56 protein-coding genes, 5 pseudogenes and 1 riboswitch (2 of these 62 running past the window's edge) are annotated in these 56,652 nt (G+C 50.8%); of the genes and pseudogenes, 20 read left to right on the top strand and 41 right to left on the bottom strand.

Annotated elements, in window-relative coordinates; all coding sequences use genetic code 11:
- From J4728_RS06345 to J4728_RS06300, 11 genes and pseudogenes are all read right to left on the bottom strand, one after another.
- Positions 1–47, bottom strand: partial view of a sel1 repeat family protein gene (locus tag J4728_RS06345; protein WP_045900535.1) — the 5' portion only. It extends 328 nt beyond the left edge of the window; only the first 47 of its 375 coding nucleotides appear in the window; the start codon lies at positions 45–47; its stop codon lies off the left edge, out of view.
- 86 nt (positions 48–133) lie between these two features.
- Positions 134–419 (bottom strand): annotated as a pseudogene (locus J4728_RS06340) (RHS repeat-associated core domain-containing protein); the annotation flags it as partial.
- Between the two features lie 117 nt (positions 420–536).
- Entirely contained in the window at positions 537–878 is a 342-nt protein-coding gene (locus tag J4728_RS06335; RefSeq protein ID WP_208211422.1) for a hypothetical protein, read from the bottom strand.
- Entirely contained in the window at positions 878–1,333 is a 456-nt protein-coding gene (locus J4728_RS06330) for a hypothetical protein (RefSeq protein ID WP_243771251.1), read from the bottom strand. The genes J4728_RS06335 and J4728_RS06330 overlap by 1 nt, the downstream gene beginning before the upstream one ends.
- Before the next feature lie 54 nt (positions 1,334–1,387).
- Positions 1,388–1,564: pseudogene (locus J4728_RS24260) on the bottom strand (RHS repeat-associated core domain-containing protein); the annotation flags it as partial.
- Positions 1,565–1,651: 87 nt separating this feature from the next.
- Positions 1,652–2,020 carry a hypothetical protein gene (locus J4728_RS06325; protein ID WP_017466204.1) on the bottom strand — a complete coding sequence of 123 codons (369 nt, stop codon included), beginning with the start codon at positions 2,018–2,020 and terminating at the stop codon, positions 1,652–1,654.
- Positions 2,021–2,031: 11 nt separating this feature from the next.
- Positions 2,032–2,676: pseudogene (locus J4728_RS23850) on the bottom strand (RHS repeat-associated core domain-containing protein); the annotation flags it as partial.
- 416 nt (positions 2,677–3,092) lie between these two features.
- A pseudogene (locus J4728_RS06315) lies at positions 3,093–3,469 on the bottom strand (ISAs1 family transposase); the annotation flags it as partial.
- Positions 3,470–3,858: 389 nt separating this feature from the next.
- Positions 3,859–4,302 (bottom strand): hypothetical protein, encoded by a 444-nt coding sequence (locus J4728_RS06310; RefSeq protein WP_000646715.1) that lies wholly within the window; start codon positions 4,300–4,302, stop codon positions 3,859–3,861.
- A gap of 546 nt (positions 4,303–4,848) precedes the next feature.
- Entirely contained in the window at positions 4,849–5,268 is a 420-nt protein-coding gene (locus J4728_RS06305; protein ID WP_208211421.1) for a hypothetical protein, read from the bottom strand.
- A 655-nt stretch (positions 5,269–5,923) separates the two neighbouring features.
- The gene (locus tag J4728_RS06300; RefSeq protein ID WP_020437436.1) at positions 5,924–6,541 is read right to left on the bottom strand and encodes a hypothetical protein; all 618 of its coding nucleotides are present in this window, start codon (positions 6,539–6,541) and stop codon (positions 5,924–5,926) included.
- Between the two features lie 163 nt (positions 6,542–6,704).
- Here J4728_RS06300 and yegQ point away from each other — a divergent pair, with 163 nt between their 5' ends.
- Positions 6,705–8,066 carry a tRNA 5-hydroxyuridine modification protein YegQ gene (yegQ, locus tag J4728_RS06295; protein ID WP_001517981.1) on the top strand — a complete coding sequence of 454 codons (1,362 nt, stop codon included), beginning with the start codon at positions 6,705–6,707 and terminating at the stop codon, positions 8,064–8,066.
- A gap of 451 nt (positions 8,067–8,517) precedes the next feature.
- A pseudogene (locus J4728_RS06290) lies at positions 8,518–8,697 on the top strand (non-LEE encoded effector protein NleB); the annotation flags it as partial.
- Between the two features lie 9 nt (positions 8,698–8,706).
- Here the strand turns inward: J4728_RS06290 and J4728_RS06285 are convergent.
- Together J4728_RS06285 and steD are read right to left on the bottom strand one after the other, a co-directional pair.
- On the bottom strand, positions 8,707–9,123 hold the full coding sequence (locus J4728_RS06285; protein WP_001540404.1) for a CesT family type III secretion system chaperone: 417 nt from the start codon (positions 9,121–9,123) through the stop codon (positions 8,707–8,709).
- A gap of 121 nt (positions 9,124–9,244) precedes the next feature.
- A complete protein-coding gene (gene steD / locus J4728_RS06280; RefSeq protein ID WP_001533113.1) occupies positions 9,245–9,580 on the bottom strand; it encodes a type III secretion system effector SteD in 336 nt (111 codons plus the stop codon).
- A gap of 561 nt (positions 9,581–10,141) precedes the next feature.
- Between steD and yegS the strand changes: the two genes are divergently transcribed.
- On the top strand, positions 10,142–11,041 hold the full coding sequence (gene yegS, locus J4728_RS06275) for a lipid kinase YegS (RefSeq protein ID WP_001528494.1): 900 nt from the start codon (positions 10,142–10,144) through the stop codon (positions 11,039–11,041).
- Between the two features lie 52 nt (positions 11,042–11,093).
- Here yegS and fbaB read toward each other — a convergent pair whose 3' ends face one another.
- Positions 11,094–12,146, bottom strand: a complete 1,053-nt coding sequence (fbaB, locus tag J4728_RS06270) for a class I fructose-bisphosphate aldolase (RefSeq protein ID WP_000129590.1) — start codon at positions 12,144–12,146, stop codon at positions 11,094–11,096.
- Positions 12,147–12,399: 253 nt separating this feature from the next.
- On the opposite strand from fbaB, the gene J4728_RS06265 reads away from it, so the two are divergent.
- Genes J4728_RS06265 through J4728_RS06255 form a run of 3 tightly spaced genes read left to right on the top strand, consistent with a single transcriptional unit; the run spans position 12,400 to position 15,634 of the window.
- On the top strand, positions 12,400–13,671 hold the full coding sequence (locus J4728_RS06265) for a nucleoside permease (protein ID WP_208211420.1): 1,272 nt from the start codon (positions 12,400–12,402) through the stop codon (positions 13,669–13,671).
- A complete protein-coding gene (locus tag J4728_RS06260) occupies positions 13,668–14,672 on the top strand; it encodes an ADP-ribosylglycohydrolase family protein (RefSeq protein WP_000642793.1) in 1,005 nt (334 codons plus the stop codon). Before J4728_RS06265 ends, J4728_RS06260 begins: the two co-directional genes overlap by 4 nt.
- Positions 14,669–15,634, top strand: coding sequence for a PfkB family carbohydrate kinase (locus J4728_RS06255; RefSeq protein WP_001012652.1), 966 nt, complete (start codon positions 14,669–14,671; stop codon positions 15,632–15,634). The genes J4728_RS06260 and J4728_RS06255 overlap by 4 nt, the downstream gene beginning before the upstream one ends.
- On the opposite strand, the gene J4728_RS06250 is transcribed toward J4728_RS06255, so the two are convergent.
- Genes J4728_RS06250 through thiM form a run of 3 tightly spaced genes read right to left on the bottom strand, consistent with a single transcriptional unit; the run spans position 15,608 to position 17,974 of the window.
- Positions 15,608–16,354 carry a GntR family transcriptional regulator gene (locus J4728_RS06250; RefSeq protein ID WP_000434062.1) on the bottom strand — a complete coding sequence of 249 codons (747 nt, stop codon included), beginning with the start codon at positions 16,352–16,354 and terminating at the stop codon, positions 15,608–15,610. The genes J4728_RS06255 and J4728_RS06250 overlap by 27 nt on opposite strands.
- 35 nt (positions 16,355–16,389) lie before the next feature.
- A complete protein-coding gene (thiD, locus tag J4728_RS06245) occupies positions 16,390–17,190 on the bottom strand; it encodes a bifunctional hydroxymethylpyrimidine kinase/phosphomethylpyrimidine kinase (protein ID WP_047606802.1) in 801 nt (266 codons plus the stop codon).
- The gene (gene thiM, locus J4728_RS06240; RefSeq protein ID WP_208211419.1) at positions 17,177–17,974 is read right to left on the bottom strand and encodes a hydroxyethylthiazole kinase; all 798 of its coding nucleotides are present in this window, start codon (positions 17,972–17,974) and stop codon (positions 17,177–17,179) included. Before thiM ends, thiD begins: the two co-directional genes overlap by 14 nt.
- Positions 17,975–18,005: 31 nt before the next feature.
- Positions 18,006–18,102: riboswitch (TPP riboswitch) on the bottom strand.
- Between the two features lie 282 nt (positions 18,103–18,384).
- Between thiM and rcnB the strand changes: the two genes are divergently transcribed.
- A complete protein-coding gene (gene rcnB / locus J4728_RS06235) occupies positions 18,385–18,699 on the top strand; it encodes a Ni(II)/Co(II) efflux transporter accessory subunit RcnB (protein ID WP_000837534.1) in 315 nt (104 codons plus the stop codon).
- Positions 18,700–18,961: 262 nt separating this feature from the next.
- Here the strand turns inward: rcnB and J4728_RS06230 are convergent, their stop codons facing one another.
- The 6 genes from J4728_RS06230 to apbC form a co-directional block, all read right to left on the bottom strand.
- On the bottom strand, positions 18,962–19,969 hold the full coding sequence (locus J4728_RS06230) for a putative fimbrial-like adhesin protein (protein ID WP_000765279.1): 1,008 nt from the start codon (positions 19,967–19,969) through the stop codon (positions 18,962–18,964).
- A gap of 15 nt (positions 19,970–19,984) precedes the next feature.
- Complete coding sequence (locus J4728_RS06225) at positions 19,985–22,474, bottom strand: fimbrial biogenesis outer membrane usher protein (RefSeq protein ID WP_076735788.1); 2,490 nt, start codon at positions 22,472–22,474, stop codon at positions 19,985–19,987.
- Positions 22,475–22,487: 13 nt separating this feature from the next.
- The gene (gene stcB / locus J4728_RS06220) at positions 22,488–23,171 is read right to left on the bottom strand and encodes a fimbrial biogenesis chaperone StcB (RefSeq protein WP_000698775.1); all 684 of its coding nucleotides are present in this window, start codon (positions 23,169–23,171) and stop codon (positions 22,488–22,490) included.
- 55 nt (positions 23,172–23,226) lie between these two features.
- Positions 23,227–23,757, bottom strand: a complete 531-nt coding sequence (yehD, locus tag J4728_RS06215; RefSeq protein ID WP_208211418.1) for a fimbrial protein YehD — start codon at positions 23,755–23,757, stop codon at positions 23,227–23,229.
- A gap of 278 nt (positions 23,758–24,035) precedes the next feature.
- Complete coding sequence (locus tag J4728_RS06210) at positions 24,036–24,317, bottom strand: DUF2574 family protein (RefSeq protein WP_000760403.1); 282 nt, start codon at positions 24,315–24,317, stop codon at positions 24,036–24,038.
- A gap of 277 nt (positions 24,318–24,594) precedes the next feature.
- Positions 24,595–25,704 carry an iron-sulfur cluster carrier protein ApbC gene (gene apbC / locus J4728_RS06205; protein ID WP_001005424.1) on the bottom strand — a complete coding sequence of 370 codons (1,110 nt, stop codon included), beginning with the start codon at positions 25,702–25,704 and terminating at the stop codon, positions 24,595–24,597.
- 164 nt (positions 25,705–25,868) lie between these two features.
- Between apbC and metG the strand changes: the two genes are divergently transcribed.
- The 3 genes from metG to J4728_RS06190 all read left to right on the top strand — a co-directional run bounded on the left by metG (position 25,869) and on the right by J4728_RS06190 (position 29,303).
- Positions 25,869–27,902 (top strand): methionine--tRNA ligase, encoded by a 2,034-nt coding sequence (gene metG / locus J4728_RS06200; protein ID WP_000195330.1) that lies wholly within the window; start codon positions 25,869–25,871, stop codon positions 27,900–27,902.
- A gap of 240 nt (positions 27,903–28,142) precedes the next feature.
- Positions 28,143–28,601, top strand: a complete 459-nt coding sequence (locus J4728_RS06195) for a YehR family lipoprotein (protein ID WP_000703137.1) — start codon at positions 28,143–28,145, stop codon at positions 28,599–28,601.
- Positions 28,602–28,772: 171 nt separating this feature from the next.
- Positions 28,773–29,303: a YehR family lipoprotein gene (locus J4728_RS06190; RefSeq protein ID WP_208211417.1), complete on the top strand. Its 531-nt coding sequence runs from the start codon at positions 28,773–28,775 to the stop codon at positions 29,301–29,303.
- A 56-nt stretch (positions 29,304–29,359) separates the two neighbouring features.
- Here J4728_RS06190 and J4728_RS06185 read toward each other — a convergent pair whose 3' ends face one another.
- From J4728_RS06185 to J4728_RS06175, 3 genes are read right to left on the bottom strand one after another with little or no spacing between them, the layout of a single operon-like run.
- Positions 29,360–29,827, bottom strand: a complete 468-nt coding sequence (locus tag J4728_RS06185) for a DUF1456 family protein (RefSeq protein WP_000950413.1) — start codon at positions 29,825–29,827, stop codon at positions 29,360–29,362.
- Between the two features lie 46 nt (positions 29,828–29,873).
- Complete coding sequence (btsR, locus tag J4728_RS06180) at positions 29,874–30,593, bottom strand: two-component system response regulator BtsR (protein WP_000598637.1); 720 nt, start codon at positions 30,591–30,593, stop codon at positions 29,874–29,876.
- Positions 30,590–32,275 carry a sensor histidine kinase gene (locus J4728_RS06175; RefSeq protein WP_000272850.1) on the bottom strand — a complete coding sequence of 562 codons (1,686 nt, stop codon included), beginning with the start codon at positions 32,273–32,275 and terminating at the stop codon, positions 30,590–30,592. The genes btsR and J4728_RS06175 overlap by 4 nt, the downstream gene beginning before the upstream one ends.
- 222 nt (positions 32,276–32,497) lie before the next feature.
- Here J4728_RS06175 and mlrA point away from each other — a divergent pair, with 222 nt between their 5' ends.
- Both mlrA and J4728_RS06165 read left to right on the top strand, forming a co-directional pair.
- Positions 32,498–33,229 (top strand): HTH-type transcriptional regulator MlrA, encoded by a 732-nt coding sequence (gene mlrA / locus J4728_RS06170; protein ID WP_001240417.1) that lies wholly within the window; start codon positions 32,498–32,500, stop codon positions 33,227–33,229.
- A 59-nt stretch (positions 33,230–33,288) separates the two neighbouring features.
- A complete protein-coding gene (locus tag J4728_RS06165) occupies positions 33,289–33,396 on the top strand; it encodes a protein YohO (protein WP_001261696.1) in 108 nt (35 codons plus the stop codon).
- Here the strand turns inward: J4728_RS06165 and J4728_RS06160 are convergent.
- The 5 genes from J4728_RS06160 to bglX all read right to left on the bottom strand — a co-directional run bounded on the left by J4728_RS06160 (position 33,377) and on the right by bglX (position 39,600).
- Positions 33,377–34,108, bottom strand: a complete 732-nt coding sequence (locus J4728_RS06160) for an ABC transporter permease (protein WP_000824854.1) — start codon at positions 34,106–34,108, stop codon at positions 33,377–33,379. The genes J4728_RS06165 and J4728_RS06160 overlap by 20 nt on opposite strands.
- Entirely contained in the window at positions 34,092–35,039 is a 948-nt protein-coding gene (locus J4728_RS06155) for an ABC transporter ATP-binding protein (protein WP_000569166.1), read from the bottom strand. Before J4728_RS06155 ends, J4728_RS06160 begins: the two co-directional genes overlap by 17 nt.
- Positions 35,032–36,201, bottom strand: a complete 1,170-nt coding sequence (locus J4728_RS06150; protein WP_208211416.1) for an ABC transporter permease — start codon at positions 36,199–36,201, stop codon at positions 35,032–35,034. Before J4728_RS06150 ends, J4728_RS06155 begins: the two co-directional genes overlap by 8 nt.
- Positions 36,202–36,204: 3 nt before the next feature.
- Positions 36,205–37,122, bottom strand: coding sequence for an ABC transporter substrate-binding protein (locus J4728_RS06145; RefSeq protein WP_000155876.1), 918 nt, complete (start codon positions 37,120–37,122; stop codon positions 36,205–36,207).
- A gap of 180 nt (positions 37,123–37,302) precedes the next feature.
- Complete coding sequence (gene bglX / locus J4728_RS06140; RefSeq protein WP_000871554.1) at positions 37,303–39,600, bottom strand: beta-glucosidase BglX; 2,298 nt, start codon at positions 39,598–39,600, stop codon at positions 37,303–37,305.
- A gap of 266 nt (positions 39,601–39,866) precedes the next feature.
- Here bglX and dld point away from each other — a divergent pair, with 266 nt between their 5' ends.
- On the top strand, positions 39,867–41,597 hold the full coding sequence (gene dld, locus J4728_RS06135) for a D-lactate dehydrogenase (protein WP_208211415.1): 1,731 nt from the start codon (positions 39,867–39,869) through the stop codon (positions 41,595–41,597).
- 57 nt (positions 41,598–41,654) lie between these two features.
- On the opposite strand, the gene pbpG is transcribed toward dld, so the two are convergent.
- Positions 41,655–42,602: a D-alanyl-D-alanine endopeptidase gene (gene pbpG / locus J4728_RS06130; RefSeq protein ID WP_000911555.1), complete on the bottom strand. Its 948-nt coding sequence runs from the start codon at positions 42,600–42,602 to the stop codon at positions 41,655–41,657.
- A gap of 165 nt (positions 42,603–42,767) precedes the next feature.
- The gene (locus tag J4728_RS06125; RefSeq protein ID WP_001017057.1) at positions 42,768–43,355 is read right to left on the bottom strand and encodes a Yip1 family protein; all 588 of its coding nucleotides are present in this window, start codon (positions 43,353–43,355) and stop codon (positions 42,768–42,770) included.
- A 158-nt stretch (positions 43,356–43,513) separates the two neighbouring features.
- Here J4728_RS06125 and J4728_RS06120 point away from each other — a divergent pair, with 158 nt between their 5' ends.
- Positions 43,514–44,083 carry a DedA family protein gene (locus tag J4728_RS06120; RefSeq protein ID WP_001523476.1) on the top strand — a complete coding sequence of 190 codons (570 nt, stop codon included), beginning with the start codon at positions 43,514–43,516 and terminating at the stop codon, positions 44,081–44,083.
- 48 nt (positions 44,084–44,131) lie between these two features.
- On the opposite strand, the gene J4728_RS06115 is transcribed toward J4728_RS06120, so the two are convergent.
- On the bottom strand, positions 44,132–44,893 hold the full coding sequence (locus J4728_RS06115) for an SDR family oxidoreductase (RefSeq protein WP_000169608.1): 762 nt from the start codon (positions 44,891–44,893) through the stop codon (positions 44,132–44,134).
- A 65-nt stretch (positions 44,894–44,958) separates the two neighbouring features.
- A complete protein-coding gene (gene mdtQ / locus J4728_RS06110; RefSeq protein WP_001081458.1) occupies positions 44,959–46,395 on the bottom strand; it encodes a multidrug resistance outer membrane protein MdtQ in 1,437 nt (478 codons plus the stop codon).
- A gap of 317 nt (positions 46,396–46,712) precedes the next feature.
- Between mdtQ and yohP the strand changes: the two genes are divergently transcribed.
- The gene (gene yohP, locus J4728_RS24255; protein ID WP_000698460.1) at positions 46,713–46,796 is read left to right on the top strand and encodes a small membrane protein YohP; all 84 of its coding nucleotides are present in this window, start codon (positions 46,713–46,715) and stop codon (positions 46,794–46,796) included.
- A gap of 57 nt (positions 46,797–46,853) precedes the next feature.
- Here yohP and dusC read toward each other — a convergent pair whose 3' ends face one another.
- The 6 genes from dusC to J4728_RS06075 all read right to left on the bottom strand — a co-directional run bounded on the left by dusC (position 46,854) and on the right by J4728_RS06075 (position 52,886).
- Positions 46,854–47,792, bottom strand: a complete 939-nt coding sequence (gene dusC / locus J4728_RS06100; RefSeq protein WP_001264839.1) for a tRNA dihydrouridine(16) synthase DusC — start codon at positions 47,790–47,792, stop codon at positions 46,854–46,856.
- A 108-nt stretch (positions 47,793–47,900) separates the two neighbouring features.
- On the bottom strand, positions 47,901–49,094 hold the full coding sequence (locus tag J4728_RS06095; RefSeq protein WP_000150103.1) for a 3-hydroxybenzoate 6-monooxygenase: 1,194 nt from the start codon (positions 49,092–49,094) through the stop codon (positions 47,901–47,903).
- A gap of 14 nt (positions 49,095–49,108) precedes the next feature.
- Positions 49,109–49,753: a maleylacetoacetate isomerase gene (gene maiA, locus J4728_RS06090; protein ID WP_000781183.1), complete on the bottom strand. Its 645-nt coding sequence runs from the start codon at positions 49,751–49,753 to the stop codon at positions 49,109–49,111.
- Positions 49,754–49,761: 8 nt separating this feature from the next.
- A complete protein-coding gene (locus tag J4728_RS06085; RefSeq protein WP_000170626.1) occupies positions 49,762–50,463 on the bottom strand; it encodes a fumarylacetoacetate hydrolase family protein in 702 nt (233 codons plus the stop codon).
- A gap of 15 nt (positions 50,464–50,478) precedes the next feature.
- Entirely contained in the window at positions 50,479–51,516 is a 1,038-nt protein-coding gene (gtdA, locus tag J4728_RS06080) for a gentisate 1,2-dioxygenase (protein ID WP_208211413.1), read from the bottom strand.
- Between the two features lie 11 nt (positions 51,517–51,527).
- The gene (locus tag J4728_RS06075) at positions 51,528–52,886 is read right to left on the bottom strand and encodes an MFS transporter (RefSeq protein WP_208211411.1); all 1,359 of its coding nucleotides are present in this window, start codon (positions 52,884–52,886) and stop codon (positions 51,528–51,530) included.
- A gap of 125 nt (positions 52,887–53,011) precedes the next feature.
- Here J4728_RS06075 and J4728_RS06070 point away from each other — a divergent pair, with 125 nt between their 5' ends.
- The 5 genes from J4728_RS06070 to sanA all read left to right on the top strand — a co-directional run.
- Entirely contained in the window at positions 53,012–53,920 is a 909-nt protein-coding gene (locus tag J4728_RS06070; protein WP_000024658.1) for a LysR substrate-binding domain-containing protein, read from the top strand.
- Between the two features lie 131 nt (positions 53,921–54,051).
- Positions 54,052–54,450, top strand: a complete 399-nt coding sequence (locus J4728_RS06065; RefSeq protein WP_000045719.1) for a CidA/LrgA family protein — start codon at positions 54,052–54,054, stop codon at positions 54,448–54,450.
- Positions 54,447–55,142 carry a CidB/LrgB family autolysis modulator gene (locus tag J4728_RS06060; RefSeq protein ID WP_000989296.1) on the top strand — a complete coding sequence of 232 codons (696 nt, stop codon included), beginning with the start codon at positions 54,447–54,449 and terminating at the stop codon, positions 55,140–55,142. The genes J4728_RS06065 and J4728_RS06060 overlap by 4 nt, the downstream gene beginning before the upstream one ends.
- 153 nt (positions 55,143–55,295) lie before the next feature.
- Positions 55,296–56,180 (top strand): cytidine deaminase, encoded by an 885-nt coding sequence (gene cdd / locus J4728_RS06055; protein WP_000553526.1) that lies wholly within the window; start codon positions 55,296–55,298, stop codon positions 56,178–56,180.
- A 176-nt stretch (positions 56,181–56,356) separates the two neighbouring features.
- On the top strand, positions 56,357–56,652 hold the start of the coding sequence (gene sanA, locus J4728_RS06050; RefSeq protein WP_000920081.1) for an outer membrane permeability protein SanA. 424 nt of this gene lie beyond the right edge of the window; 296 of the gene's 720 nt are visible here — the first part of the coding sequence; it begins with the start codon at positions 56,357–56,359; its stop codon lies beyond the right edge, outside the window.

The following is a 56,652-nucleotide window of genomic DNA, read 5'->3' as shown; positions in this document are numbered from 1 at the left end:
GAAGTGGATTCCGACCTCCATTTATTACCGTCTCTAGACTTAGCCATTTTGCCACCAAATGTGTAAAATGATACTATTAACATTATAAATGTAATAACAAATCGCATTTATTTCCTCATCATATAAATTTATTTTATATCTCCTGCTTTCTGAAGCGTTCCAGTGGTCGTTGATACGGGTTTAATCCCTCCATAAACCCTATCGGATCCTGCGTAATATATCTTCCCTGCCCCGGATTATAGTAACGGTGCCGATTATAATACAGCCCCCGATTCCTCATCATATTGCTGCCTCGGCAGCCGTATCAGTTGTTCCAGGTGATCCGGATTTTCCTGGCCCAATTGGTTTTCCCATTCATCATACTCCCCGCGCCACGCCACCGTATTGTCCGGGGTAATCAGCGCCCCCGCTAAACCCTGGACGATTTTCCCGCCCTTCATAGTCATGTCGTTCTGGCGCGCCGCTAGTTTTCCGCTCATCACTCAATTCCTTTTATTATTTAATTTGATGTGAGGAATAAGGTATGTACGTATTTATCACTTGTGATACTCCTCGTTTTTTATCATTTTCCCCACCAAAAAAAACCATTGAACATATCCACCAAATAAAAACCACCGCCATATTGCCACTGTCAAAACATATTCACTGTGAATGGTTGTAAAAATAACACCAAAAGACAATAAAAATAAAAACAAAACAATAGCAAATATTATTCCTGTCGGAAATGATATTATTACCATCCCATACATCATAATACTATTCAGTTCACTTATATCGTAATTTGAATCTAACTGAGAAAGTCTAAGTAAAGAAACACATAATATAGAGATTGACATTATTATCCAGATCATTTTTATACTTCTAATAAAGTGTTTCATTATAACACTCCAGTTAAAATAAATCTCATAAGCCGTCCTGCATTATTCCCGGAACATTTCATCTGACATGTTTTTAAAGTATCATTAGACCAATCCTGACAATTATTGACCAATCCAAATTTCATCGGGAACATCCAGTCGGGTAATACGGTATAAAAAGGCCTTGCTCCTTTAAGTTTTTCTTTTAGGCAGCTTTCAATACAATCATTATCTGGTTCGACCGATTCGCACCGGATAGCACCTTCTCTCGTATCGTTGCTCGCTTTTCCTGGTCCTAACATTCCATCACTTGGCCATTCTCCTCGTTGATCCTGACTACCACAAACATATCCATTTTCCCCGTCAGGAACACAAAGATATTGATGATATAAAGGATTACCCCATATATCAGGGCCACTTGTTTTACCCGTACCTCCTAGTGAATGCAATGGTTTAGTACATTTTAGTGTTTCCAATCCTAATGGATCTATATCTGTGACCGGCTTCAGCGGATATTTATAAAGGTTTCATCCCCCGGCTAATCCGATAGGATCCTGCGTGATATATATTCCCTATCCCGGATTGTAATAACGATTCCGGTTGTAATACAGCCCCGACTCCTCATCGTATTGCTGCTCCGGCAGCCGTATCACCTGCTCCAGGTGCTCAGGGTTTTCCTCACCCGACAGGTTTTCCCATTCATTAAATGCTACTAACTTATACAATACTTCTATTAACGCCGATTAACATCTGCGATAGTCTCTAATAACCACGATAATATAGGTGGTTTTTACCTACTGGTCACGATGCATGCCTCTACTGGCTCTCCTCGTTTGCTGCGTTTTTTCATCACGTAACTTTTCGATAAGGGCATCGACATCACGATCAAAGTGTGATGACTTTTTTATATATCGAATGATATCTTCCGATAAAAATTGGTCGGGATCAATAAGTGCCAACCTAACTAATTTCATCAATTCATCTTTAGATGGTTTCTTCTTTAACCACCAATGAAACGCGCCATTCCGATCATGATCCGAACTATCCTCATGACCAACCTCATATCCATTAAGTTGTTTTAAAAACAATAAATCAGGATACATATCAAGGTCTAACCACTCCATTGGAAAAGACATTAATGTTATAAACTCTATTTTGTTCATAAACCACCTTATTAAACAGGATCCGCACCAGTATATTTAATTTCTCCACCTAACCTTTCGAATATCTCACACATCGACACATCCCCACGCAAACACCCTTCTCGAGCAGCCCCCATTGATATATATTGTAATAGTAAAAGGTCAGCACTCAATAACTTACCAAATTTAAAAATCATCTTCTGCCTGGCAGTTAGAATTTTCTTACTTGCATCAGATAGTTTTCTACAAAATGAGCTTTGTTCCTTTGTCATTTTAGTTGAATCTGCTTCAGAAAGAGGTTTCCATGTATCGGTACTTACACGAGGACCATCATTTTTCGCTAAGTGAATATGATCTGGAGCATGGTCAGGCCGAAAATCTGTGGCCTCCAGGCCAGGGTTCGCATGTACCGAAGTAGGACCATTAGCCCCAGGGATACCTTGTCCAAGGTTAACCAGCCCCAAAGGGTCACTTCTGCTAATCGGATTTAGTGGATACTGGTACAGGTTCCATCCTCCCATCAGCCCAATCGGATCCTGCTTGATGTACCTTCCCTGTTCCGGATTGTAATAACGGTGCCGGTTATAATACAGCCCCGACTCCTCATCGTATTGCTGCCCCGGCAGCCGTATCACCTGCTCCAGGTACGCCGGATTTTCCTCACCCGACAGGTTCCCTATTCACCATATTTCCGCACGTCGACAAAGTTATCTTAAATCTCAGATCAGTCATGCCTATAGATTGTGTACCATGCGAAACATCGAGCCAACCTATCTGGAATATATGGAACATGATCTTTTACCCATTTTTCTATATTTTTTTCCTCTGATATCTCAGCCGCACCACTCCATATTGTGATAAAATCATCCTTAAACTCATCTCCAGAATAAAAAACAAACGCCTCATCGGCACCATATGTTTCTATATAGACGATTGAACTATTTTGCTCTTTAAAAAATTCGAGTATATTTAATCGTTCTGTTTTTAGTTGCCTTTTGATATTATTTTGCAAAGAATCTCTTTGTGTAGCACTCAATTTATCAGACATATTAGTACATGGTGTTTTTGCAAATGAAAAACCACAAGCCAGGCAAAATACTAACGTACATTTAAGTATATTTATTCTTATCCATCTCATTATCTCACATCCCCAAATTTCATATTCACCCGATTTTATTATTTCAAAAAAGCTCTTGACATTTTCCCTTCTTATTCTGCAATCATCTTCATTCATCGCCACATCCAAACGCCAGTGCAATTTATTTTCCACATCCCAATGACTTCTCATCGCATTAGCAAATTTTTCTGCTGTTAAATCCGCTGAACTTATATAATATCTCACCCAACATTTCCGGTTCTTTCTTTCCGCTATGTTTCTCTGAACGAAAAGATACCGTCACACATAGTTTTTTAACCCTTCCATTCAAATGTAAAATCAATTATCTCATCAGGAACATCACTGACAATATGAGTCATATGTTATTTAACATTCAATGAGAAATATATCTCTTTGTAATCTTTAAATAAGGGTGAATCCCCTACGCCCATAAAAATGAACATTATGTTTGTTGGTGGTAATGCCACCTCTGCCTGAAAACACTGTTCTATCAGGGAAAGATCATAACAACCATAACTCAAACATTAATTTATGAATTTAGTAATAACGCAACATTGATCTGTAAAATCCAGCACTGACTTGTATTTAAAAAGTTGTATTTAACGTGATAAATATACGCCCCTTGGTTATTTTATTCTTATCCCGGTGTGTACAAAAATATACTTCCATACTCTCGTCATGATGCTGAAGGTTAAATTTAATTCATTTTAAAAGGCTAAAACCAGGATGAAGATCTACCTCGTTACCAAATCAATTTGCCACCACCACCTATATAACTCCGGCCTGGATATGGAAGTATAAACATGTCATCACATTTTTCCCTGGAACACCCCCAGTATATCGTTTCCTTACCATCGGACCATTCTGCCGTGGCAGCAGCATTAATAGAAAAATGCCACTTTTTCTTATTATAAATCAACTCACCCGTTATTTCACAGGGAAACCAGAGCCAAAATCCAGTCATGGTATCACTCATTTCCTTATATTTATCACTTAACGAAAATATTTTTTCTATCTGACTTGCATTTAAAACCCATTTATTGCATAAGTTTCTATCCCCAGGCTCTTTATTATAAGGACTCATATAATGGGACTGATTTATTTTTAATATCTTCATATCAGCAAAACAATAACTCACAGAGGATAAAAATAGAATCACAAAAATAATCACATTATTCGCTTTCATATTAACACTCTATCCAGGTCGAACGCATACCTTTGTCGTTTAGTCGAGCGGCGGCGGGCATATAGTTTTCCTCATTATATATTGATGTAATTTTGTATCATTGCAATTATAATATTAAAGTTACCTTGCTCAGTTTAGTAAAAAAGCAGAATATGTTTGACGTCAATATTATCCAACGCTTCTATGAAGAAGTACAAATCCAAAATAACAGTTTGCACTTGCTTTTTGATTAAATAATGAGAAACTTTTACCTGACTTGTTCTTTGCCTAATTACTACAAATCCGTGAGTTTGTACTCGACTTTACATTATTGTCGATAGTCAGGAATTATTGATATACAATTCAGTAAATTTGACAAATTCGTTTCAGAATGACCTTGCTTTTATGTGGACTTCATTCATTTTTCAAGCCGTCTCATATAATGTTTTCATGCAAATTTTCTTGTCATACACATTGAAAACATATAACAAAAATATGTTCACGACATATCCAATTAATATTTCATACCATCATTAACTTCATCATCATAATTTATGAAATATAGAATTATTTTAGTGTGATACGTTTGAGTGGCAACCACTTACCAGGCTGAGAATATGAAAACATTTTTCCTTTTATATAATATGCTTTTCCTTTATTGCTTATCTCAAATTGCGGTGATGGATATGGACATGCATTTTCCTCGTCGCCGTTATAGTATAATGCCAAAACACCAGAATTGATTTTTAAAGAGTAGTCACCAATGCATGTTATCCCCGCATGCCAGGTTGTCATGGATAAAGAAGCACGATTATTTTTACTATCTATCTTTAAATTATATTGTAAAAAAACCTGACTCCCATCATTTAACTGCTCGCCAAGTTCCTCGACTCTAAAGTTACCATCCCATTGAGTTTGACTAATCGCAAAAGAATTTGCGCTCCATAAGCAAGGAAAAATAAATAAATATTTTATAAAATCGCCCATACCACTAACCCCTGATTTAATATGTAGAAGGTATCAATTCAGTATTCAGCATTGTCACACTATATACAAAATCACTCAAGTTGCATCAAGGCGGCAAGGATTTGCTATTGCGCAATGCGTAAAAAATATCAAGAAAAATATATTTTCATAATAAAATCTACTAATAAGTAGATTAAATGGATTCCATCTTATCAATACGTATTTATCATTTTCTGTTCAACTTCAACCTGATTTCCTCTTAGTACTGAGTATCGTCTGCGATCGTTAATTCTACATCTGATGATATCTCGTAAAAAAATAACGCTACCGCCATACCCTGGTTTACAAACCTGCACCCCCTAAGATTACTCTCTTATCTGCATTAAGAATATCATTGTGTTTTTTTTCGGAATATATAAAGATTCCCCATAGTGGATACATAACGTGAGCCAAATTAGTCAAAGACGGGATCACTGACGCTATAATAAGTCAAATGACCTTTTGTATTTTCTTTAATGCATGTTGCCGAGGTGATTTCACCTTTATTTTTTAGTGAATTAGTTTCATATTCAGGAAATGCTTTATTTAAATTCTGAATATTGAGGGGGTGCCATAACATCCTGATAGCAGAAAGATATAAATAAGCAGCTATTTACCCTGATTAAACATATATGCCTCACGCACTACAATCTTCCGTGACCAAATCCAGCAGCGTTAAACTCCACCCTTTGCCCAAGCCATGAAGTTCGCTCAGATGAAAAATCAAACCATCACCCCATTTTTTCGGCACTGCCACCACTCGCTCTGATTGCAGCTCAAGCCGCCTGGCGTTTGCTATACGGGTATCCGACGCCTGATCCCCACTATCCGCTCCATTCACCATGCTAAACGTCAGCAGCGCATTATTAGTACCGGTATAGCTGACAAAAAAACCGGCGTGATCCCATCCCTTTTCACAAACGTACTCAGCCTCCGTGTGGTGATCAAATTCGTTATCCACAGGAATATGCTCTGAAAACCAACCTACCTGCCCTAACAGGTAGTTAAAGTCAGGTATCGGTTTATTAATATCAAATTTTTTCATCCACTTATAATCAAACCCAGCCCCAATTCGGTACAGCACATACATCCCGACTTTTTTATCAATCAGGGCATTAATTTTCGCGTTGTCTCGCTGCTGAAAAGCGATAATCACCTGTCTCGCCGTCTCTTCAAACGACGGAGCGGCACAAACGGGATGCGCGGCCATTCCCAGCAAACTCAGCGCGATGGCCGTGCGGCTCATTTTCATCATTGGCTCTCCATTAACATCCGGTGTTCTATTAGCGCCAATATACTCTCGCAATATTTACTCGGCCTGTCCGTAAGCGTACAATGCCCGCCCTTAAAGTGAGGACTCTCCTCAAGCCGCCTCATCAGGTGAGGCGGATCTGACCTGTCATCAGAACGAGAAAATGATGTTTAAACCAGAACTCCTTTCGCCGGCGGGAACGCTGAAAAATATGCGTTACGCTTTCGCTTACGGTGCCGATGCCGTCTATGCGGGCCAACCGCGCTACTCTTTACGCGTGCGTAATAACGAATTCAATCACGAAAATTTGCAGCTTGGCATCAACGAAGCCCACGCGCTCGGAAAAAAATTCTACGTGGTGGTGAACATCGCCCCGCATAACGCCAAGCTCAAAACCTTTATCCGTGACCTGAAACCCGTCGTCGAGATGGGCCCGGATGCGCTGATCATGTCCGATCCAGGGTTGATTATGCTGGTACGCGAGCACTTCCCGGCAATGCCGATTCACCTGTCGGTACAGGCTAATGCCGTAAACTGGGCGACGGTAAAATTCTGGCAGCAGATGGGGCTGACCCGTGTGATTCTCTCCCGCGAGCTGTCACTGGAAGAGATTGAGGAAATTCGCCAGCAGGTGCCGGATATGGAAATAGAAATTTTCGTCCACGGCGCGCTATGCATGGCCTATTCCGGCCGCTGCCTGCTTTCCGGCTACATCAATAAACGCGATCCGAATCAGGGCACCTGCACCAATGCCTGCCGTTGGGAATATAACGTGCAGGAAGGAAAAGAAGACGTTGTCGGCAACATCGTGCATAAGCACGAACCGATTCCGGTACAGAACGTTGAGCCGACGCTCGGTATCGGCGCGCCGACGGATAAAGTGTTTATGATAGAAGAGGCCCAAAGACCGGGCGAATACATGACCGCGTTCGAAGACGAGCATGGCACCTATATCATGAACTCAAAAGATTTGCGCGCTATCGCCCACGTGGAGCGCCTGACGAAAATGGGCGTCCACTCGCTGAAAATCGAAGGCCGCACCAAATCCTTTTATTACTGCGCCCGTACCGCCCAGGTCTACCGTAAGGCCATCGACGACGCCGCCGCGGGTAAACCCTTCGACCCTACGCTGCTGGAAACGCTGGAAGGTCTGGCTCATCGCGGCTATACCGAAGGTTTCCTGCGTCGCCATACGCACGACGATTACCAGAATTACGAGTACGGGTACTCCGTTTCCGAACGCCAGCAATTTGTCGGCGAGTTCACCGGTGAGCGTAAAGGCCAACTGGCGGCCGTGGCGGTGAAGAATAAATTCTCCGTTGGCGATAGTCTGGAGCTGATGACACCGCAGGGAAATATCAATTTCACCCTGGAACAGATGGAGAACGCCAAAGGAGACGCTATGCCGGTGGCGCCTGGCGATGGCTATACCGTCTGGATGCCCGTCCCGCAGGACGTTACGCTGGATTACGCACTATTGATGCGTAATTTCTCAGGCGAATCAACGCGTAACCCCCATGCTAAGTAGTTAATTGCGGTTATTTTTTCATGGCGGGAAGATTCTTAGAAATTGATCACATACCGCTTCGCTCAATGCGGGTATTATTCAACGCGCTGAAAAACATAACCCATAAATGCTAGCTGTACCAAGAACCACCTCCTTGGCCTGCGTAATCTCCCTTACGCAGGCTTATTTTTTGCGTATAATCAATAAAAAAGTGGTACTTTCCGCCACATCCAAAAATTGACCACACTAACCAAAGCGCAAATGGGCGCTTAGGTTTAGAGACCTCCCCTATTCATGACCAGCCAGCAAGTCACAATCCTCCCCGCATCCGGTCGGACTCAGGACTTAGCATTCTGACTTTTACGTTTAACATCAGTGAATTAAATCAATAACTGCTTTGTGAGAACTTACACAAAAAGTTTCCAGATTATTAAATTAAGGTTAAAAACTGATAATTTAAGCGTGTAAAAATATGGCACGTTTTAATGCCGCTTTTACAAGGATTAAAATAATGTTTTCCCGGATTAGAGGTTTGATTTCATGTCAAAGTAATACTCAAACCATCGCACCTACGCTCAGTCCACCTTCATCAGGCCATGTAAGTTTTGCTGGGATTGATTATCCTCTATTGCCACCAGATCACCAAATCCCCTTCCCACCGTCACGTATAATCGGTATCCAGAGTTATTCCTTTATCCTGTAAAATGTGATACAGATTCTCCATTGATCTAATAACTACCTCAATTTCACATTCAAGTTTCTCTACAGAACTTTCATTTAGTGAGAAATTGAGAGCCAATAATAATGATTGTGAGTTATTATCATAACACAAATGTGGTCCATTATTCTCTGCAAACCATAAATTAGCATTGAGAAATTCAAAAGCAAGATTATTATTATCCGGAGGTCTTCCGCAAAAACCGTATATCATTATATACTCACTGTTAGTGCTTGTTAGTAAGATACGGTAACGGTTATCTATAATAAATGAGCATAATCTGTTTTCGTCAAAGACAATTGAATCGGTATTTAATTTTAGTGAAAACTGTCTTAATAAGCGATCGGCTCTTGAATACATAACACCCCATACTCTATCTAAAGCGTTTCTATATAAGTCATAAGCCTCTGGTCTGGACGATTAACACCCCGTGTCATCGTCGGAATTCGTCTTTTCCCTATGACTTGCTGTGTTTGCTCATTTATGGCCAGGCTGGCCGGGTTCTGATGCCATTTGCGCTAAGGTATAGTCCGGCGCATATTCCCATCATACCAATTCCCCCCATGCCAAACGATGCGCCTAAAACCGTCAGGGCGGTAGTATATGCAGTACCACTACTGACACTGGCGACAGCCCCTGAGCATACCCCACTGAAAACACCTGTAAACAATGCCGTTGTTCCCAGGCACATTAAACATCTAGGTTTATTGCCATAAGCGTTAAAATCAACGATTTCAGCTACCGGTTTTTCGTCATTACCCCGTTCAGAAGGAGGGAGCAATGGCGTTTGCGCATTCACGCCTGAAGTGACATTCATATAAACCTCTTCATGCACATGCCTGTTTATGTTTATGAGAAAAGCGATACATCAGGCAACGGTACGACTATAGGACACCGCGCTAAGCCATCATCTAAATAGGTTTTATTTGATATATAGTAGCGTGCTTCTAATTGTGCGCCGTGTTTCTGCTAAAGAGTCTAAAGAACATTTCGATTTTATGCTATTAAAAAGTATGTTTGGTAATAAATATCAGGTTTTTATCTGATATTATGGTGTTTGAAATTAATACTGATAACTGACGTATGTTCGTCTTGTTAATTCTCCGTTTCGTTATCAAAGGCGCTATATCGGAAAGCGTCTGACTACCCCTTGTGATTTCCTTGCACTCTCACAAGTGCTACTCAATGCGCATAACGGCATCTCTCTTGTCGCCATTTGCCTTAAACCATGCTTCGCTTACCGCTGCGTACAGCAGGAAGAAAAACGGTAAAGCAATAAGTGCGCAACGTTTCAATTTTCATCCTGTTCTGACCTCGCTTTTTCATTTCTGCTATACACTTTCTGGAGATTGTTGTTCAACCTATTAAGGCATAACGGATGGCTAACTTTCCCGCCAGCTTACTGATCCTCAATGGCAAAAGCGCTGACAACCAGCCGCTACGTGAGGTCATTACTCTACTTCGCGACGAAGGCATACAGATTCACGTTCGGGTAACCTGGGAAAAAGGCGACGCGCAGCGTTACGTTGATGAAGCCCGTAGACTGGGCGTTGAAACGGTGATTGCCGGCGGCGGAGACGGTACCATTAATGAAGTGTCGACCGCGCTCATCCAGATCCGCGACGGCGTAGCCCCTGCACTGGGCCTTTTGCCGCTCGGCACTGCCAACGATTTTGCCACCAGCGCCGGTATTCCTGAAGCGCTGGACAAAGCGCTGAAACTGGCGATTGCCGGAAACGCGATGGAAATTGATATGGCCAGGGTCAATGATAAAACCTGTTTTATCAATATGGCGACGGGCGGTTTTGGCACCCGCATTACCACCGAAACGCCGGAAAAACTTAAAGCCGCATTGGGCGGCGTCTCCTATCTTATTCACGGTCTGATGAGAATGGATACGCTGACCCCTGACCGCTGCGAAATACGTGGCGAAAACTTTCACTGGCAGGGAGATGCGCTGGTGATCGGCATCGGCAACGGTCGTCAGGCCGGCGGCGGGCAGCAATTATGTCCCACCGCGCTGATTAACGACGGACTGTTACAGCTACGGATTTTTACCGGCGAAGAGCTGTTGCCGGCGCTGTTTTCCACGCTCACGCAGTCAGATGACAATCCGAATATTATTGACGGCGCCTCAGCGTGGTTTGATATTCATGCGCCGCATGAAATCACGTTCAATCTGGATGGCGAACCACTCAGCGGACAAGAATTTCATATTGAGGTGCTGCCTGGCGCATTACGCTGTCGGCTGCCGCCGGACTGCCCGTTGCTACGTTAATAACACCTGTCGCTGGCCGGATGCGTTCACATCCGGCTTTTCTTCGTTGAACTCAGGCGATGGTGACTTTGCTATCCAGATAGACATCCTGTACGGCGTTAATCAACTTCACGCCATCAGCCATCGATTTCTTAAAGGCTTTACGTCCCAGAATTAGCCCCATTCCACCGGCTCGTTTGTTGATCACCGCGGTACGAACCGCGTCGCCGAGGTCAGTGTCGCCGCCGTCCGCGCCGCCGGAGTTGATAAGCCCGGCGCGTCCCATATAGCAGTTCGCCAACTGGTAACGTACCAAATCAATCGGGTTATCGCTGGTCAGTTTGCTGTACACGCGATCGTCGGTATAGCCGAAGTTGACCGCTTTATAACCGCCATTATTCTCGGCCATTTTCTGTTTCACAATATCCGCGCCAATCGTAGCGGCCAGATGGTTGGCTTGCCCCGTCAGGTCAGCGGATACATGGTAATCAACGCCGTCTTTTTTAAAGGAAGAATTACGCAGGTAAGCCCACAATACGGTCACCATACCCAGCTCATGCGCACGCTCAAAAGCGGCGGAGATCTCTTCAATCTGGCGACGAGACTGTTCCGAACCGAAATAGATCGTCGCGCCTACCGCCACAGCGCCCATGTTGAACGCCTGCTCAACGCTGGCGTACAGGGTCTGATCGTACTCTGTCGGATAGCTCAATGTTTCGTTGTGATTCAGTTTGACCAAAAACGGAATACGGTGCGCATAGCGCCGTGAAACCGAGGCCAGTACGCCGTAGGTAGAGGCCACGCAGTTACAGCCGGCCTCAATCGCCAATTCAACAATGTTTTTTGGGTCAAAGTAGCGCGGGTTGGCCGCAAAAGAGGCGCCGGCGGAGTGCTCCACTCCCTGATCGACGGGCAGTATCGAAAGGTATCCTGTTCCCGCCAGGCGTCCAGTATTATAGAGCGTCTGCATATTACGCAGAACGGCTGGTGGACGATTATTGTCAATCATCACCCGGTCAACGTAATCCTTGCCGGGTAGATAAAGCTGATCGGAAGGAATGGTCATACAACGATGCTGTAAAAGACTGTCGGCGTCTTTGCCAAGCAACTGCGCAATATCAGTCATAGCTATGCTCCCGTAAGTTCCGATAGGGTATCGGAAGGTGAATAGTCCTGCCCCGCAGATTGCGGGTCGCAATAAGCCTGGTACTGACCGACCATTTTTGCCAACTTTAGCGCATTTTTTCGGCGCTATCTGCTGACTCGATTCACGTCCGAAAAAGTGTTAGTTCGGTCAAAATTAACGCTCAATGGTATTTAAAAGGTATTATTAAATGGTATTGTCATGGCGTACCTTACCTGTCATGAAGGATTCAAAAATGAAAACGACCTTTAAACTGTCGTTCATGATGTTCGTGGAGTGGTTTATCTGGGGCGCCTGGTTCGTCCCCCTGTGGCTATGGCTAAATAAAAGCGGGTTTTCCGCCGGTGAAATAGGCTGGTCTTATGCCTGTACCGCCATTGCGGCGATCCTGTCGCCGATTCTGGTCGGCTCCGTTACCGACCGTTTTTTCTCGGCGCAAAAAGTCCTGGCGGTACTGATGTTTGCGGGTGCCGTACTGATGTATTTCGCGGCACAGCAAACCACCTTTGCCGGATTCTTTCCGCTGCTCCTGGCCTATTCATTGACCTATATGCCGACCATCGCGCTGACAAACAGCATTGCCTTCGCTAACGTACCGGACGTTGAACGCGATTTTCCACGCATTCGCGTTATGGGAACCATTGGGTGGATTGCCTCCGGCCTCGCCTGTGGATTCTTGCCGCAAATGTTAGGCTATAACGATATTTCCCCCACCAACATTCCACTGCTCATAACCGCCGCAAGTTCAGCGTTGCTGGGCGTATTTGCGTTCTGTCTGCCAGACACGCCGCCAAAAAGCACCGGCAAGATGGATATTAAAGTGATGCTGGGGCTGGATGCGCTGGTTCTGCTGCGCGATAAAAACTTTCTCGTTTTCTTCTTCTGTTCCTTCCTGTTTGCGATGCCGCTGGCCTTCTACTACATCTTCGCTAACGGCTATCTGACAGAAGTGGGAATGAAAAACGCCACCGGCTGGATGACGCTCGGCCAGTTCTCTGAAATCTTCTTTATGCTGGCGCTACCCTTTTTCACTAAGCGCTTTGGTATTAAAAAGGTATTATTACTTGGTCTTATTACCGCCGCGATCCGCTACGGCTTTTTTGTCTATGGCGGCGCGGAGACGTACTTCACTTACGCCCTGCTGTTCCTCGGTATTTTGCTGCACGGCGTAAGTTACGATTTCTACTACGTCACCGCCTACATTTATGTCGATAAAAAAGCGCCGGTTCATATGCGTACCGCTGCGCAAGGGCTTATCACCCTCTGCTGTCAGGGATTCGGCAGCCTGCTGGGGTATCGCCTCGGCGGCGTGATGATGGAAAAAATGTTCGCTTATCCGCAACCGGTTAACGGTCTGACATTCAACTGGGCGGGCATGTGGACGTTTGGCGCAGTGATGATTGCCGTCATCGCGCTACTGTTTATGATTTTCTTTCGCGAATCGGACAAAGAGTTCACTGCTATTGACGATCGCGATATTGCGTTGACACAAGGGGAAGTAAAATGAAAGCAGAACGTATTCTCGGTGCTCTTTACGGGCAAGCGTTAGGGGATGCGATGGGAATGCCCTCTGAGCTGTGGCCGAGAACGCGCGTCAAAGCGCATTTCGGCTGGATTGACCGCTTTCTGCCCGGGCCAAAAGAGAATAATGCCGCCTGCTATTTTAACCGCGCGGAGTTTACGGATGATACCGCAATGGCGCTCTGCCTGGCCGACGCGCTACTCGAATGCGAAGGCAACATTGATCCCGAGATTATTGGGCGTAACATCCTCGCCTGGGCGGAACGCTTTGATGCGTTCAATAAAAATGTACTCGGCCCGACGTCAAAAATTGCGCTGAACGCGATTCGCGACGGCAAACCCATCGCGGCGCTGGAAAACAACGGCGTGACTAACGGCGCGGCCATGCGCGTTTCGCCGTTGGGCTGCCTGTTGCCGCCAACTAACCTGACAGCCTTTATAGCAGAAGTAGCGTTAGCCTCCAGCCCGACGCATAAATCCGATCTGGCGGTGGCTGGCGCCGTGGTTGTCGCCTGGGCCGTCTCGCGAGCGGTTAACGGCGACACGTGGCAAAGTATTGCCGACTCGCTCCCCGCCGTCGCCCATCAGGCGCAGACAGCGCGTATTACCACGTTTAGCGCCTCGCTATCGGCACGTCTGGAACTGGCGCTAAACATTGTCCGCCACGCCGACGGCGTCGAATCTGCCAGCGAACAGCTCTATCAGATCATCGGCGCGGGAACCAGCACCATTGAATCGGTTCCCTGCGCTATCGCCATGGTGGAACTGGCGAATACCGATCCTAACCGCTGTGCCGTGCTGTGCGCTAACCTCGGCGGCGATACCGACACTATCGGCGCGATGGCTACCGCCATTTGCGGCGCGTTGCACGGGGTAAGCGCCATTAACCCCCAGTTAAAGCAAACGCTGGACGAGGTTAATCAGCTGGATTTTGCGCGCTATGCCGTTGCGCTGGCGAGTTATCGTCAACGGCGGGAGGCACTATGAACGGCGCACGGTTGCTGACATTATTACCGACCCTGCATACCCGGCGTCCGCTCACCGTTATCGGCGCGGCAGTGATCGATATCATTGCCGACGCCTGGACGTTGCCGCGTCGCGGAGGCGATATTGAACTGCAACAACAGAGCGTCAATGTCGGCGGCTGTGCGCTGAATATTGCCGTGGCGTTGAAACGACTGGGGATTGACGCCAGCAATGCGCTGCCGCTGGGCCAGGGCGTGTGGGCGGAGAGGATTCGCCGCCGTCTGGCAAAAGAGGGATTATCCAGCGTGATTGACGCGGTTGAAGGAGATAACGGCTGGTGTCTGGCGTTAGTCGAACCGGATGGCGAACGCACGTTTATGTCTTTTAGCGGCGTGGAAAACCAGTGGAATGCGGACTGGCTGTCGCAGCTCAGGACACCGCGGGGCAGTCTTGTCTACCTGTCCGGCTATCAACTGGCCTCGTCCTGTGGCGAGCCACTGATCCAGTGGCTGGAAACCGTCGACGATGTAACGCCTTTTATCGATTTTGGCCCGCGAATCGGTGATATTACAGACGATGCAATGGCGCGCATTATGGCCTGCCGGCCCATCGTCTCCCTCAACCGCCAGGAAGCCATCATCGCTGCGGAACGCGCCGGGCTTGCGACCGATACGCGCACTTTCGGCGAAGCATGGGTAAAACGCTTTTCCGCGCCGCTGGTGGTGCGCCATGATAAAGACGGAGCGTGGTATTTTAGCGCGCAATCTTCCGGCGTTGTGCCAGCGTTTCCGGCAACCGTGGTGGATACCATCGGCGCGGGCGACAGCCATGCTGGCGGCGTGCTGGCAGGACTGGCGTCAGGCTGGCCGCTCGCGGATGCCGTACTGCTGGGAAATGCGGTGGCAAGCTGGGTGGTCGGGCATCGCGGCGGCGACTGCGCGCCCACGCGCGAGGCGCTACTCCTCGCACACAAAAACGTATAGGTCGCTACGACAATAACTGATGCTGTATTCAATAGGCCGCTGCTGCTGATCGAGCGCCACCTGCTTAATCACCAGCACCGGCACTTTACCATCCATTTGAATATGCGACTGAAACTCATCATCCGGCATCCGGGCGCTAACGCGAGATCGGGTACGCTGAGGGTAAATGTGCTGGCGACGAAAATAGTCATACAACGAAATGCCAATCGCGTCGACATCATGAATCAGATGCGCGGGCACCCAGGACTCTTCAATCGATACCGCATCCTCATCAACATAACGAATACGTTTGAGTAAAAAGACGTCGCTGCCTGCGGGGATCGCCAGATGCTGCGCGACCTCATCCGGACAACTTACCACGCGTTTGTTAACCCATAGCGTATCCGGTTTTTTGCCGCGCAAGACAACCTGCTGAGAAAATCCCCGCGCCTCTTTCAGGGAATATTCAAAGATATTATTGATTTGCGTACCGTAGCCGCGGGCGCGCGTGACGACCCCCTCTTCTTCCAGCGCCTGCATCGCTTTCCGTACCGTGATGCGCGAGACGCCGGTAAGCTGGCTGAGATCGCGTTCGCCAGGCAAAATATTACCGTGCTCAAGAATACCGCTGCGCACGGCATCCTTTACCGTCTGGGCGAATTTCATGTATAGCGGCGTATTATCCGCCGCTGAAATTCGTTCATTCAGTTGCGCGATGAGCCGGGTATGCGCTTGTTCCATTTATCTTTCCTGACGACGGGTCTGTAGGCAGTATACTACCACCACGCGTGGAAATGATGTACCGGACCAATGCCCTTCCCCACTTCCAGCGTGTCCGCCTGCGCCAACGCCGCCGAAAGCCATGCCTTCGCCTCGTTTACCGTCTCTCCCCAACTGCGATGCCGGGGCCGTAACGCCGCCAGCGCCGCCGACAGCGTACAGCCCGTTCCATGCGTATTTTTGGTGTTCACACGCGGCGCGCTAAAACGTTGCTCGCCCTCACGGGTAAAGAGCCAGTCCGGGCTTTGCGCATCCTCTAAATGCCCGCCTTTCATCAATACCGCTTCACACCCCATCGCCAGTAACGCCCGCCCCTGCGCCAGCATCTCCTGTTCCGTATGCGCATGGGGCGCATCCAGCAATGCTGCGGCTTCCGGCAAATTAGGCGTAATCAGCGATACCTGCGGCAACAGCCGGACGCGTAATGTTTCTATCGCAGAGGGCGAGAGCAGCGGATCGCCGCTTTTCGCCAGCATCACCGTATCCAGCACCACATTACGTACATGATGGCGCTGTAGTCGCTCCGCCACGGCCTCGACAATATCGGTTTCCGCCAGCATGCCGATTTTTGTGGTATCAATGCGCACATCGCTGAACACGGAATCAAGTTGAGCGGCGACAAAGTCCGGCTCTATCCGGTACACCGACTGTACGCCACAGGTATTTTGCGCCACCAGCGCGGTGATGACCGAACAGCCATATGCGCCCAGCGCGGAAAAGGTCTTGAGATCCGCCTGGATACCGGCCCCGCCGCTGGGATCGGTACCGGCAATCGTCAGCGCGTTAATTCGTTGCATTGGCCGCCTCCATATCCAGATGATAGAGCGCATCAAGAAAAGCCGGGATGAAGCTGCCCGGTCCTTCGCTACGCTCTGCCGCGACCTGTCCAGCCAGTTTCATCCAGCAGCAGGCCGAAGCGACATTGTCCAGCGCGGCGCCCGGTAACGCGCAACTGGCGGCGACGACCGCCGACAACGCGCAGCCGGTGCCTACAATGCGAGTCATTAACGGATCGCCGCCGGGAATGCTCAGCGTGCGCTGACCGTTAGTGACGTAATCTATCTCTCCGGTAACCACAACGATGCAGTCTATCTGACGCGCCAGCGCCTGCGCCGCAGGCAGTGCGGCCAACGCCGCCTCGGTGGTATCTACGCCGCGTCCGCCCAGCGCCATGCCGGATAACGCCAGGATTTCCGAGGCGTTGCCGCGTATTGCCGCCGGGCGCAGGGACAAGAGATCCAGGCAAAATCGCCGACGAAATTCCAGCGCGCCCACCGCGACAGGATCAAGGGTCCACGGCGTTTTGGCATCATAAGCGCTTTCTACCGCCGCACGCATCGCGTCAGCGCGTGAGGCGGTTAAGGTTCCGACATTAACCAGCAAGGCGTTGGCGATGGCGGCAAACGGTCTGGCCTCGACAGGATCAATCACCATGGCGGGTGAAGCGCCCAGCGCCAGCAGCGTATTGGCGGTAAATGTTTGTACGACGTCATTCGTCATACAGTGCGTAAGCGGGGAGTGCGCGCGAAAGTGTTTTAACGTATGCGCCGCAAGCGTGCGGCAGTGCAGGTCAGGCTGCATGGTTCAGCTCCTGCCCACGTGAAGAAGGGACACGAGCAGTGTCAGACTTCCCTACGCTGGCATTATCCAGATCAGGTGGTACGGGTATTTCTCAGCCTTCACAAAGAAGGGCACCCCGAGTCGTCAAGCCCCGCCGTGTTAAGCGGGGGTTTCGCTATTAAGCATACTGTCTGCGCCAGACAATGTAAATTTACAGTCAGCGGCGGACGATAATTTCAGCGTTATCAGATAGTTCTCAAAACCTATTCGGTTCTGGCAAACTTGCTGGCGGATATGTTGCTGCACGACGCTTTCGTTTACACTTTTTACGAAAAGGGGCGTGAGATAACAAAATAGCGCTTGTCAGATACGCCACCAGCAGAAATGATACACACGATGTTAACTGACCCGCATATGTGGAGGGTAAAAGTATGAAAAGTAAGTTGCTGCCTTGCGCGCTGTTGCTTGCAACCAGTTTTGCATGGGCCGCCCCCGCGACAACGGGCATTGATCAATATGAGTTAAAAAGCTTTATCGCCGACTTCACCCACTTCAAGCCCGGCGATACCGTTCCGCAAATGTACCGCACCGATGAGTATAATATTAAACAGTGGAAATTACGTAATCTGCCCGCGCCAGATGCCGGTACTCACTGGACCTATATGGGCGGCGCGTATGTACTGATTAACGATACCGATGGAAAAATCATCAAAGCCTATGATGGCGAGATTTTTTATCATCGATAAAAAAAGCCCCCTCATCCAGAGGGGGAAATACAGCCCCATGTTACTTTTTTATTAGCCCTTAATCACTCTATCCCCTTCAAACTGCCTTTTTTGTTGACTGCCTTCACTACCCGATTCGCTCTGGATCTCGCCCTTTTGAAACTACCGCATACCACATTAAAATTTATTGCAGAAAGATTGTCATCCCGGTCACTTATTATTGTAAGTGACCGGAAGTTCATTCACCTATCGCGCCATATATCTTAAATGTTTTTCATATATATTAATCGTATTTCACATAGATCAGCGCAGTCGCTTTTAGATCGCCTGGCTTTATATTGTCTCGGTCATAAACATAATAACTGGCGATAATAGGGATTGTTATCATATCACTGTTGAGCGGCGTGCCTACTTGATCCACTTTCCATAACGTTGAAGCATTACCCTGCTCTGCTGTATTTGAAATATTCACCGTTTTTCCACCGCTCTCCAGTATAAATCCGACGCCATTATTCACAGCACCACGCAACACAGAATAGCTATCTGGTATTAAATCACTGCTGGAGAGATAAACCGTCATTTTACGCGATGTTTGTTTAGCATTACCAAAAAGATTATCACACTGGAGTCGAATATTATCCGCGGCATTTTTGTTGCTGACCTTGCCTGTGTTATATAATTCAGAAAGCGCAATATTCGGTAGCGTGATCGTCAGATCTTCAGGTTTGCAGGTTGTCTGCTTGCGATCGTAGGACACAAACAGATCAAATGAATATAACCCTGCACCTCTAAGATAACTATTATAATCTGCGGCACAGGCATTCCAGCCTCTTCCTGCTAGCAGGCACCCTAAAAACCGCAAACCGGCCGTAAACTGAGTTGCAGAAGAAGCGCTTGTTATTGATACCACCCCGTTGATTAGGACACTGTTCCCACTACCGGCAGAAATATTTACATTCGCCCCAGAGGAAGCGGGTTCAACCGTTACCGTATAGCCCGTTGTAAACGGCATTGTGAGAGTATTATTATCTGCCCAGGCGATTTTTAACTTCAGTTTTACTGTATCATTGTATAATCCCACGATGATATCGGAAGGATCCATACGCGTTATCTTATAAGTCCCTGAACAAGTTGTATCGTTAAAATTATGGCTATAAGTTGCGGACTGATTAGGGTTAATCGTAAAATCCTCACGAATAATTAAATTATCCTGATAAGTAATTTCTCCCGTACAGGCTGCGTATGTTTCAGGTAAAATCAATAACATCACGATAAAAAGAAAGAGTTTCATTTCACCACCTCACCACTACCGACAAATATAAACTTTACTTTCATCAACCGTTTTACCAAAGGTGATTGAACATGAAAGCCCCTGCTCTTTATCTACTGGTACACTGACTTCGGGCGGAATATCATTCGTTCGAATAAATAGCTGACTACCTTGTCCAACAATGCCCACATTATGACCATGATGATCTACTACATCATAACCAAAAATAAGAGGCGAGCCATCAGGACGCTGCGCTTTAATAAACCATGGTTTACGCTGGTCGGTATCAAAATTCACTAGCACGACGGCCCCTCGGTACGGGGCGGCAACTTTACGGTTACCGCGTAATTCCGTTTCACTGCTACTTTGCGACACATCAAGCATAAGATGGTTTTCGCGATATGGCGTAAGGTTGTCATAAACCACCGTTCCTTTTTTATTGGTGGTCCGATATTTTTGGCCGTTAACGTAGGCTCCTTCAAGTCCCGGAGCCTGCATAATCGCAAAGGTATCTGAAAGCCGGCTGGATAAATTCAACCCGCCACTCCAGGCTACAACCCCACCGGAAATACTTCCGCCGGTCTGAGTATAATTGGACGACTGGCTGTAACTACCATTAAGCGTTGCAACGGGCGTATTCCAGGTTAAATTCGTCCCCGCTGTGGTCTCACTATCCTGTCGCTGATGACTAACATTCACGCCGTAATTAAATTGATCGCGACTGCCTGCCGTACCGGTTAAACCAATATTGTTTGAGGTAAATCCATCATCATCAAAGGTCGTCGAGTTCGACACATTCAGATGACGCCGCGGGGTAGTAATACCGTCCCCCCAGTCAAAGGGAATTGAAATAAACAGGTTAAAACGTTTATCTTCATTATGATCCTCGTCGTAAGTCTGACTGGCGGATAACGTATAATTAATTTTCTGGAACGTATTGGAATAGCTTATTTGATAATCTTTACTGGTGCCGCTACGTCCCCAGTAATCACGCCATAATGCACTCAGTGATACTGCGCCCCATCCTTCTGGCAAGGATTGGCTCACATTAGCTGAAAACGTATTTTTACGCCCAAAATCGTTTTGATAATAATCAGCAATATCGTATACATCATTCTTATCGCGACGATAGTTATTTTTATTATTGGCCCAGACATGATCGTTAAATGTGCGGTAATCCTGTGATGAATACCGATACGCAGCCAGACCAAACCGAGTTAATGTTTGGGTCAGGTATTTATTATAAGCAATCTGATAACTCTGACCATCAAATACATCGCCATTATCCTGTTTACTGTGCGCTCGCGTAGCGTCAAGCGAAATGGCGCCAATCCGGGTATTCCACCCCGTGCCGAGGGTAAACGCATTATAATGGTTCGATAGCATCGTACCGCCATAAAGCGTCAACAGGTTATTAAGGCCATACTGATAACTGATTTGTGTAAAATCGGCCTGATTATCGGCGCCTTCAATATGACTACGGCCGGCGGAAAAATCATACTTAGAGACGCCAGGCTGCAACATGTTCGGTACGGAAGCGTAAGGCACCAGCCAGGTATTTATCGAACCATCCGCCTCACGCACGGTGACATCAAGATCCGCGCCACCGCCCGCGAGTTGCAGATCCGCAATGGAAAAGGGGCCAGGAGGAACCTCTTTCTGATAAACAACGAATCCGTTCTGTTCGATGGTTACCAAAGCGTTAGTCTGTGCAATCCCCTGCACCAACGGCGTAAAATTCTGTTTCGAGTTTGGCAACATTTGCATATCGCGAAACAGGCGAACGCCGGTAAATCTCACAGAATCAAAAATCTCTGACGAGGTATACTGATCCCCGGCGCGTAATGTGCCGAGGAGCTCAGCGATACCGCGCTCCAGATACAATGTGTTGCTTTTCCACTCACCGCTGCTGCCATCGGTTTTATTAAATGTGGTATCCGCATGCGCTTGCCAGCCCAACAGATTGAAACCGCTATTGAACCGAACGTAAGTACTTTCACTACTGCCAGAATTCTTATAGTCACTGTAATACTGGCTGGCATAGTAAGAAGTATAAAATGCATTGATGCCGCGATCCCAGTTTTCAGGCAATACATAACCCGCCTCGACCTCATTTACATAGGCCTGGGGAACGCTCAAATCCAGCCGAAAAACGCCAATATTAAAAGTATAGCCACCGCTTCTCACGACATCTTTTAACGCAATACAATCCGTTGCTCCCTGCGGTTGCAGACCATCGCTTATCACTCCAATATTTTTCAACAACTCAGTTGAAATACACGTGCTACCGGGTTCATCGGCAACAATGATATCGTATTTACCTCGCCATTGATTGTTGACATAAATATCCAGTTCGTACTGTCCCGGAATTGGCTTATTCTCATCCAGATGGAAATTTGTTATTTTTTGATCTCTCATTCCCCCCACCATAAAATGGGTATCAAACGTTTCCGTCGCGATAGCCTGCGTTTGCCAGGTAAACAGAGTCAATAAAACAAGCGAAGCGATGGGCGTCATCCTTAGCATGATGAACTCCTGTTTATTTTACATTGATTTTGCTACTAATATAGTTACCATTATCATCAATAATTGTTACTTCATACTGGCTTGTTGACGCATATTTCATGTTAATATTTTGCGTCGATAGCGGTGGCAGCATGATAGTTTGATCATTAATCTTAGTATTTCCTGCTTTTACATCCGTCACGGTAATCCAGTTTGCAGTATCATTTTTCATGATGACAGTTTTATTACTGCGAAATAAACCAATCCGCTGAAAACTGTCTTTGGTTACGGCGGCAATTCGACTGGGGCGCCATATTAATTTTATTCGATTCTGCATTGCGAATTTAAGCACATTTTTACCGGCGTTTTCCTGGCTGTTTGGTGGAATATCAAGCACATTCAGATAAAACAGACTTTCTTTGTTGTCCGGTAAGCTATTAGGCATTTTCTTGATTTTGATCTGCTGACCAGACTCAGCGGCAACGCGCGCCACTGGCGGCGTCAGCATAAATGGCACCTGAATTTTTTCTGGCGGTAATGAAGTGTTACCGTCATCAATCCAGGACTGTACCAGCGAAGCTTGCTCGCCCTGATTCACCAATTGTACAACGACTTCTTTCTTCTCTGCCGGGTAAATCACACGCGTACCATAAATAACAATACCAGCATGCGCAGGCAAAATTATGGCAGATAATAATACTGCAGATAATATTTTCATATTTACACGGCCTTGCTTATAAAAAACCGGCGACGAACGCCGCCGGTTGAATAAATTAGTCAGTAACAACCGTTAAAGTCAGTGTTGAGCTAACATCACCAGAAGCAACATCACCGTCTAAACGCGCATAGCGTGCTAAAAAAGTCAGGTCGTATTCACCGCTGCTATTTGGAGCTAGTGTCACCCCCGTCTCTGGATCAATCTGATTATCCGTACTTCCGTAGTAAACCGCAAAACCGACACCTTTGGCAGACCCGTTATTAAATGTGATATCGTGGCTGTCAAATTGCGTTGAAGAGAAGGTAATACGCGGCGCTACACCCTGTTGACATTTTATTTTCAACGGCATCTGAGTTTGATTAGTTACTGCGTCATAAATCTGACCCGGGGTTAAATTAATTATTTTATCCGCACCAATTTCATTCAGTCTAATTTCAGCGGTGTTCGTACCCAAAAATTGACAGGTAGTACCAACCACCTTTCCGTTAATATTCAGAACGCCTGAATCATACTCATCAGCAGCAAAAGCCCCAGCGCTCATAAATACAGCAGACAATACAGAAGCAGCAATAAGTGAACGTTTCATAATCTCTTCCTTAATGAAGTAATTTCTATTTGTTAAGAGTTATTAACCCTTGCAACGAAAATTCTCATAGACAGGAAGTTATCGCAATGTAAACACGATGTTTTGTTGATTTAAAACAATTTACAGATTGCAATATAATTGCAACAAATAATCATTGCTTATCATTATTTTGTAAACTTATTAATTTCCGAAATTTACTGCCCTTAAATATAAACACAACAAATAAAAAAGCCCATATCATTGATATCAATGATATGGGCCTGCGGAATTAATAAGAATTAGTCGTAATGATTAACAATAATCTGTCGGGTGCTATCACCAGGCACCGTGTATAGCTGCGTTGTCACACCTCTCATCGGCGTAGCGGCGGGTGTTTGCAGAGTTGAAACGTGGATAGTGTTGCCGCAACGCTGCTGCAACTGTGCGTTTACCACTTCTGTACTGCACGTTGGCGCGGTCACTTTTCCACTGATGGTTAATGTTGCGGTGTCGGAGGCAAAAACGGGTACGCTTATCCCATAAGCCGAAACTATAATTCCCATCAGCAAATATTTTTTCATAGTGAGTAATTGTTCCTCTGGTGAACGTCAAACAGTATGCAGGCCGTCCTGATGAGCAGTATGAACGTATCGATACCTTAAAACCAATTGAAAAAATAAATCAGTAGGATAGGTATGATCAATTCAAATAATGTTTTTGCCGATTATTTCAGATAAACACCTGTCTGTTTAAGCAGGAATTAACAATGCGGGGGCTATTATTTTATTAATACATTCACTGCATCAATATATATTAATGCAGTGAATGTCATATTCTCTTTGGAATACGTCAGGAGGATTACACCGCGCGGAAGGCGATTTCTCCCGGAATCACTTCACCCTGCCAGTAAAGCTGTGCCGCAACGCGATCGGCCAGTTCGCGATAGATCGCGGTAAACTCGCTCTCCGGACGGCTAACCACCGTCGGCGTACCACGATCGAGATCTTCGCGCAGACTAATATGCAACGGCATCTGACCCAGAAGCTGAGTATGGTATTTTTCCGCCAGCTTCTGCGCGCCGCCCGTGCCGAAGATCGGTTCGTGATGGCCGCAGTTGCTACAAATATGCATACTCATATTTTCCACAATGCCGAGCACCGGCACTTCCACCTTCTCGAACATCACGATACCTTTTTTGGCGTCGATTAGCGCGATATCCTGCGGCGTAGTCACCACCACCGCGCCGGTAACAGGAATGTTCTGCGCCAGCGTTAGCTGAATATCCCCGGTTCCCGGCGGCATATCCAGTACCAGATAATCCAGATCCGGCCACAGCGTCTCCTGTAACATCTGCATCAGCGCCTTACTGGCCATTGGGCCGCGCCATACCATCGCGTTATCGTCAGTCACCAGATAGCCGATCGAGTTGGTCGCCAGGCCGTGAGACATAATCGGCGCCATATGCGTACCGTCTGGCGATGTCGGGCGCTGATCTTCTGCGCCAAGCATGGTTGGGATCGACGGACCGTAAATATCGGCATCGAGAACCCCGACCTTTGCGCCTTCAGCCGCTAACGCCAGCGCCAGGTTTACCGCCGTGGACGATTTACCCACCCCGCCTTTACCGGAGCTCACGGCAATGATGTTTTTCACGCCATTAATGCCAGGCTGATTTTTGACGCGTTTCAGCGTCGCAATGTTGTACGACAGTTTCCAGTCGATCGCTTTTGCGCCCGTAATACGTAACAGATCGGCGCTGCATTGCTCTTTTAATACCTCAAACGCGCTGTTCCAGACGAACGGCATGACCAGCTCAACGTGCAGCGTATCATCCATCCAGGCGACGTGGTGCAACGCCTTAAGCGTGGTGAGGTTATGCTTCAGGGTTGGGTGCTGAAAATTCGCCAGCGTCCCGGCGACCATCGCTCGCAGGGTATCTGGTGATTTGGCCTGGGATTGTTCGTTCATCCCGACTCCTTTTGTAGTTCTGAAAAGTACGATTGTAACTTTGTAGTTTACTCCAGCGGTAACAATTATTCATTTACGGATAAATGCCCTTATCGATTGGCGCAGTAATTACCATTTTGGTACTATCAAAGCCCTTTTTTACAACAGAAGAAGTAATACCCACTATGACTCAAGTCGCGAAGAAAATTCTGGTAACGTGCGCGCTGCCGTACGCCAACGGCTCTATCCACCTCGGCCATATGCTGGAGCACATCCAGGCTGATGTCTGGGTCCGTTACCAGCGAATGCGCGGCCATGAGGTTAACTTCATCTGTGCCGATGACGCTCATGGCACGCCGATCATGCTGAAAGCGCAGCAGCTTGGTATTACACCGGAGCAAATGATCGGTGAAATGAGCCAGGAGCACCAGACCGATTTCGCCGGTTTTAATATTAGCTACGACAACTACCACTCAACGCACAGCGACGAGAATCGCGAGCTGTCCGAGCTGATTTATACGCGCCTGAAAGAGAACGGTTTTATTAAGAACCGCACCATCTCTCAACTCTACGATCCGGAAAAAGGCATGTTCCTGCCGGACCGATTTGTGAAAGGCACCTGCCCGAAATGTAAATCCGCAGACCAGTACGGCGATAACTGTGAAGTGTGCGGCGCGACCTACAGCCCGACCGAACTTATCGAACCGAAATCCGTGGTGTCCGGCGCGACGCCGGTAATGCGTGACTCCGAGCACTTTTTCTTTGACCTGCCGTCATTCAGCGAAATGTTGCAGGCGTGGACCCGCAGCGGCGCGCTGCAGGAGCAGGTGGCGAACAAAATGCAGGAGTGGTTTGAATCCGGCCTGCAACAGTGGGACATTTCCCGCGACGCGCCGTATTTTGGTTTCGAAATCCCGAACGCGCCGGGCAAATATTTCTACGTCTGGCTGGACGCGCCGATTGGCTATATGGGCTCCTTCAAAAATCTGTGCGATAAGCGCGGTGACACGACCAGTTTTGATGAGTACTGGAAAAAAGACTCCGATGCCGAGCTGTACCACTTTATCGGCAAAGACATCGTCTATTTCCACAGCCTGTTCTGGCCTGCCATGCTGGAAGGCAGCCACTTCCGTAAGCCGACCAACCTGTTCGTTCACGGTTACGTGACGGTGAACGGCGCGAAGATGTCTAAGTCTCGCGGCACCTTTATTAAGGCCAGCACCTGGCTGAAACACTTTGACGCCGACAGCCTGCGCTACTACTACACCGCGAAGCTTTCTTCACGCATTGATGACATCGACCTGAACCTGGAAGACTTTGTCCAGCGCGTCAATGCCGATATCGTCAATAAAGTAGTCAACCTGGCCTCGCGTAACGCCGGTTTTATCAATAAGCGTTTCGACGGCGTGCTGGCGGCTGAACTGGCCGATCCGCAATTGTATAAAACCTTTACTGACGCCGCTGCGGTGATTGGCGAAGCATGGGAAAGCCGTGAATTCGGTAAAGCTATCCGTGAGATTATGGCGCTGGCCGACATCGCTAACCGTTATGTTGACGAGCAAGCGCCGTGGGTGGTGGCTAAACAAGAAGGCCGCGACGCGGACCTGCAGGCCATTTGCTCGATGGGCATCAACCTGTTCCGCGTGCTGATGACGTATCTGAAACCGGTACTGCCGACGCTTTCTGAACGCGTTGAAGCCTTCCTGAACAGTGAGTTGAACTGGGATGCCATCGAACAGCCGCTGCTCGGTCACAAGGTCAACACCTTTAAGGCGCTCTACAATCGCATCGACATGAAGCAAGTTGAAGCGCTGGTTGAAGCGTCTAAAGAAGAGGTGAAAGCCGCAGCCGCGCCGGTTACCGGCCCGTTAGCCGACTTCCCGATTCAGGAAACCATCACCTTTGACGATTTCGCCAAAATTGACCTGCGCGTAGCATTGATTGAAAACGCTGAGTTCGTAGATGGTTCTGACAAATTGCTGCGTCTGACGCTGGATCTGGGCGGCGAGAAGCGTAACGTCTTCTCCGGCATTCGTTCCGCCTACCCGGACCCGCAGGCGCTGATTGGCCGCCAGACAGTAATGGTCGCCAACCTCGCGCCGCGCAAAATGCGCTTTGGCGTCTCCGAGGGAATGGTGATGGCCGCAGGACCTGGCGGGAAAGATATCTTCCTGTTAAGCCCTGATGACGGCGCGAAGCCTGGCCAACAGGTGAAATAAGCAACAAGCCGGAGCATGCTCCGGCTTTTTTAACCGCTTAATCCTGACTGGCATATCACCCCATCCGCGTGTTTTAACTTTTTCCTTAATAAGCAATAGCGTTAAGACTCCATATCCGGACTGCTAAATAACGGCTAAAAGTCATATTCTATCTCTCCCTGATACATTGCTATTACTGGGTTAAATTAATTCATTGAAATTATTTTAAAAACCCAATCATTATATAAAATGGAGTTTTAGATGAAAATTTCTGGCAAGTTATTGTCCGCGGCTTTGGCTTCCGTACTGGTGTTCTCTCTTGCTGGCTGTGGCGATAAAGAAGAATCAAAGACCTTTAACGCAAACCTGGCGGGGACAGAAATTTCAATTACTTACACCTATAAAGGTGACAAAATCATTAAGCAGACGTCTGAAAGTAAAATCAGCTATGCCACTGTAGGCGCTAAAACGAAAGAAGATGCCGCCAAAATTCTCGATCCGCTGAGCGCGAAATATAAAAATATCGCCGGAGTGGAAGAAAAATTAACCTATGAAGATACCTATGCCCAGGAAAACGTCTCTGTGGATATGGAAAAAGTGGACTTTAAAGCGTTACAGCAAATCTCAGGGACGATGGTGTCCGGCGATACCAGCAAAGGTATCAGCATGAAACAAACCCAGACGCTGCTGGAAGCTGCTGGTTTTAAAGAAGCGAAATAACTGGCAGGCATAATGTATTGCATCGACTGGTAAAGTCGCTCAGGGCGCTGCTTCGGCAGCGTCTTTTCTTTATGAATTCCGAAAAAAGACAGCCTCGCTGTAAGTCCCCTCGCCAAAGCCTATAATCCCTGAATTCCTGGCCACACCAATACTTAACGACAAGGAATTGTTATGCAGGTTCTACGTCTTATGGCACTGCCACTATTCGCGCTCTCTCTATCGGTTAGCATAACTGGCTGCGATCAGAAAAACGATACTCTCCAGGGAAAGCAAAATAACATGACAGCGTTTATCAAGAAGATAGCCGCTAGCAAAGAGTCAGAGGAAACACAACGCTATGTAGGTAATCTCAACGGTATTGAAATCAAGTTAACCTATTACTACAAAGGGGATATCGTTTTACGTCAAATATCTGAACATAAACTACTTTATAAGATCCTGAAAGCCAATAATAAAGAAGAAGCACAAAAAATGCTGAGTCAAGTCGGCGAAGCTTATCAGGGTATGCCGGGTTTGACTGAACGAATCGACTATTATGATAGCTATGCTACGGAATATGTGGATATTGATTTTACCCAGGCAAAAATAAGCGACCTCTGTAAATTGCCAGGATCATCAATTGACAACTGTTCCGCGTACTATCTGTCAATGATTCGCTCGCAGAAACTGTTGGAAGAGAGCGGGTATCATAGAATCAATTAGTATAATAATGCGTTTTCCCGGTCAGACAGGACGCTGCCGGGAACAATACCGCAGAATTACTTCGCCGCGTGTTCACGGGCCGCCAGACCGCGCAGAAAATAACGCATAAACTGATCGCCGCATTCGCGGAAGTTCTTATGGTCCGGCGCGCGCATCATCGCGGTGATCTCTGGCATTGAGACACGAAACAACTGACCGGTAAGTATCGCCAGGATATCATCTGTTTTTAGCGAAAAGGCAATACGCAGCTTTTTCAGCACAATATTGTTGTTGATACGACGTTCCGCCGTCAATGCAGGCGCCGCCTCATCTTTGCCGCGTTTTTCATAAATGAGGCCATTGAGAAATGAGGACAACACGATATCCGGGCAACGCTGAAACCCCTCTTCCTCTTCTTTGCGCAACCAGATTGCTATCTGCTCCGGCGTAGCATCAACGTTACCCAGCGCCAGGATACGCGCCAGATCGGTATTATTAGCTTTTAAAATGTAGCGCACGCTACGCAGAATATCGTTACTCAGCATGAGGCCTTCGGTCGTTTCTATGGCAAAACGATATTCTAACAGTCTTTTACAGGCCAATCGCCTCTTTTAAACTTTTCAGATAGCGACGGCTTACCGGCACCGTCAGGCCGTTGCGTAAAATCAGCTCTGCCTGCCCATTATCCTCCAGCCGAATTTCCTGCAAATGGGCCATATTCACCAGAAACTGACGATGACAACGCAGTAGCGGCGTCCGGCTTTCCAGCGTGCGCAGCGTCAGCTCGGTAAACCCCTCTTTCCCTTCACTGCTGGTCACATAAACGCCGCTCATACGGCTACTGACAAAGGCGACATCATCCATTTGCAACAAATAGATCCGGCTGTGTCCGGTACAGGGAATGAATTTAAGCGCCTGCTGGTTTTCCGGCAACAACGAAACATCCTGTTTACTGCGCTCCTGACGCAGACGATGTAACGTTTTTTCCAGCCGTTTCTCCTCTATCGGCTTGAGCAGATAATCAAAAGCGTGTTCTTCAAAGGCTTTGATGGCGTATTCGTCAAACGCGGTTAAAAAAACGATATACGGGCGGTGTTCCGGATCAAGCATTCCTACCATCTCCAGTCCACTGATACGCGGCATCTGAATATCCAGAAACAGCACATCAGGTCGCAACTTATGTACCGCGCCAATCGCTTCTACCGCGTTCGCGCACTCTCCCACAATCTCAATGTCATCCTGCCCCTGGAGCAAAATCCGCAGATTTTCCCGCGCTAACGGCTCATCATCCACAATCAGCACTTTAATCATGCGTCCTCCTCCAGTGGAAGTCGTAATGTAATTCGGGTAAAACAGTCCGGCTCGCAGGCCACGCTAATACCATAATCATCGCCAAAGTGTTCGCGCAGACGTTTATCAACCAGACTCATCCCCAGCCCGCTACTGCCGGCGGAAGGCTGATACAGTCCCGCATTATCCTCAATATCTAACATCAAATGCTGCCCTTCGCGCCGGGCGCGAATAGCGACGTTGCCGGTATCAAGCAGTTGCGACGTGCCATGTTTAATGGCGTTCTCAACAATCGGCTGTAATGTAAACGCAGGCAATTTCTGACGTGAAAGCGTCGATGGAACATCAAGCTGTACCTGCAGACGCGACTGAAAACGCGCTTTTTCAATTTGCAGATAAGCGTTTACGTGTTCAATTTCATCCGCCAGCGTGACGATTTCCGACGGGCGTTTTAAATTTTTGCGAAAAAAGGTCGACAAGTACTGCACCAGTTGGCTGGCCTGTTCGCTGTCGCGGCGAATCACCGCTTTAATGGTATTGAGCGCGTTAAACAGAAAATGCGGGTTCACCTGCGCGTGCAACAGCTTGATCTCTGACTGCGTCAGCAACGCCTTCTGCCGTTCATACTGCCCGGCCAGGATCTGCGCGGATAAAAGCTGCGCAATACCCTCTCCCAGGGTGCGGTTAATTGAGCTGAACAGTCGGTTTTTCGCTTCGTACAATTTAATGGTGCCCATGACTCGCTGATTTTCGCCACGCAGCGGGATCACCAGCGTCGAACCGAGTTTACACTGCGGGTGTAGCGAACAGCGATACGGCACTTCGTTGCCATCGGCATAAACCACCTCTCCGGTTTCAATTGCTTTCAGCGTATAACCTGATGAAATGGGTTTGCCCGGTAGATGGTGATCGTCGCCAATACCAGTAAAAGCCAGCAGTTTTTCGCGATCGGTGATGGCGACGGCGCCAATATCCAGCTCCTGATATAACACCTGCGCCACCTTCATACTGTTCACTTCGTTAAATCCCTGACGCAGAATCCCCTCCGTTGACGCGGCGACCTTCAGCGCGGTAGCAGAAAATGCCGAAGTATATTTTTCGAACATGGCGCGCTTATCGAGCAAAATACGCATAAACAGCGCGGCGCCAACGGTATTCGTCACCATCATCGGCGCGGCAATATTACTGACCAGATGCAGGGCATCGTCAAACGGCCTGGCTATCAGTAAAATGATCAGCATCTGCACCAGTTCGGCAACACACGTAATTGCTCCCGCCGTCAGCGGGCTAAACACTTTGTCCGGGCGTCCGCGACGTATGAGAACGCTGTGTACCAACCCGCCCAGCAGCCCTTCGACGATGGTGGAAATCATACAGCTCAGCGCCGTCATGCCGCCCATAGAATACCGATGTAACCCACCGGTCAGGCCGACCAGCCCGCCGACGACCGGCCCGCCGAGTAGGCCGCCCATCACCGCGCCAATCGCGCGGGTATTGGCAATCGAATCTTCGATATGTAGCCCAAAATAAGTGCCCATAATGCAGAAGATAGAAAACGTGACGTAACACAGAAGCTTGTGCGGCAGACGAACCGTGACCTGCATAAGCGGGATGAACAGGCGCGTTTTACTCATTAGCCACGCAATGACCAGAAACACGCACATCTGCTGAAGCAGCAGCAACACCAGATTAAACTCGTACATACCCGCAAACCACACTTCAATTAAAAGCGCGTAACATACATTGAGTACGATTAACTTTCTTTGAACTGTTGCATAAAAATATGAATTCGTGAATACGATCACTTAAACGCCGCGCCGCAACCCGCTACTTCGCGTTTTAATGCATAAAAAACAGGCAAAACTTCCTGGTTCCTAAAAGAGCGTCTAAAGTTAAACCGGGACCTCGCGAGCAAGGGTGAAACGATGGCGCTTTACACAATTGGTGAAGTGGCTTTGCTTTGTGATATCAATCCTGTCACGTTGCGCGCGTGGCAGAGACGTTATGGACTTTTAAAACCACAGCGAACGGATGGCGGTCATCGTCTGTTTAACGATGCCGATATCGACAGAATCCGCGAAATCAAGCGCTGGATAGATAACGGCGTCCAGGTCAGCAAAGTCAAAGTGCTGCTCAGTAGCGACAGTAGCGAACAACCTAACGGCTGGCGCGAACAGCAGGAGATCCTGCTGCACTACCTGCAAAGCAGTAATCTGCACAGTTTACGGTTATGGGTCAAAGAACGCGGTCAGGATTATCCTGCCCAAACATTGACCACTAACCTGTTCGTCCCACTGCGGCGACGATTACAGTGCCAACAACCCGCCCTTCAGGCGCTGCTCGGCATTCTTGACGGTATCCTGATCAACTATATTGCGCTCTGCCTGGCGTCTGCGCGTAAGAAACAGGGAAAAGATGCGTTGGTGATCGGCTGGAATATCCATGATACCACCCGCCTGTGGCTGGAAGGTTGGGTCGCCAGCCAACAGGGATGGCGAATCGACGTGTTGGCGCATTCGCTTAGCCAGTTCCGCCCGGAACTTTTTGACGGCAAGACGTTACTGGTATGGTGCGGAGAAAACCAGACGCTGGCGCAGCAGCAGCAACTCCTGGCATGGCGCGCCCAGGGACACGACATTCATCCCCTTGGCGTTTAAACAGCAGCTAACAAATTCGCTTTAATGTATACTCCTTTTATTAACATAAGGAGTACATAATGCGCGTAGCGAAAATCGGGGTGATCGCCCTTTTCCTGCTGATGGCTATTGGCGGTATCGGCGGCGTGATGCTGGCAGGTTACAGTTTTATTTTGCGTGCCGGGTAAGCGCGCGCGTCAGCCTTTCAAACAGGCGATCGATAATGATCGCCGCCAGCGCCACCAGCAGCGCCCCCTGGATAACATAGGCCGTATTAAAGCCGCTAAGCCCGATAATGATCGGCGTGCCTAACGTACTGGCCCCCACCGTTGAAGCGATGGTCGCCGTACCAATATTGATAATCACCGAGGTTCGGATGCCCGCCAGAATCACCGGCGCGGCCAGCGGCAGCTCAACCTGATACAACTGTTGGCGACGGCTCATTCCCATACCGCTGGCAACGCTCATCACGCTGGCAGGCACCGCGCCCAGCCCGGCCAGGGTCGCCTGCAGGATGGGCAACACCCCATACAGGATCAAGGCGATAATGGCCGGTTGCTGACCAAAACCCATGACGGGTACCGCGATCGCCAGTACCGCGACCGGCGGAAAGGTCTGCCCGACGGCGGCGATAGTCTCCACCAGGGGACGAAACTCTTTCCCACTTTCTCGCGTGACCGCAATCCCTGCGCCGACGCCCACCACGACGGCAAACAAACTTGAGATGCCCACCAACCAGAAATGGGCGAGCGCGAGGGCGGCAAAACTCTCCTGTTGGTAGACCGGGCGCGGTAAATCGGGAAACAGCGCGGCGAAGAACGGCTGGCTATAAGGCAATCCAAACAGCAGAAGCAAGAACAGAACAATAAGCCAGAGAAGCGGATCACACAGTCGTTTCACGGGGGGACGTCTCCGAAAGCAGATCGCGGAAATGGAGCGTACCGCAGGGCTCGCCCTGCTGATTCGCCACCGGCAGGACGTCGCACCGACGGGCGACAAACATCGATAGCGCATCGCGTAGCGTCATCTCTTCCACCAGCGCGTCGCCGCTGAGCTGTTCATGCCGACGTACATAATCGCCTACGCTACGTAACGAAAGCAGCCTTACGCCCAGCTCGCTGCGGCCAAAAAATGCCTGCACGAAATCATTTTCCGGCGAGGTCAGCATAGAAAGCGGCGATCCCTGTTGGATAACGTGGCCCCCGTCCATCAGCACCAGATGGTCGGCGAGGCGTAGCGCCTCGTCGATGTCGTGCGTCACCAGTACGATGGTGCGCCCCAGCAGCTGATGAATGCGGGTCATCTCCTGCTGCAATGCGCCGCGCGTTACCGGATCAAGCGCGCCGAAAGGCTCGTCCATCAGCAATACCTGCGGATCGGCAGCCAGCGCCCGCGCAACGCCGACCCGCTGCTGTTGCCCGCCGGAAAGCTGATGCGGATAACGATCGCGCAGCGCGCTTTCCAGACCCAATAATGCCATCAGTTCATCAATACGATCGTTAATCCGCGCACGCGACCACTTTTGTAGTTGCGGTACGGTGGCGATATTTTGCGCCACCGTCCAGTGGGGAAAAAGACCGATAGACTGAATGGCATAGCCCATGCGACGGCGCAGTTCAAGCACCGGCAGGCTGCGGATCTCTTCCCCGGCAAAACGGATCGTTCCGCTATCATGCTCTACCAGCCGGTTAATCATCTTCAGAGTGGTCGATTTCCCCGAACCGGAGGTGCCAATTAACACCGAAAAGCTGCCTTCGCTAAAGTGCAAATTGAGGTCGCTAACAGCCTGTTGATCGCCGAAGGTTTTACTGACATGGTTAAATTCAATCATCGGTTGCTCCCTTCAAAAACGCGATCCATAAATCAAACAGCGCGTCGATCACTACCGCCAGCGCAATCACCGGAATGACGCCCAACAGGACTAAATCAATGGCGCTGCTCAATAGCCCCTGAAACACCAGCGCGCCGAAACCTCCCGCGCCAATCAGCGCGACGACGACGGCCATTCCCACTGTCTGGACCATTACTACCCGCAGGCTACGTAAAAAGACCGGCAGCGCCAGCGGCAGTTGCACATGCCTGAAGCGCTGGCCGCTACTCATTCCCATTGCTCTTGCGCTCTCCAGCACATCGCGCGGCACCTGATTGAGCCCGGCGACCACGCCGCGCACCAGCGGCAATAACGCATAGAGCACCAGCGCTATCAGCGCAGGCGTCATGCCGGTTCCCGCGACGCCGAATTCGGCAAGCCACGGAAACTGTTTCACCAGCCCGGCCAACGGCGCAATCAGCAGGCCAAACAGCGCGACGGAAGGGATAGTCTGGATCACATTCAGCACGGTAAACACCGGCCCCTGGCGTGAGGCGGAAAAATAACACCAGACGCCCAACGGTAGTCCGATCGCCAGCGCCGGCAGCACCGTGCCCGCCAGTAACATTAAATGTTGCACCAGCGCGGCATCGAAAACATCCTGGCGGTTGGTATACTCTTTCAGAAGCGAGAGGTTGTCGAACGTGCCTGAAAACAGCAGCGCCAGCGGGACAATGACAATTTGCGCGTGCAGCAACCAGCGCCACAGCGGCCCAACGGTAATACGGCGGATCGCATCGCTACAGGCCAGCAGCATCAGACTGAGGCCCAGCCACAATCCACTTCCCAGACTGGTACGCGCCAGCGGACTGCCCTCCTGCGCCAACTGGGTCGCCGCCCTGCCGACTCCCCACAGCATGACAATAAAAAGCGTCTGCGCCATCATCAGCGTCAGTACGCTACCGCGTTTACCGGGCACAAAGCACAGCGTAAACAGCGCGCATCCCGCGCCAGTCAGCATCCAGATGGTCGCCGGCCAGCTCTCCCATAACTGGCGCCCCTCGCCGCTCACCAGACGATTCGGGGCGTAATTAATGAAAGGCAGCGCGACAGCAAGCAGGGCCAGAACAACCAACAGCAACAGCACACGATTAACCGTGATTTTTTTGGCAGCATCACTCACAGATTACTTCACCCACCCTTTTTGTCGGAGGTAATCTGCGGCGACTTTTTTCGCATCCAGCCCTTCTACGGCGATTCTGGCATTCAACTGTTGCAGCGTTTTCTCATCAAGGCTGGCGAAAACGGGCTGCAGCCAGTCGGCTATCTGCGGATAGGCCTGTAACACCGATTCACGCACTACCGGCGCGGGGGCATAGATAGGCTGGACGCCTTTTGGGTCGCTCAGGGTTTGCAGACCCAGCGCGGCGACCGGGCCGTCGGTGCCATACGCCATCGCGGCGTTAACGCCGGATGTTTGTTGCGCGGCGGCTTTGATCGTGACCGCCGTATCGCCGCCCGCCAGCGACAAGAGCTGGTTCTGATTCAAGGTAAAATCATAGGCTTTTTCAAATGCCGGCAGCGCATCCGCCCGTTCGATAAATTCCGCAGACGCCGCCAGTTTAAAAGTGCCGCCCTCTTTCAGATAACGGCTGAGATCGGCAAGCGAGGAGAGTTTATTTTTTTCCGCGATGTCCTGACGTACCGCGATGGTCCAGGTGTTATTTGCCGGCGCAGGCGTCAACCAGACCAGCTTATTCTGCTCCGCATCCAGTTTTTTGACTTTCTCAAAGCCTTGCTTTGCATTTTTCCATGCCGGATCGTTTTCATCTTTAAAAAAGAACGCCCCGTTACCGGTGTATTCCGGATAGATATCCAGCTCTCCGGCGGTAATCGCGCCACGAACGACTGGCGTCGTCCCGAGCTGAATTTTATTGACCGTTTTAACGCCGTGGCTTTCCAGTACCTGCAAAATCATGTTGCCGAGCAGCGCGCCTTCGGTATCAATCTTTGACCCGACCGTCACGGGCGATGCCGCCTGTAGAGGTAAACTCACCGTCGCCAGCAACGCCAGCGAACTTACCCATAGCTTTGAGATCGTCATGATGCTTTCCTCATCCTTTTACGGCCTTTTTCAGAGACTTGAGAAAAAAGCATAGTTGAAAAGTCTGCGTTTAACCTGGGATTTTCTGGCAGTTTAAGTGACGTGGCAGGCAATAAAAGGGGGGACAGGAAAAGCCATTGCCAGACAGGGCGCAGCTATCGCGCCCTGTTGACGGCAGGCTTACAGTAGCTCGAACGATCCTTGTTTAACGCGAGCGGAATCCACGCCGATAAAGACGTTGAACTTGCCGGGTTCCGCGTCATATTTCATCTGCTGATTCCAGAACTTCAACGCCTCGATGTCAATCGGGAAACTCACGGTTTTACGTTCGCCAGGCTTGAGGGTGATTTTTTCAAAGCCTTTTAATTGCTTCACCGGGCGGCTCATTGATGCCGTGACATCCTGTAAATACATCTGGATGACCGTTGCCCCTTCGCGTTTACCGGTGTTCGTGACCTCTACGCTGGCCGTGACTTTGCCGTCGCGTTGCATTGTCGGTGAGGAGAGCGTGACGTCAGACACCGTAAATGTGGTGTAGCTCAGACCGTAACCAAACGGATAGAGCGGGCCATTTGCTTCGTCAAAATAACGTGAGGTGTATTTGTTTGGCTTTTCAGGATTATACGGGCGTCCCGTATTGAGATGGCTGTAATAGACCGGAATTTGTCCCACCGAACGCGGGAAGGAGATCGGCAGTTTGCCTGACGGGTTGTAATCGCCAAACAGCACATCGGCAATGGCGTTGCCGCCTTCCGTCCCGGCAAACCAGGTCTCCAGAATCGCATCGGCCTGTTGATCTTCTTTTACCAGCGCCAGCGGTCTGCCGTTCATTAATACCAGTACCAGCGGCTTACCGGTGGCTTTCAGAGCGGTGATTAAGTCGCGCTGACTCTGCGGAATGGTGATATTGGTACGACTGGAGGCTTCATGCGCCATCCCCTGCGACTCGCCTACCACTGCGACCACTACATCGGCCTGTTTCGCCGCCTGCACCGCCTCATCAATCATCGCCTGCGGTGAGCGCGGATCGATTTTCACCGCCTCTTCATACAGGTTTAAGAAATCGACGATATCTTTATCGTTAGTGATATTCGCCCCTTTGGCATAGAGGATCTTCGCCCCGTCGCCGACGGCATTTTGAATACCCGCCAGCACCGTCACTGACTGATTCGCGACCCCAGCAGCAGACCAGCTTCCCATTACATCACGTTGACTGTCGGCCAGCGGCCCAACAACGGCAATGGTGCCCGATTTTTTCAGCGGCAGCGTTTCCAGCCGGTTTTTCAGCAGTACCACACTTTCCCGCGCCACTTCCCGTGCCTCTTTACGATGCAGGCGGCTTTCGGCATTGGTGTCCACCGGGTCGCTCTCTTTCGGTCCCAGATGGCTATAGGGGTCGTTAAACAATCCCATGTCATATTTTACGTTGAGCACATGGCGCGTCGCGTCGTCCAGTTCCGCCATCGTCACTTTGCCCGACTTAATCAGACCCGGCAGATATTTGCTGTAATACTCATCCGCCATGCTCATATCCACCCCTGCCTTTAGCGCCACGCGCACCGCATCTTCCGGGTCGGCCGCGGTGCCGTGTTTAATCAGTTCTTTAATAGCGCCGTGGTCGGAAACGGTAATTCCCTTAAAGCCCCACTCATCGCGCAGGACATCTTTCAATAGCCAGGAATCTGACGTCGCAGGCGTGCCGTTCAGCGAGTTCAGCGCCACCATCACCGCGCCGCTCCCCGCATCCAGCCCCGCTTTGTACGGCGGCATGTAGTCATTAAACAGACGCTGGGAACTCATATCCACGGTGTTGTATTCTTTACCGCCTTCAACGGCGCCATAGGCGGCAAAATGTTTCACGCTGGTCATCACCGAGTAGCGGTCCGCCGGGCTTTTGCCCTGCATCGCTTTCACCATGGTTTCGCCCATGATGGAGGTTAAATATGTATCTTCGCCAAAGCCTTCGGAGGCGCGTCCCCAACGCGGATCGCGGGAGACATCCACCATCGGCGCCCAGGTCATATTCAGGCCGTCGTCCGCCGCTTCATACGCCGATACGCGTCCTACGGTTCTTACCGCATCCAGATTAAAAGAAGAAGCCAGACCGAGGCTTATCGGGAAGACGGTTCGCTGGCCGTGTACCACGTCATAGGCAAAAAAGAGAGGAATTTTCAGGCGGCTCAACGCCATCACCTGATCCTGCATTTGACGGATATCCTGGCGGGTGACGGTATTGAAAATCGCCCCTACCTGCCCGTCTTTGATCATCTCGCGAATCGCTTCTTTCGGGTTATCAGGGCCGACGCTAATCAGACGTAACTGACCAATTTTTTCATCGACAGTCATTTTCTTGAGTAAATCGGTGACGAACGCGTCGCGCGCTTCGGGCGTCAGCGGGTGATTGCCAAACAGGTTTTCCGCCAATGCTGGCTGCATCGCCAGACTCACAGCAACACCTACTGAACATAACCATTTCATGTTGAGTCTCTCTTTATCTTTATCCCGACGAGGCGGTAAAAACAGAATAAAAACCGCAGTTTGCCATAAGCCTAAACGCGAGAGGAGAAGAAAGCGAAGGTTATTCTCCTAATTTTCCGCACAGTCAAATACGCAACCGCCAGCAAATGGTATCAAGGCGGCAAATGAATACCACCAACACAGAGACAATTTGAATGAGAAAGCGTATTGTCATACCAAGCGCTATGCTTAACGCTGATATTTTGTCCCACCACAAGGAGTGGAGAATGTCTTCCATAACAATGACTGATAATAAAACGTTCCTGAATGAGCTGGCCCGCCTGGTAGGCCATTCTCACCTGCTGACAGACCCCGCCAAAACCGCCCGCTATCGCAAGGGTTTCCGTTCCGGTCAGGGCGACGCGCTGGCCGTTGTTTTCCCGGGTTCATTACTGGAACTGTGGCGTGTGCTCAACGCCTGCGTTAACGCTGACAAAATTATTCTGATGCAGGCCGCCAACACCGGTCTGACGGAAGGCTCCACGCCGAACGGCAACGACTACGATCGCGATATTGTGATTATCAGCACCCAGCGGCTGGATAAGCTGCACTTACTGGATAACGGCCAACAGGTTCTGGCCTGGCCCGGTACGACGCTCTATGCGCTGGAAAAAGCGCTTAAACCGCTGGGCCGTGAACCGCACTCGGTGATTGGTTCGTCGTGTATCGGCGCGTCGGTCATCGGCGGCATCTGTAATAACTCCGGCGGCTCGCTGGTGCAGCGCGGCCCGGCCTATACCGAGATGTCGCTCTTTGCCCGTATTGACGAGCAAGGCAAACTGCAACTGGTCAATCATCTGGGTATCGATCTTGGGCATACCCCGGAGCAGATCCTGAGCAAGCTGGATGATGAACGGATTAAAGATGAGGATGTGCGTCACGATGGTCGTCATGCGCACGATCACGACTATGTGACGCGGGTACGAGATATCAACGCCGATACGCCCGCCCGCTATAACGCCGACCCGGACCGTTTGTTTGAATCTTCCGGCTGCGCCGGAAAACTGGCGGTTTTTGCCGTTCGCCTTGATACCTTTGCAGCGGAAAAAAATCAGCAGGTTTTCTATATCGGCACCAATCAGCCCGCGGTACTGACTGAAATCCGTCGGTATATTCTGGCGAGCTTCGACAATCTGCCAGTGGCGGGAGAATATATGCATCGCGATATCTACGATATTGCGGAGCAGTACGGTAAAGATACCTTTCTGATGATCGATAAACTCGGCACCGACAAGATGCCATTCTTTTTCACGCTAAAAGGCCGAACCGATGCGATGCTGGAAAAAGTAAAATTTTTCCGTCCGCATTTCACCGACCGCGCGATGCAGAAATTCGGCCATCTGTTTCCCAGCCATCTGCCGCCGCGAATGAAAAACTGGCGCGATAAATATGAGCATCATCTGCTGTTAAAAATGGCGGGAGACGGCGTCGCAGAAGCGCAACGCTGGCTGAATGAATTTTTTAAATCCGCTGAGGGCGGTTTCTTCACCTGTACGCCGGAAGAAGGCAGCAAAGCCTTCCTGCACCGCTTCGCCGCTGCTGGCGCAGCGATTCGTTATCAGGCCGTACACGCTGATGAAGTGGAAGATATTCTGGCGCTGGATATCGCTCTGCGCCGCAACGATACCGACTGGTTCGAGCATCTGCCGCCGGAAATCGACAGCCAACTGGTACATAAACTCTATTACGGTCACTTTATGTGCCACGTTTTTCATCAGGACTATATCGTGAAGAAAGGCGTCGACGTCCATGCGCTGAAAGCGCAAATGCTGGAGCTGTTGCAGGCGCGCGGGGCACAATACCCGGCGGAGCACAACGTTGGACATCTGTATAAAGCGCCGGAAACGCTGACGCGTTTTTATCGGCAAAATGACCCGACCAACAGTATGAACCCCGGTATCGGCAAAACGAGTAAGCGGAAATTCTGGCAGGAAAATACGCCCGACGAAACGCATTAACACCGTGCGGTTTACCGTGAAGCCCGGCGGCGCGATGCCTGCCGGGCCTGCGGCGACTTAATCGTTCTGTGCGGTTTGCGCTCCGGCACTGGCGCTGGCTGCCGCCATTTGCGCGGCTTTTTGCTTTTTATAGCTCAGCGCGGCAGCCGGAACGGGCATGACTTTACCGGTTTCAATCCATGTACGCAGGCGGCTGGCGTCCGCAAAGTGGGTATATTTGCCGAACGCGTCCATGACCACCAGCGCGACCGGTTTGTTATTGATCACGGTACGCATCACCAGGCAATGCCCCGCCGCATTGGTAAATCCGGTTTTCGTTAACTGGATATTCCAGTTATCACGGTAGACCAAATGGTTGGTATTGCGAAACGGCAGCGTATACGCCGGATGCGAGAATGTCGCCATGTCTTCGCGCGTGGTGCTTAGCTGGCCAATCAGCGGGTATTGCTTCGTGGCAATCAGCAATTTTGTTAAATCCCGCGCGGTCGAGACGTTATGAATCGACAGCCCCGTCGGCTCAACGAAGCGGGTATGCGTCATGCCCAGCGCTTTCGCCTTCGCATTCATCGCTTTAATAAATGCGTTATAACCGCCAGGATAATAGTGCGCCAGGCTTGCCGCCGCACGGTTTTCGGATGACATCAACGCCAGCAGCAACATATTTTTGCGGCTAATTTCGCTGTTCAGGCGCACGCGGGAGTAAACCCCTTTCATTTCCGGCGTCTGGCTGATATCGACCTTCAGTATTTCATCCAGCGGCAATCGCGCGTCGAGCACGACCATCGCCGTCATTAATTTGGTTATCGAGGCAATCGGACGCACCAGATCCGGGTGGTTCGAATAGATCACTTTATTGGTGTTGAGATCAACAATCATTGCGCTACCGGAGGCAATCTCAGGTTGAGACGCCGCGGTTGTCGCTGCCGTTTTCGCCACGGCCTGCGGGGCAAAAGGTACGGCCAACATCAGAGCAAGGCTCAGGAATGAAGCTCGGAATTTCAGCATGATGAGATTTCTGATAATGATTCACGCGCGTCGTAACGCACACCGCCTGAGCTAAGATTATACTCAAGCTAGCAGTGGCATCATAGCGGCACGCCAGCGTTGCCGCTACAGAAGAATCGTCAGCAAATGCTGCATTGCTGGCTTTTGCGCCAGCCCTTTTTCTCATCAGAACAGGCGGTAGCCGTATCCCCACAGGATCACGGTGATCGCCAGTAGCACCTCCAGGACCAGCACGCCGATAGCGAGCGTCGAACTGGAGAAGCTTAATCCTTCCTCTCTATTAATGTTAAGGAAAGTCGGAATACCCAAATACAGCAAATAGCCGGTGTAAAAAAGCGCGACAGCGCCGACCAGTGCGCATAGCCATACCAGGGGATAGAGCGCCACCAGACCACTTAAAAACAGCGGCGTCGCGACATAGCCGGCAAAAACCATACAGCGCGCAAGCGATGGCCGTTGCGGATAGTTTCGCGCCATCCACCAGATGACGCGTCCCATCACCGCGACGCCCGCCAGCATCACGCCGTAGAACAAGACCGCCAGCGCAAAAGCGGTAAACAGCGAGAGTTGTAACACGTTGCCGTCGCCAAAATTCCAGCCGATTTGCGTCGTGCCGATAAAGGCGCAGACGACGGGAATCGCCGCCATCAGCAAAACATGGTGCGTATAGTGATGCGAAACGGTTTCGTTTTCGCTTTTGATCACCTGCATTTCCCGATCGGGATGGGAAAAAAGCCCCCATACATGGTTCATACTGCCCCCTTCTGCTGCCTCAGATGCCAGTATGTTCAAGTATAATTCAGTTTCTGGTTATTTTATGAACAATAGCGAAATAGTCTCCGGCAAAACGTCGGCTTTGCCGCGCACGCCTCTTGTCAGGGTGTATGCTTAATGCCGGAGGTGGTTTACGCATGGATATCAACACGCTTATTACGCATTATGGCTATGCGGCGCTGGTTATCGGCAGTATGGCCGAAGGTGAAACCGTTACCCTGTTGGGGGGCGTCGCGGCGCATCAGGGATTGCTCAAGTTTCCGCTGGTGGCGGCGGCTGTCGCGCTGGGAGGGATGATGGGCGATCAGCTACTTTATCTGTTAGGACGATGCTATGGCGGGAAGATCCTGCGTCGTTTCCCCCGTTATCATACGAAGATTCGTCGCGCGCAGAAAATGATCCAACGCCATCCGTATCTATTTGTGATCGGCACGCGTTTTATGTACGGCTTCCGGGTGGTTGGCCCGCTGCTGATTGGCGCCAGCCGCCTGCCGCCTAAAATTTTTCTGCCGCTGAATATTGTAGGCGCGCTGATCTGGGCGCTGCTGTTTACCACGCTGGGATATCTTGGCGGCGAGGTGATCGCGCCATGGCTGCACGACCTCGATCAGCATCTCAGGCACGGAGTCTGGCTGATTCTGGCCATCGTCCTGGTGGTGGGCGTGCGCTGGTGGCTGAAAAGACGCGGCAAAGCGGAGGCCCGTTAAACCCGATGGTATCCGGATGGCATAACGCCGCCATCCGGCACCCGGCGTTTATTTTGCGTTGAATTGCGGATTCGCCAGCATAAACCCGCCGTCGACAATCAGCGACTGACCGGTGGTGTAGCTTGCTCCTTCCGAACACAGCCAGGCGACGAGGCTGGCTATTTCATGCGTAGAACCTGGTCGGGCGATAGGGATCGAGGGTTCCGATCCCGGCTCAATGTCGCTGTCATCCATATCATTCATCGGCGTGGCGATAGCGCCTGGCGCGACGGCGTTGACCAAAATATGATGCTCAATCAGTTCCAGCGCCATGGATTTAGTCAATCCGCCCAGCGCATGTTTCGCCGCGGTATAGGCGCTGGCTTGCGGAAGCGGCGTATGCTCATGGACGGAGGTGATGTTGATAATGCGCCCTCCCTCTCCTTGTTTAATCATATGCCGGGCGGCGATCTGCGCGCAGAGAAACGCGCCGTCGACATCCACGGTAAAAATTTGCCGCCACTGCGTAAACGGCATATCAATAAACGCGGATTTGGTCATCGCCCCGGCATTATTGACCAGCACGTCAACGCGCCCCAGGCGCTGGATAAGATGTTCAATGGCCTGCGCGCCCTCGGGTAACTGGCTCAGGTCAAGATGAATGGTCTCTGCCCGCACACCAAACTGCGCCGCTTTTTTCGCCGTCTCCTGCGCGCCGCGTTCATCGGAATGCCAGGTGATACCAATATCAAAACCGTTTTGTGCTAATAACAACGCACACGCTTTGCCAATTCCCGAATCTGATGCCGTTACAATTGCGACTTTGGTCATATTCCTCTCCGGATGAATCATACACAGCCTAAGTATAGGAACCCTGTCTGAATCATCCGGAAAAATCAGGAATGATAACCGCCGCCCAGCGCGCTGGTAAGCTGAATGGAGGCATCCAGCCACTGGCCCTGCAACAGCAAGCCGTTACACTGCTCGCGCAGTGCCGGGATTTTGGCCTCGCTCACGCGGGAACCCGCAATAATACCGGCATTAAAGCGCGCTTGCGCCAGACCGACCACACGCTGCGAGTCATGCTCAATCTGCTGCTGATGCTGATTTTTCTGCGCCAGCGTCTCTACCTGACTGGCGGCGCGCGCCACATCATTAACCGCATCTACCACCGCTTTGTTGTAGTTGGCGATAGAAAGGTTGCTTTGCGCTTTGGCGATATCGAGGTTGGCATTCAGCCTGCCGCTGTCGAAAATCGGCAGCGTCAGCCCTCCGGTAATGCCATATTGCTGTGCGGAATGGCGGAACAGATCGCTCAGATGTAACGCATCCTGCTGTAAAAAAGCCATCAGATTGATATCGGGATAAAACGCGGCCTTCGCGGCGTCAATGCTGCTCAACGAGGATTCAATGTACCAGTGCGCGGCCTGTAGATCCGCCCGGCGCGCCAGCAACGAATAGCCCAGTTGCGACGGTAACTGGCTTTCAACGGCGGGGAGACTCACCTGACGCAGCTTGAGCGCCGCCGATTGCGTATTGGTTAACGCGCTGAGCCGCGCTTCAATAACCTTCATTTTACCGTTAACGTCATTCAACTGCTGCTGGGTTTTGCTGGCGTCGATATCGGTCTCGACCCCTTCAACAGAAGAAGTAATGCCGTGTTGATACAGCTCCCGGTTTACCGTCACCACGTTTTGCTGCTCATGCTCGATTTGCATCAGCACATTTTTCAGCGCCGCCTGCGTCTGCCACTCCCAGTAGAGTCGCGCCACGCCGCTTGCCAGCAGTTGTCGGGTCTGCTCCTGCTCCGCTTCGCGCGCTTTGACCGCCCCGATCCGCGCGGTAACTTCAGCGCGGTTTTTCCCCCATAAATCCAGATCCCAGCCCGCCGTCAGGCCGAATGTACCGTTGGTATACCACGGCCCGGTCGTTCCCGCCGCGGGGTCGGTAATCGCGAATGGCCCCATCAGCCCTTCCGCTGACATTCGCTGGCGCTCAATGTCAGCGGAAAAGTCGAGCTGCGGGCCGTCCTGCGCCTCAACCGCTTTCGCCTGCGCTTCCGCCAGTTGAATACGCTGTTCAGCCACCTGCATATCCGGCGAATGCTGTATGGCATTATCAATCAGCGCGTCAAGCTGCGCATCGTGATACGCCTTCCACCACTGGCTATCCGGCCAACCGTTTTTCAATGCCGCCGGCAGGCTGGAATCAACATGAGAAGAGGGCGTCTGCTGGGTCAGCGACTGGCGGGTATCGTGCATAGGGGCGCAGCCCGCCAGCAAAATAAAAAGCGGTAAGCTCGCTGTCGCGGCAAGGAAAGAATTACGATTCATGGAGGTGTTCTGATAAAAAAAGGTGCGCAGAGAGTACGTCTTACGGCGATCTATTTTTTAGTTACGCGTGGCAATACATCATCAGACAACAAAAGACATATTTTGAAATTTATATGATTAGCAAATAATTTCATGCAATACATTTTTTGATGTGATATTTCAGTATAAAGCCCCACTAACTCGTTAATAAATGAACAATTTTGCTGCAATACCCGCCAGCAGCCTTCATGAGTTAAACGTCGCCGCGCCCAACAAGGCAGCAGATGGCTTAATACTTTCCTATACTTTGTTTGTATTTACCAATAAAGGGACAAACAATGAAAATTCTTTTATGGGCAATCTTAATTATTTTTCTGATTGGGCTGTTGGTGGTAACGGGCGTGTTTAAGATGATTTTCTGATTCCTGCGCCGGGCAGTGATAGTATCTGCCCGGCACACGTTCTGGACGCTGTAGAGATTAGATTTTAATAGCCTGAATCGCCCGCGCAATCTCGGACGAACGGTTTAACGCCCGAATCGACTGAAAGAGTTCCGTCGCCTCAATATATTCCTTACGTAAATATCCCAACCACTGTTTAATACGCGCGACATGATATAAACCGGTATCGCCCTGCTTTTCCAGTCGGGTATATTTTTGTAATAACGTCACCACTTCCGGCCACGGCATACGCGGTTCGTTATACTTCACCACCCGACTCAGGTTAGGAATATTTAACGCCCCACGGCCAATCATCACCGCATCGCAGCCGCTGGTCGCCATACATGCCTGCGCGCTCTGCCAGTCCCAGATTTCGCCATTCGCGATAACCGGAATAGTCAAACGCTGGCGTATTTCGCCGATCGCCTGCCAGTCGATATGCTCGGCGCGGTAGCCCTGCGCTTTGGTACGACCATGCACCACCAGTTCACTGGCGCCGGCCTGCTGCACCGCATCGGCGATTTCAAATTTTCTATCGCCGCTATCCCAGCCGAGACGCACTTTTACCGTCACCGGCAGATGCGACGGTACCGCGGCCCGCATCGCTTTCGCGCCCTGATAGATGAGTTCGGGATCTTTGAGCAATGTCGCGCCGCCGCCGCTGCCGTTCACCACTTTTGACGGACAGCCGCAGTTCAGGTCCACGCCATACGATCCCAACGCCGTCGCCCGCGCGGCGTTTTCCGCCAGCCACTGCGGATGCTGACCCAGAAGCTGAATACGCACCGGCGTGCCGGACGGCGTGCGGCTGGCGTGATGCAACTCCGGGCAGATGCGATGAAACACTTTTACCGGCAGCAGCTGATCCACCACGCGCACAAATTCGGTGATGCAGAGATCGTAATCATTCACTTCGGTCAGCAGCTCGCGCACTAACGCGTCGAGCACGCCTTCCATCGGCGCCAGTAAAACACGCATATCGGTATCCACAGCAAAAAAAGAGGCGCTATCATAACGCCTCTCTGCGATGAGCAAAACTTTTTGCCGGGTGGCGGCGCAAACGCCACGCTACGTCACGTAAAGTGCTCAACGCGGCTCAAGACAGTTATCTTCTTTCCAGCCGTACAGCCATTCGATACCGCGATAAAACGCCTCCTGCGATTTCCCTTTCCACAACAGATTACGCACCTGACGCTCCACCCCGGCGGCGTGATAGAGACGCCCCATCTCGCGGGTAGACCAGACGATACGCGCCGTGCGGGGAATACGCACCGACTCATACAGCGCAAATGCCTGCTGCGCGTCGCCGTCGCAGCGTTCCAGCGCTTTGCCTAGCGTGACGGCGTCTTCCAGCGCCATACAGGCGCCCTGGGCCATATATTGCGCCACCGGATGCGCGGCGTCGCCCACCAGAGTGATACGCTCGGTTCCCCATTTTGCGACCGGCTCGCGATCGGCGGTCGACCAGCGGCGCCAGGAGGTCGGCTTATCCAGCATCTGGCGCGGGCGGGGATGAATGCCGGCAAAATAAGAGAGCACCTCTTCTTTACTGCCGTCTTTCACGCCCCACTCTTCTTGCTGGCGGCTGTGGAATGTCACCACCAGATTGTACTGTTGACCTCCACGGAGCGGATAATGGACCAGGTGACAATGCGGGCCTGCCCACAGCACCGGTGCGTTAATACGTAAATCGTCCGGCATATCGTCGCAATCAATCACCGCCCGATAAACTACATGCCCCGTTACGCGCGGCGCATCGCCGAGTAAACTTTGCCGCACGACCGATTTAACGCCGTCGCAGCCCACGAGAATATCCGCCGTCCAGCTATTTCCCTGCTCATCAAACACCGTAACGTCATCCGGCGTCTGGCGGATATCGACAATATGGGTCGAGGTACGATACTCCACGCCAGGGTGCGTCAGCACCGCTTCCCATACCGTTGCATGAATATCTACCCGGTGAATTACCGCATACGGCCCGCCAAAATGGTCGCGGAACGCCTGCCCGGTTTCAATGCATACCACTTCTTCGGCATTCACGGCATCCATCATGGTAATGTGATCGGTAAACACCGCACGCTGGCGGGCAACATCGCCCACACCGAGACTATCCAGCGCCGAAAAAGCGTTCGGCCCAAGCTGAATACCCGCGCCAATCTCGCCAATTTCGTGCGCTTTTTCCAACAGCATGACTTTTATTCCCTGGCGCGCCAGCGACAGCGCGGTCGCCGCGCCGCCGATTCCGCCACCTACAATAATTGCGCTTGTCACGTGAGTCATGGTCATTCTCCTTTTCAGGCCGGGATTTTATCTTGTTGATTTTCCGGCGCGGCGGCAATAAACGCCGGTAGCTGTACGCAGGCGTCATAAACGGCTTTACAGCGCGGATAGCCTGATAAATCGCAGCCCATCCTGAGCGCATTCGCCCACTGAGGAATCAGGCAGCAGTCCGCAAGTCCTGGCGCGTCGCCCACGCAGAATCGTCCGGACTGACTTTTACGCAATAGCTGCTCTACCGCGCTTAACCCTTGTTGTATCCAGTGGGCGTACCAGCGTTTTTTATCCTCCTCGCTAACCTTCAGCTCATCGGTCAGGTAGCGCAACACGCGCATGTTATTGATTGGGTGTATATCGCAGGCGATAGCGTAGACAATTTCCAGCGCCTGGCTGCGCGCCGGGTCGCTCGTCGGCAGCAGCGGCGTTTGCGGAAAATGTCGGTCCAGCCAGTCGACGATGGCCAGTGATTGCCCCAACGATTCGCCGTCATCAGTGACCAGCGTCGGCACCAGGCCTACCGGATTCATTCGTCGGTAGGCCAGCGCATTCTGCTGGCCGATACGAATATTGACGCCCACTGTCTGGTAATCAATCCCCTTTAACGCCAGCGCAATACGTACACGATAAGACGCCGAACTATTAAAGAAACTGTACAGCTTCATCGTTCACCTCAGACAATTTTCACAGCAATCGGCGTCAGACCTTCTACGTTCCCGGTGATGACATCTCCTTTCACCACTGCGCCCACCCCCTCTGGCGTACCGGTGAAAATCAAATCGCCTGGCTGCAATTCAAAAAAGCCGGACAAATAGCTGATGGTTTCATTCACCGACCAAATCAGATGACGAATATCGCTGCGCTGATGGTCTTCGCCGTTAACCTGTAGCCAAATAGGGGCGTTATCCACATTATGCGTTTCAGCGGCTTTGTGTAATGGCGCAATGGGCGCGGAGAGATCGAACGCTTTGCCAATTTCCCACGGGCGTCCCATCTGACGCATTTCCATCTGACGATCGCGACGCGTCATGTCCAGACCTGTGGCGTATCCCCAGACATATTCATGGGCTTTTTCCAGCGGGATATCGCTCCCCTTTTTACCAATCGCCACCACCAGCTCAATTTCATAATGGTAGTTATCGGTCTGCGCCGGATACGGCAGTTCCAGGGTATCCCCCTCCGCTACCGGGACGACAGCGTCCGCTGGTTTACAAAAGAAGAACGGCGGTTCGCGATCGGGATCAAAGCCCATTTCACGGGCATGGGCGGCATAGTTGCGACCCACGCAGTAAACGCGACGTACCGGAAACTGCTCATCACTGCCCGCCACGGGTACTGTCACCGGGGCCTGCGGCTGGAATACATATTTGGTCATGTTCTCTCTCCCTAATTAATAACGTGCTTCGCGGAACAGCCCCAGGGCTTCCTGAACCGGCTTGTCCGAAAAGCTGAATAACACCGTGTCTTCGCTGCTGCGAAACGACACCTCATGCCAGGTCGGCGCCACAAAAATGTCTTTTGCGGAAAAATGAAAAGTTTCGTTGCCGATAGTGACCTGCCCTGCCCCTTCAACGACGTGGTAGATAGTGCTGTCGGTGCTCCGCGCCACACGCGAGGCAAAGCCTTTTGGCAGCAGTTGCAGGAACGCGCCCATCGACGGCATCGGATAACCGCCGGTGACGGGATTAACGTAACGCAGCTTGTAACCTTCCCACTCATCCGGATCGCCCATACGGGTCAGATCGTGCAGCGCCTCGCGACTGCGGTCGTAACGGTAGTTGAAAATCGGCGACGAGTTCCCGCGCTGGTGGCGCAGCGGCAGCATATTCGCTGCATAGCGCGGCAGATAATCGCCCTCTTTTCGCGTCACCGGCTGCTGATCTTCGGGATAGTCTTCCGCAAACCCACAGCCCAGGAGGTTGACTAACGGCAGATCCAGACCATCCAGCCATACCACTGGCTCTGACCCCGGATTACCATGATCGTGCCAGCGCCACTGCGGCGTCAGGATAAAATCGCCGGTATGCATTGGCGTGCGCTCGCCGTCCACCGCGGTAAATGCGCCTTTACCTTCGACGATAAAACGCAGCGCCGACTGGTTATGGCGATGACTCGGCGCGACTTCGCCGGGCAGGATCAGCTGTAAACCAGAGTATAAGGTCGCCGTGATCGACGACTGACCGCGCAATGCCGGATTTTCCAGCACCAGCACCCGGCGGATCGCCTCTTTCGCGCCAATGACATTGCCGCTTTCCATCAGTAGCGGACGAATTTCCTGATAATTCCAGTAGGCCGGCGCGCAGTTGGCGTTTGGCGTCTGCGGTACCAGGTGATGTAACGATTCCCACAGCGGCGTCAGATTCTGCCCGGAAATATGCTGGTAATACTGCTGACGGCTATCTTTTACGTTCTGATTTATTTCAGACATGGAGATTCTCCTTATTCGTTTACGACGCTGGCACGCGGCAGGTCGTCAGGTACAGAAATCGAAAGGCGGACAACCACCGTCAGCAGGGTAAGCATTACCGCGCTGATAGCCGCCGGAATAGCAATGACAAAAAACAACGTATCGAAAGAGAAATTGAGGGCCATCATCATGCCGCCGGAGAGCGAACCGACAATCGCCCCGCAGCGTCCAATGGCGTTCGACCAGCTCACGCCCGTCGCCCGGCTTTGGGTGGGGTACAGCGTCGCCGTCAGAGCATTAAGCCCGACCTGTGAACCGCTAATACCGATGCCGGTACCAAAAATCGCCAGCGCCATCAGCCAAAGGCCGTTTTCGCTCAGGCCTATCATGACAATGCAAACCGCGCCCAGCGCATAGCTCACCGCCAGTACCCGGAACGGGTTAAGCCGGTCCATCAACACGCCGAGTAACAGCGCGCCAAGCGTGCCGCCAACCTGGAATGCGGCAGTCACCCACGACGCCTGTTGCAGATCAATACCGCGATGGTTAAGTAACGTCGGCATCCAGCTGGAAAGCAGATAGATAATGAGCAGGCTCATAAAGAACACCACCCATAACATCAGGGTAATGACAAGCTGTCGCCCGGCAAAAAGCTGGCGAATACTGCCTTTGGCGATGGCTGCCGTCTCATGCAGAAAGAATTGCGTATCGTGATAGCGCTCGCCGGTAATGGCGCTGACCGTCCGGGCGACAACGGCTTGCGGTAGTTGGCGGCGTACCTGCCAGCGGGGAGATTCCGGCAGCGCGAACAGCAGGCCGAAAAACAGCATCAAAGGCAAGATGCCGCCTAGCGCCAGAATTCCGTGCCAGCCAATCAGCGGCACCAGTTGCGCGCTCACAATCCCGCCCATCGCCGACCCCAGGGTAAAACCGCAGAACATCAGCGTGACCAGCGCTCCGCGTCGACGAGCGGGAAAGTATTCCGACGTCATGGTGATGGTATTCGGCATCGCTCCGCCCAGTCCCAGACCGGTTAAGAAGCGCAGCAACACCAGGGTTTCTATATCCGGCGAGAAAGCGGAAAGCAGGCTCAATGCGCCGAATAGCGCCACGCAAAGCTCAATGACCCGCTTGCGGCCAAAACGATCCGCCAGCGGCCCGCATAGCAGCGCGCCAGCCGTAAGCCCCAGCAGCCCTGCGCCAAACAGCGGCGCAAGTTCGCTGGCGCTTAGCTGCCAGTGAGTACGAATATCCGGGGCGATGAAGCCAATCGCGGCGGTGTCGAAACCGTCGAGCATAACCACCAGAAAACAGCAGATGATAACGCGCCACTGCATTTTGCCGACGGGCGCGGCATCAATAAGGGCTTGTAGATCACGTCGTTGAGTCATAGCTAATGCCTCAGTGCAGGGAGATAGATGTTGTTTTTATGTTTGCTATGTTACGAGTTTGTAGAGTGAGCGATAAAATGTACAATGACTTTTCAGGCAGAGACATAACCTGGAGGTTATAGCGAATGGCGAACTGGGCGCAGAAATTAAAATTACATCACCTGCAAACGCTGGTTGCGCTGGGCGAACAGGGCAACCTGACGCACGTCGCCCGGATGATGAATATCTCCCAGCCGGCGCTATCGAAGTGGTTATCTCAACTCGAAGATGAGATAGGCATCACGCTTTTTGAGCGCCACAGTAAAGGACTACGCCCCTCGGAAGGCGGTAAATTACTGCTCCAGCACGCCCAGCGCCTAATTAACGATCTGGAGCGTTCACAGTATGAAATCGCCCGTTTCAAGCAGGGCGGCCTGGTTGGCAGCCTGAAGATCGGCTGTTCGCCCGTGGCGACTGACTGCGTATCACAGGCGATTCTGAGCCTGCTTAACGAAATGCCGACGCTGCATCTGAATATTGAAGAGAAGGTAATGACGCCGCTGCTGCACGATTTGCTTGCCGGTCAGGTGGATGTGGTGGTAGGGCGTGTCGGCGGCCGCGCCCTGCAACTGCCGCTTAATTATCAGGTACTTTATACCGAGCCGGTCTGCTTTGTGGCGCGTCCGCACCATCCGCTGGCCGCGCGAGCGCAGATCGCCTGGAGCGATCTGGCGCACTGGCGATGGATAGTCTGGCCAACCGGCACCCCTATTCGCATCAGTATTGATAACGCCCTCGTCGATAACGGCGTCATGCTCCCGGAAAACACCATTGAGTCAGCGTCAATGAACGTCAGCACCAATTTGCTGCAAAGCAGCGATATGATCTCTATTCTTTCTTTACGGCTGGCGCAACGCTATGCCAGCCAGGGGCAACTGGCGATTTTAAACTTGCCAAAAATTGAGCAAAAAGGCAGCGTAGGGATGTTCTGGCGTAAGAATGAGACGCCGTCTTTGGCCCTGAGTCGCTTTTTGTATTTTTTAGCCCAGGTTTAACGCCGCCGACCAGGGGCATTGCCCGATGTTCCTGCTGTCTATACCCACTATGCTAAGAATTCATGATGTGATCGGTAGCACGTTTTAACGTTTAATTGTATGATGAATCCATCTCATCAAGGGCTTTAAACATGAGTAAGTCACTGAATATTATCTGGCAATATATACGCGCTTTTGTATTGATTTATGCCTGTTTGTACGCAGGCATTTTTCTTGCATCACTGCTTCCTATCACTATTCCCGGCAGCATTATCGGGATGTTAATTCTGTTTGTATTGCTGGCGCTGCAAATTCTGCCGGCAAAGTGGGTTAACCCCGGCTGTTATGTGCTGATTCGTTATATGGCGTTACTGTTTGTGCCGATTGGCGTTGGGGTCATGCAATATTTTGACTTACTGCGCGCGCAATTCGGCCCGGTGGTGGTCTCTTGCGCTATCAGTACGCTGGTCGTTTTTGTGGTCGTAAGCTGGAGTTCACATCTGATACACGGTGAGCGTAAAGTGGTTGGGCAGAAGGGAACGAAAAAATGATGACATATATCTGGTGGTCGTTACCGCTGACGCTGGCGGTATTTTTCGCCGCCCGCAGACTGGCGGCGCATTTTAAAATGCCGTTGCTGAATCCGCTGCTGGTGGCAATGGTAGTCATTATTCCTTTTCTGTTGCTGACCGGTATTCCCTACGAGCACTACTTCAAAGGCAGCGAAGTACTTAACGATCTGCTGCAACCGGCGGTAGTGGCGCTGGCCTATCCCCTTTATGAACAGTTGCACCAGATTCGCGCGCGTTGGAAATCCATTATTAGCATCTGTTTTGTCGGCAGTCTGGTAGCGATGATTACCGGGACATCCGTTGCCTTGCTGATGGGCGCAACGCCTGAAATCGCGGCATCGGTACTGCCTAAATCCGTGACTACGCCTATCGCGATGGCGGTGGGCGGCAGCATCGGCGGCATCCCTGCGATCAGCGCGGTATGCGTAATTTTTGTCGGTATTCTGGGCGCGGTGTTTGGCCACACGCTGTTAAACGCGATGCACATCCGTACTAAGGCCGCACGCGGGCTGGCAATGGGGACCGCCTCACATGCGCTCGGTACTGCGCGCTGCGCCGAGCTGGATTACCAGGAAGGCGCGTTTAGCTCCCTGGCGCTGGTGATCTGCGGCATTATTACCTCGCTGGTAGCGCCCTTTTTGTTTCCGCTCATTCTGGCGGTAATGCGCTAACGACGGGACAAAAGACCGGGTTAAAATTTGCGATACGTCGCGCATTTTTCATTTAAGTTTCACAAGTTGCATAAGCAATGAGATTTAGATCACATATTAAGACATAGCAGGCCCGTAAACTACGGTTCCATTACATTGTTATGAGGCAACGCCATGCATCCACGTTTTCAAACTGCTTTTGCCCAGCTTGCGGATAATTTGCAATCAGCGCTGGCCCCTATCCTGGCGGACCACCATTTTCCCGCCATGCTGACCGCAGAGCAGGTCTCGACGCTTAAAAATACGGCGGGACTGGACGAAGACGCGCTGGCTTTCGCACTGTTACCTCTGGCGGCGGCCTGCGCCCGTACCGATTTGTCCCATTTTAACGTCGGCGCGATTGCGCGCGGCGTTAGCGGCAACTGGTATTTCGGCGCGAATATGGAGTTCCTGGGCGCCACCATGCAACAAACTGTGCATGCTGAACAAAGCGCGATTAGCCACGCCTGGCTACGCGGCGAAAAAGGGCTCGCCGCCGTCACCGTTAACTACACGCCTTGCGGCCACTGTCGCCAGTTTATGAACGAGCTGAACAGCGGTCTGGATCTGCGCATTCATCTGCCGGGCCGCGCGCCGCATACGTTACGCGATTATCTGCCTGACGCTTTCGGGCCAAAAGATCTGGAGATCAAAACGCTGCTGATGGACGAGCAGGATCATGGCTTTACGTTAACGGGCGATACGCTAACGCAAGCGGCGATTACGGCAGCCAATAAGAGCCATATGCCTTATAGCCACTCACCGAGCGGCGTGGCGCTGGAATGTAAAGATGGCCGTATTTTCACCGGCAGCTATGCGGAAAACGCCGCCTTTAACCCTACGCTTCCCCCGCTGCAAGGCGCGCTAAACCTGCTGAGTCTCAATGGCTATGACTATGCGGATATTCAGCGTGCGATTCTGGCGGAAAAAGGCGATGCAGCATTAATTCAATGGGATGCCACCGCCGCAACGCTGAAAGCGTTAGGTTGCCATAATATTGACCGCGTGCTTCTCGGCTAAGCAAATGTGCCGGATAGCGACGCCCTGGCGTCTTATCCGGCCTGACTCTCCTCTCCCGCGACCCGATACAAGGGAAATCATGCTGAAAATCTCCGCAATCAGACGGCGGTTTCTTGCGCTACGTCTTCGGGTACAGTAGCCTGATCGTACTTTCATCCTGGTATCGAGTTTCCTGCATGTTAAAGCGCGTGTTTTACAGCCTGTTGGTCCTGGTAGGCTTGCTGCTGTTGACGGTGCTTGGCCTCGATCGGTGGATGAGCTGGAAAACTGCGCCCTATATCTATGACGAGCTACAGGATCTCCCCTACCGCCAGGTTGGCGTCGTGTTAGGGACAGCCAAATACTATCGCAAGGGTGTCATTAATCAGTACTATCGTTATCGTATCCAGGGCGCGTTAAACGCTTACAATAGCGGTAAAGTCAATTACCTGCTGCTCAGCGGCGACAATGCCCTGCAAAGCTATAACGAACC

Origin of the sequence: Salmonella sp. 32070601201500089SM (assembly GCF_017573605.1) — a bacterium.
GTDB classification, from domain to species: domain Bacteria; phylum Pseudomonadota; class Gammaproteobacteria; order Enterobacterales; family Enterobacteriaceae; genus Salmonella; species Salmonella enterica.
Note: the sequence above shows the minus strand (reverse complement) of the source record. Positions and strands in the feature narration are given on the sequence as shown.

Excerpts from the sequence above, each read along its gene's own strand:
- J4728_RS06335 (WP_208211422.1), bottom strand. The coding sequence starts at position 878 with ATGAAACACTTTATTAGAAGTATAAAAATGATCTGGATAATAATGTCA.
- J4728_RS06325 (WP_017466204.1), bottom strand. The coding sequence starts at position 2,020 with ATGAACAAAATAGAGTTTATAACATTAATGTCTTTTCCAATGGAGTGG.
- J4728_RS06310 (WP_000646715.1), bottom strand. The coding sequence starts at position 4,302 with ATGAAAGCGAATAATGTGATTATTTTTGTGATTCTATTTTTATCCTCT.
- J4728_RS06305 (WP_208211421.1), bottom strand. The coding sequence starts at position 5,268 with ATGGGCGATTTTATAAAATATTTATTTATTTTTCCTTGCTTATGGAGC.
- J4728_RS06300 (WP_020437436.1), bottom strand. The coding sequence starts at position 6,541 with ATGATGAAAATGAGCCGCACGGCCATCGCGCTGAGTTTGCTGGGAATG.
- yegQ (WP_001517981.1), top strand. The coding sequence starts at position 6,705 with ATGTTTAAACCAGAACTCCTTTCGCCGGCGGGAACGCTGAAAAATATG.
- J4728_RS06285 (WP_001540404.1), bottom strand. The coding sequence starts at position 9,123 with ATGTATTCAAGAGCCGATCGCTTATTAAGACAGTTTTCACTAAAATTA.
- steD (WP_001533113.1), bottom strand. The coding sequence starts at position 9,580 with ATGAATGTCACTTCAGGCGTGAATGCGCAAACGCCATTGCTCCCTCCT.
- yegS (WP_001528494.1), top strand. The coding sequence starts at position 10,142 with ATGGCTAACTTTCCCGCCAGCTTACTGATCCTCAATGGCAAAAGCGCT.
- fbaB (WP_000129590.1), bottom strand. The coding sequence starts at position 12,146 with ATGACTGATATTGCGCAGTTGCTTGGCAAAGACGCCGACAGTCTTTTA.
- J4728_RS06265 (WP_208211420.1), top strand. The coding sequence starts at position 12,400 with ATGAAAACGACCTTTAAACTGTCGTTCATGATGTTCGTGGAGTGGTTT.
- J4728_RS06260 (WP_000642793.1), top strand. The coding sequence starts at position 13,668 with ATGAAAGCAGAACGTATTCTCGGTGCTCTTTACGGGCAAGCGTTAGGG.
- J4728_RS06255 (WP_001012652.1), top strand. The coding sequence starts at position 14,669 with ATGAACGGCGCACGGTTGCTGACATTATTACCGACCCTGCATACCCGG.
- J4728_RS06250 (WP_000434062.1), bottom strand. The coding sequence starts at position 16,354 with ATGGAACAAGCGCATACCCGGCTCATCGCGCAACTGAATGAACGAATT.
- thiD (WP_047606802.1), bottom strand. The coding sequence starts at position 17,190 with ATGCAACGAATTAACGCGCTGACGATTGCCGGTACCGATCCCAGCGGC.
- thiM (WP_208211419.1), bottom strand. The coding sequence starts at position 17,974 with ATGCAGCCTGACCTGCACTGCCGCACGCTTGCGGCGCATACGTTAAAA.
- rcnB (WP_000837534.1), top strand. The coding sequence starts at position 18,385 with ATGAAAAGTAAGTTGCTGCCTTGCGCGCTGTTGCTTGCAACCAGTTTT.
- J4728_RS06230 (WP_000765279.1), bottom strand. The coding sequence starts at position 19,969 with ATGAAACTCTTTCTTTTTATCGTGATGTTATTGATTTTACCTGAAACA.
- J4728_RS06225 (WP_076735788.1), bottom strand. The coding sequence starts at position 22,474 with ATGCTAAGGATGACGCCCATCGCTTCGCTTGTTTTATTGACTCTGTTT.
- stcB (WP_000698775.1), bottom strand. The coding sequence starts at position 23,171 with ATGAAAATATTATCTGCAGTATTATTATCTGCCATAATTTTGCCTGCG.
- yehD (WP_208211418.1), bottom strand. The coding sequence starts at position 23,757 with ATGAAACGTTCACTTATTGCTGCTTCTGTATTGTCTGCTGTATTTATG.
- J4728_RS06210 (WP_000760403.1), bottom strand. The coding sequence starts at position 24,317 with ATGAAAAAATATTTGCTGATGGGAATTATAGTTTCGGCTTATGGGATA.
- apbC (WP_001005424.1), bottom strand. The coding sequence starts at position 25,704 with ATGAACGAACAATCCCAGGCCAAATCACCAGATACCCTGCGAGCGATG.
- metG (WP_000195330.1), top strand. The coding sequence starts at position 25,869 with ATGACTCAAGTCGCGAAGAAAATTCTGGTAACGTGCGCGCTGCCGTAC.
- J4728_RS06195 (WP_000703137.1), top strand. The coding sequence starts at position 28,143 with ATGAAAATTTCTGGCAAGTTATTGTCCGCGGCTTTGGCTTCCGTACTG.
- J4728_RS06190 (WP_208211417.1), top strand. The coding sequence starts at position 28,773 with ATGCAGGTTCTACGTCTTATGGCACTGCCACTATTCGCGCTCTCTCTA.
- J4728_RS06185 (WP_000950413.1), bottom strand. The coding sequence starts at position 29,827 with ATGCTGAGTAACGATATTCTGCGTAGCGTGCGCTACATTTTAAAAGCT.
- btsR (WP_000598637.1), bottom strand. The coding sequence starts at position 30,593 with ATGATTAAAGTGCTGATTGTGGATGATGAGCCGTTAGCGCGGGAAAAT.
- J4728_RS06175 (WP_000272850.1), bottom strand. The coding sequence starts at position 32,275 with ATGTACGAGTTTAATCTGGTGTTGCTGCTGCTTCAGCAGATGTGCGTG.
- mlrA (WP_001240417.1), top strand. The coding sequence starts at position 32,498 with ATGGCGCTTTACACAATTGGTGAAGTGGCTTTGCTTTGTGATATCAAT.
- J4728_RS06165 (WP_001261696.1), top strand. The coding sequence starts at position 33,289 with ATGCGCGTAGCGAAAATCGGGGTGATCGCCCTTTTCCTGCTGATGGCT.
- J4728_RS06155 (WP_000569166.1), bottom strand. The coding sequence starts at position 35,039 with ATGATTGAATTTAACCATGTCAGTAAAACCTTCGGCGATCAACAGGCT.
- J4728_RS06145 (WP_000155876.1), bottom strand. The coding sequence starts at position 37,122 with ATGACGATCTCAAAGCTATGGGTAAGTTCGCTGGCGTTGCTGGCGACG.
- bglX (WP_000871554.1), bottom strand. The coding sequence starts at position 39,600 with ATGAAATGGTTATGTTCAGTAGGTGTTGCTGTGAGTCTGGCGATGCAG.
- dld (WP_208211415.1), top strand. The coding sequence starts at position 39,867 with ATGTCTTCCATAACAATGACTGATAATAAAACGTTCCTGAATGAGCTG.
- pbpG (WP_000911555.1), bottom strand. The coding sequence starts at position 42,602 with ATGCTGAAATTCCGAGCTTCATTCCTGAGCCTTGCTCTGATGTTGGCC.
- J4728_RS06125 (WP_001017057.1), bottom strand. The coding sequence starts at position 43,355 with ATGAACCATGTATGGGGGCTTTTTTCCCATCCCGATCGGGAAATGCAG.
- J4728_RS06120 (WP_001523476.1), top strand. The coding sequence starts at position 43,514 with ATGGATATCAACACGCTTATTACGCATTATGGCTATGCGGCGCTGGTT.
- J4728_RS06115 (WP_000169608.1), bottom strand. The coding sequence starts at position 44,893 with ATGACCAAAGTCGCAATTGTAACGGCATCAGATTCGGGAATTGGCAAA.
- mdtQ (WP_001081458.1), bottom strand. The coding sequence starts at position 46,395 with ATGAATCGTAATTCTTTCCTTGCCGCGACAGCGAGCTTACCGCTTTTT.
- yohP (WP_000698460.1), top strand. The coding sequence starts at position 46,713 with ATGAAAATTCTTTTATGGGCAATCTTAATTATTTTTCTGATTGGGCTG.
- dusC (WP_001264839.1), bottom strand. The coding sequence starts at position 47,792 with ATGCGTGTTTTACTGGCGCCGATGGAAGGCGTGCTCGACGCGTTAGTG.
- J4728_RS06095 (WP_000150103.1), bottom strand. The coding sequence starts at position 49,094 with ATGACTCACGTGACAAGCGCAATTATTGTAGGTGGCGGAATCGGCGGC.
- maiA (WP_000781183.1), bottom strand. The coding sequence starts at position 49,753 with ATGAAGCTGTACAGTTTCTTTAATAGTTCGGCGTCTTATCGTGTACGT.
- J4728_RS06085 (WP_000170626.1), bottom strand. The coding sequence starts at position 50,463 with ATGACCAAATATGTATTCCAGCCGCAGGCCCCGGTGACAGTACCCGTG.
- gtdA (WP_208211413.1), bottom strand. The coding sequence starts at position 51,516 with ATGTCTGAAATAAATCAGAACGTAAAAGATAGCCGTCAGCAGTATTAC.
- J4728_RS06075 (WP_208211411.1), bottom strand. The coding sequence starts at position 52,886 with ATGACTCAACGACGTGATCTACAAGCCCTTATTGATGCCGCGCCCGTC.
- J4728_RS06070 (WP_000024658.1), top strand. The coding sequence starts at position 53,012 with ATGGCGAACTGGGCGCAGAAATTAAAATTACATCACCTGCAAACGCTG.
- J4728_RS06065 (WP_000045719.1), top strand. The coding sequence starts at position 54,052 with ATGAGTAAGTCACTGAATATTATCTGGCAATATATACGCGCTTTTGTA.
- J4728_RS06060 (WP_000989296.1), top strand. The coding sequence starts at position 54,447 with ATGATGACATATATCTGGTGGTCGTTACCGCTGACGCTGGCGGTATTT.
- cdd (WP_000553526.1), top strand. The coding sequence starts at position 55,296 with ATGCATCCACGTTTTCAAACTGCTTTTGCCCAGCTTGCGGATAATTTG.